Annotated in this window: 56 protein-coding genes and 1 pseudogene (1 of these 57 running past the window's edge); 34 read left to right on the forward strand and 23 right to left on the reverse strand. The window is 46.2% G+C overall.

All coding sequences use genetic code 11. The annotated features are described in order from the left end of the window. Positions 1–223: 223 nt before the first annotated feature. The 5 genes from BUB38_RS09780 (at position 224) to BUB38_RS09800 (ending at position 4179) form a co-directional block, all read left to right on the forward strand. Positions 224–592 (forward strand): putative quinol monooxygenase, encoded by a 369-nt coding sequence (locus tag BUB38_RS09780; protein WP_073160055.1) that lies wholly within the window; start codon positions 224–226, stop codon positions 590–592. 156 nt (positions 593–748) lie between these two features. After that, positions 749–1066: a type II toxin-antitoxin system RelE/ParE family toxin gene (locus tag BUB38_RS09785; RefSeq protein ID WP_073160057.1), complete on the forward strand. Its 318-nt coding sequence runs from the start codon at positions 749–751 to the stop codon at positions 1064–1066. 9 nt (positions 1067–1075) lie between these two features. Next, positions 1076–2050 (forward strand): HigA family addiction module antitoxin, encoded by a 975-nt coding sequence (locus tag BUB38_RS09790; protein WP_073160059.1) that lies wholly within the window; start codon positions 1076–1078, stop codon positions 2048–2050. A 112-nt stretch (positions 2051–2162) separates the two neighbouring features. Continuing rightward, entirely contained in the window at positions 2163–3596 is a 1434-nt protein-coding gene (locus BUB38_RS09795; protein WP_073160061.1) for an alpha-amylase family glycosyl hydrolase, read from the forward strand. 16 nt (positions 3597–3612) lie between these two features. Beyond that, the gene (locus BUB38_RS09800; protein WP_083542069.1) at positions 3613–4179 is read left to right on the forward strand and encodes a TetR/AcrR family transcriptional regulator; all 567 of its coding nucleotides are present in this window, start codon (positions 3613–3615) and stop codon (positions 4177–4179) included. 2 nt (positions 4180–4181) lie between these two features. On the opposite strand, the gene BUB38_RS09805 is transcribed toward BUB38_RS09800, so the two are convergent. From BUB38_RS09805 to BUB38_RS09835, 7 genes and pseudogenes are all read right to left on the reverse strand, one after another. After that, on the reverse strand, positions 4182–5513 hold the full coding sequence (locus tag BUB38_RS09805; RefSeq protein WP_254794931.1) for a sensor histidine kinase: 1332 nt from the start codon (positions 5511–5513) through the stop codon (positions 4182–4184). A gap of 19 nt (positions 5514–5532) precedes the next feature. Next, positions 5533–5972: pseudogene (locus BUB38_RS17015) on the reverse strand (response regulator transcription factor); the annotation flags it as partial. 25 nt (positions 5973–5997) lie between these two features. Further along, the gene (locus BUB38_RS09815) at positions 5998–6375 is read right to left on the reverse strand and encodes a hypothetical protein (RefSeq protein ID WP_073160067.1); all 378 of its coding nucleotides are present in this window, start codon (positions 6373–6375) and stop codon (positions 5998–6000) included. Between the two features lie 145 nt (positions 6376–6520). Then, positions 6521–7162, reverse strand: coding sequence for a DUF4405 domain-containing protein (locus tag BUB38_RS09820; RefSeq protein ID WP_073160068.1), 642 nt, complete (start codon positions 7160–7162; stop codon positions 6521–6523). A 47-nt stretch (positions 7163–7209) separates the two neighbouring features. Next, on the reverse strand, positions 7210–7695 hold the full coding sequence (locus tag BUB38_RS09825; RefSeq protein ID WP_199174018.1) for a flavodoxin: 486 nt from the start codon (positions 7693–7695) through the stop codon (positions 7210–7212). Positions 7696–7745: 50 nt separating this feature from the next. Then, positions 7746–8210: a MerR family transcriptional regulator gene (locus tag BUB38_RS09830; RefSeq protein ID WP_073160072.1), complete on the reverse strand. Its 465-nt coding sequence runs from the start codon at positions 8208–8210 to the stop codon at positions 7746–7748. A 49-nt stretch (positions 8211–8259) separates the two neighbouring features. Beyond that, the gene (locus BUB38_RS09835) at positions 8260–9171 is read right to left on the reverse strand and encodes a LysR family transcriptional regulator (protein ID WP_073160074.1); all 912 of its coding nucleotides are present in this window, start codon (positions 9169–9171) and stop codon (positions 8260–8262) included. Positions 9172–9253: 82 nt separating this feature from the next. Here BUB38_RS09835 and BUB38_RS16900 point away from each other — a divergent pair, with 82 nt between their 5' ends. The 5 genes from BUB38_RS16900 to BUB38_RS09860 all read left to right on the forward strand — a co-directional run bounded on the left by BUB38_RS16900 (position 9254) and on the right by BUB38_RS09860 (position 12279). After that, positions 9254–9817: a DapH/DapD/GlmU-related protein gene (locus BUB38_RS16900; protein ID WP_073160076.1), complete on the forward strand. Its 564-nt coding sequence runs from the start codon at positions 9254–9256 to the stop codon at positions 9815–9817. 2 nt (positions 9818–9819) lie between these two features. Continuing rightward, on the forward strand, positions 9820–10059 hold the full coding sequence (locus BUB38_RS09845) for a cyclophilin-like fold protein (protein ID WP_073160077.1): 240 nt from the start codon (positions 9820–9822) through the stop codon (positions 10057–10059). 22 nt (positions 10060–10081) lie between these two features. After that, entirely contained in the window at positions 10082–11122 is a 1041-nt protein-coding gene (locus BUB38_RS09850) for an alpha/beta hydrolase (RefSeq protein ID WP_073160209.1), read from the forward strand. 78 nt (positions 11123–11200) lie between these two features. Further along, the gene (locus BUB38_RS09855) at positions 11201–12049 is read left to right on the forward strand and encodes a carboxymuconolactone decarboxylase family protein (RefSeq protein WP_175547669.1); all 849 of its coding nucleotides are present in this window, start codon (positions 11201–11203) and stop codon (positions 12047–12049) included. A gap of 8 nt (positions 12050–12057) precedes the next feature. Beyond that, the gene (locus BUB38_RS09860; RefSeq protein ID WP_254794933.1) at positions 12058–12279 is read left to right on the forward strand and encodes a twin-arginine translocase subunit TatC; all 222 of its coding nucleotides are present in this window, start codon (positions 12058–12060) and stop codon (positions 12277–12279) included. Positions 12280–12327: 48 nt separating this feature from the next. Here the strand turns inward: BUB38_RS09860 and BUB38_RS09865 are convergent, their stop codons facing one another. Both BUB38_RS09865 and BUB38_RS09870 read right to left on the reverse strand, forming a co-directional pair. Next, positions 12328–13971 carry a bifunctional diguanylate cyclase/phosphodiesterase gene (locus tag BUB38_RS09865; protein WP_073160080.1) on the reverse strand — a complete coding sequence of 548 codons (1644 nt, stop codon included), beginning with the start codon at positions 13969–13971 and terminating at the stop codon, positions 12328–12330. A 12-nt stretch (positions 13972–13983) separates the two neighbouring features. Then, positions 13984–15741, reverse strand: coding sequence for a sensor domain-containing diguanylate cyclase (locus tag BUB38_RS09870; RefSeq protein ID WP_073160081.1), 1758 nt, complete (start codon positions 15739–15741; stop codon positions 13984–13986). A 253-nt stretch (positions 15742–15994) separates the two neighbouring features. Here BUB38_RS09870 and BUB38_RS09875 point away from each other — a divergent pair, with 253 nt between their 5' ends. From BUB38_RS09875 to BUB38_RS09910, 8 genes are all read left to right on the forward strand, one after another. Then, positions 15995–17113, forward strand: coding sequence for a 5-methyltetrahydropteroyltriglutamate--homocysteine S-methyltransferase (locus BUB38_RS09875; RefSeq protein WP_073160082.1), 1119 nt, complete (start codon positions 15995–15997; stop codon positions 17111–17113). A 230-nt stretch (positions 17114–17343) separates the two neighbouring features. Continuing rightward, entirely contained in the window at positions 17344–18519 is a 1176-nt protein-coding gene (locus BUB38_RS09880) for a trans-sulfuration enzyme family protein (RefSeq protein WP_073160083.1), read from the forward strand. A 178-nt stretch (positions 18520–18697) separates the two neighbouring features. Then, positions 18698–19903, forward strand: coding sequence for a MalY/PatB family protein (locus BUB38_RS09885; RefSeq protein WP_073160084.1), 1206 nt, complete (start codon positions 18698–18700; stop codon positions 19901–19903). Beyond that, positions 19903–21318: a lanthionine synthetase LanC family protein gene (locus BUB38_RS09890; protein ID WP_073160085.1), complete on the forward strand. Its 1416-nt coding sequence runs from the start codon at positions 19903–19905 to the stop codon at positions 21316–21318. Before BUB38_RS09885 ends, BUB38_RS09890 begins: the two co-directional genes overlap by 1 nt. Positions 21319–21643: 325 nt before the next feature. After that, positions 21644–22510: a transglycosylase SLT domain-containing protein gene (locus BUB38_RS09895; RefSeq protein ID WP_139258392.1), complete on the forward strand. Its 867-nt coding sequence runs from the start codon at positions 21644–21646 to the stop codon at positions 22508–22510. 2 nt (positions 22511–22512) lie between these two features. Next, a complete protein-coding gene (locus tag BUB38_RS09900; protein WP_073160087.1) occupies positions 22513–23214 on the forward strand; it encodes a hypothetical protein in 702 nt (233 codons plus the stop codon). Positions 23215–23565: 351 nt separating this feature from the next. Beyond that, positions 23566–24360, forward strand: coding sequence for an SDR family NAD(P)-dependent oxidoreductase (locus tag BUB38_RS09905; RefSeq protein WP_073160089.1), 795 nt, complete (start codon positions 23566–23568; stop codon positions 24358–24360). Between the two features lie 129 nt (positions 24361–24489). Continuing rightward, the gene (locus BUB38_RS09910) at positions 24490–25569 is read left to right on the forward strand and encodes a Fic family protein (RefSeq protein ID WP_073160091.1); all 1080 of its coding nucleotides are present in this window, start codon (positions 24490–24492) and stop codon (positions 25567–25569) included. A 30-nt stretch (positions 25570–25599) separates the two neighbouring features. Here the strand turns inward: BUB38_RS09910 and BUB38_RS09915 are convergent, their stop codons facing one another. From BUB38_RS09915 to BUB38_RS09940, 5 genes are all read right to left on the reverse strand, one after another. Further along, a complete protein-coding gene (locus BUB38_RS09915) occupies positions 25600–26238 on the reverse strand; it encodes a hypothetical protein (RefSeq protein WP_073160093.1) in 639 nt (212 codons plus the stop codon). Beyond that, complete coding sequence (locus tag BUB38_RS09920) at positions 26219–27154, reverse strand: hypothetical protein (protein ID WP_073160095.1); 936 nt, start codon at positions 27152–27154, stop codon at positions 26219–26221. Before BUB38_RS09920 ends, BUB38_RS09915 begins: the two co-directional genes overlap by 20 nt. 293 nt (positions 27155–27447) lie before the next feature. Beyond that, positions 27448–28788, reverse strand: coding sequence for an LlaJI family restriction endonuclease (locus BUB38_RS09925; protein ID WP_175547670.1), 1341 nt, complete (start codon positions 28786–28788; stop codon positions 27448–27450). 55 nt (positions 28789–28843) lie between these two features. Next, on the reverse strand, positions 28844–30475 hold the full coding sequence (locus BUB38_RS09930) for an AAA family ATPase (RefSeq protein WP_083542071.1): 1632 nt from the start codon (positions 30473–30475) through the stop codon (positions 28844–28846). A gap of 2 nt (positions 30476–30477) precedes the next feature. Beyond that, the gene (locus BUB38_RS09940) at positions 30478–31776 is read right to left on the reverse strand and encodes a DNA cytosine methyltransferase (protein WP_083542073.1); all 1299 of its coding nucleotides are present in this window, start codon (positions 31774–31776) and stop codon (positions 30478–30480) included. A gap of 737 nt (positions 31777–32513) precedes the next feature. On the opposite strand from BUB38_RS09940, the gene rhuM (BUB38_RS09945) reads away from it, so the two are divergent. The 4 genes from rhuM (BUB38_RS09945) to BUB38_RS09960 all read left to right on the forward strand — a co-directional run bounded on the left by rhuM (BUB38_RS09945) (position 32514) and on the right by BUB38_RS09960 (position 37249). Then, entirely contained in the window at positions 32514–33458 is a 945-nt protein-coding gene (gene rhuM / locus BUB38_RS09945) for a virulence RhuM family protein (RefSeq protein ID WP_254794935.1), read from the forward strand. A gap of 15 nt (positions 33459–33473) precedes the next feature. Next, positions 33474–34364, forward strand: coding sequence for a virulence RhuM family protein (gene rhuM, locus BUB38_RS09950; RefSeq protein WP_073160103.1), 891 nt, complete (start codon positions 33474–33476; stop codon positions 34362–34364). 391 nt (positions 34365–34755) lie between these two features. Beyond that, on the forward strand, positions 34756–35754 hold the full coding sequence (locus tag BUB38_RS09955) for a PLP-dependent cysteine synthase family protein (protein WP_073160105.1): 999 nt from the start codon (positions 34756–34758) through the stop codon (positions 35752–35754). Between the two features lie 88 nt (positions 35755–35842). Then, complete coding sequence (locus BUB38_RS09960) at positions 35843–37249, forward strand: lanthionine synthetase LanC family protein (protein ID WP_073160107.1); 1407 nt, start codon at positions 35843–35845, stop codon at positions 37247–37249. Positions 37250–37320: 71 nt separating this feature from the next. Here BUB38_RS09960 and BUB38_RS09965 read toward each other — a convergent pair whose 3' ends face one another. Continuing rightward, complete coding sequence (locus tag BUB38_RS09965) at positions 37321–38073, reverse strand: tyrosine-protein phosphatase (protein WP_073160109.1); 753 nt, start codon at positions 38071–38073, stop codon at positions 37321–37323. A 35-nt stretch (positions 38074–38108) separates the two neighbouring features. Further along, on the reverse strand, positions 38109–39557 hold the full coding sequence (locus BUB38_RS09970) for a MocR-like pyridoxine biosynthesis transcription factor PdxR (RefSeq protein WP_073160111.1): 1449 nt from the start codon (positions 39555–39557) through the stop codon (positions 38109–38111). Positions 39558–39674: 117 nt separating this feature from the next. Here BUB38_RS09970 and pdxS point away from each other — a divergent pair, with 117 nt between their 5' ends. The 6 genes from pdxS to BUB38_RS10000 all read left to right on the forward strand — a co-directional run bounded on the left by pdxS (position 39675) and on the right by BUB38_RS10000 (position 45301). Then, positions 39675–40565, forward strand: coding sequence for a pyridoxal 5'-phosphate synthase lyase subunit PdxS (gene pdxS, locus BUB38_RS09975; RefSeq protein WP_073160113.1), 891 nt, complete (start codon positions 39675–39677; stop codon positions 40563–40565). A 44-nt stretch (positions 40566–40609) separates the two neighbouring features. Then, positions 40610–41218 carry a pyridoxal 5'-phosphate synthase glutaminase subunit PdxT gene (gene pdxT, locus BUB38_RS09980; RefSeq protein WP_073160215.1) on the forward strand — a complete coding sequence of 203 codons (609 nt, stop codon included), beginning with the start codon at positions 40610–40612 and terminating at the stop codon, positions 41216–41218. Positions 41219–41255: 37 nt separating this feature from the next. Then, positions 41256–42626 carry a sodium:solute symporter family protein gene (locus tag BUB38_RS09985; RefSeq protein ID WP_073160115.1) on the forward strand — a complete coding sequence of 457 codons (1371 nt, stop codon included), beginning with the start codon at positions 41256–41258 and terminating at the stop codon, positions 42624–42626. 93 nt (positions 42627–42719) lie between these two features. Next, positions 42720–43664 (forward strand): LysR family transcriptional regulator, encoded by a 945-nt coding sequence (locus tag BUB38_RS09990; protein WP_073160117.1) that lies wholly within the window; start codon positions 42720–42722, stop codon positions 43662–43664. Positions 43665–43689: 25 nt separating this feature from the next. After that, the gene (locus BUB38_RS09995; RefSeq protein WP_073160119.1) at positions 43690–44445 is read left to right on the forward strand and encodes a tRNA threonylcarbamoyladenosine dehydratase; all 756 of its coding nucleotides are present in this window, start codon (positions 43690–43692) and stop codon (positions 44443–44445) included. Then, positions 44438–45301: a tRNA lysidine(34) synthetase gene (locus BUB38_RS10000; protein ID WP_073160121.1), complete on the forward strand. Its 864-nt coding sequence runs from the start codon at positions 44438–44440 to the stop codon at positions 45299–45301. The genes BUB38_RS09995 and BUB38_RS10000 overlap by 8 nt, the downstream gene beginning before the upstream one ends. A gap of 16 nt (positions 45302–45317) precedes the next feature. Here the strand turns inward: BUB38_RS10000 and bioD are convergent, their stop codons facing one another. Further along, positions 45318–46019 carry a dethiobiotin synthase gene (gene bioD / locus BUB38_RS10005; protein WP_073160123.1) on the reverse strand — a complete coding sequence of 234 codons (702 nt, stop codon included), beginning with the start codon at positions 46017–46019 and terminating at the stop codon, positions 45318–45320. A 36-nt stretch (positions 46020–46055) separates the two neighbouring features. Further along, positions 46056–47357, reverse strand: a complete 1302-nt coding sequence (locus BUB38_RS10010) for an aminotransferase class I/II-fold pyridoxal phosphate-dependent enzyme (RefSeq protein WP_073160125.1) — start codon at positions 47355–47357, stop codon at positions 46056–46058. Positions 47358–47473: 116 nt separating this feature from the next. On the opposite strand from BUB38_RS10010, the gene BUB38_RS10015 reads away from it, so the two are divergent. From BUB38_RS10015 to BUB38_RS10025, 3 genes are read left to right on the forward strand one after another with little or no spacing between them, the layout of a single operon-like run. Beyond that, the gene (locus BUB38_RS10015; RefSeq protein ID WP_073237032.1) at positions 47474–48055 is read left to right on the forward strand and encodes a TetR/AcrR family transcriptional regulator; all 582 of its coding nucleotides are present in this window, start codon (positions 47474–47476) and stop codon (positions 48053–48055) included. 47 nt (positions 48056–48102) lie between these two features. Further along, a complete protein-coding gene (gene fabF, locus BUB38_RS10020; RefSeq protein WP_073160129.1) occupies positions 48103–49356 on the forward strand; it encodes a beta-ketoacyl-ACP synthase II in 1254 nt (417 codons plus the stop codon). Between the two features lie 40 nt (positions 49357–49396). Continuing rightward, entirely contained in the window at positions 49397–50755 is a 1359-nt protein-coding gene (locus tag BUB38_RS10025; protein ID WP_073160217.1) for a Na+/H+ antiporter NhaC family protein, read from the forward strand. A gap of 188 nt (positions 50756–50943) precedes the next feature. Here the strand turns inward: BUB38_RS10025 and BUB38_RS10030 are convergent, their stop codons facing one another. The 3 genes from BUB38_RS10030 to BUB38_RS16065 all read right to left on the reverse strand — a co-directional run bounded on the left by BUB38_RS10030 (position 50944) and on the right by BUB38_RS16065 (position 53544). Further along, a complete protein-coding gene (locus BUB38_RS10030) occupies positions 50944–52542 on the reverse strand; it encodes a right-handed parallel beta-helix repeat-containing protein (protein ID WP_073160131.1) in 1599 nt (532 codons plus the stop codon). 103 nt (positions 52543–52645) lie between these two features. After that, positions 52646–52987, reverse strand: a complete 342-nt coding sequence (locus BUB38_RS10035) for a fibrobacter succinogenes major paralogous domain-containing protein (protein ID WP_073160133.1) — start codon at positions 52985–52987, stop codon at positions 52646–52648. Then, positions 52984–53544 carry an FISUMP domain-containing protein gene (locus BUB38_RS16065; protein ID WP_073160135.1) on the reverse strand — a complete coding sequence of 187 codons (561 nt, stop codon included), beginning with the start codon at positions 53542–53544 and terminating at the stop codon, positions 52984–52986. The genes BUB38_RS10035 and BUB38_RS16065 overlap by 4 nt, the downstream gene beginning before the upstream one ends. 94 nt (positions 53545–53638) lie before the next feature. Here BUB38_RS16065 and BUB38_RS16070 point away from each other — a divergent pair, with 94 nt between their 5' ends. The 3 genes from BUB38_RS16070 (at position 53639) to BUB38_RS10050 (ending at position 55384) form a co-directional block, all read left to right on the forward strand. After that, positions 53639–53839, forward strand: a complete 201-nt coding sequence (locus tag BUB38_RS16070; protein ID WP_139258394.1) for a hypothetical protein — start codon at positions 53639–53641, stop codon at positions 53837–53839. 78 nt (positions 53840–53917) lie between these two features. Further along, positions 53918–54754, forward strand: a complete 837-nt coding sequence (locus BUB38_RS10045) for a ZIP family metal transporter (protein WP_073160137.1) — start codon at positions 53918–53920, stop codon at positions 54752–54754. A gap of 15 nt (positions 54755–54769) precedes the next feature. Further along, entirely contained in the window at positions 54770–55384 is a 615-nt protein-coding gene (locus tag BUB38_RS10050) for a class I SAM-dependent methyltransferase (RefSeq protein WP_073160139.1), read from the forward strand. A 64-nt stretch (positions 55385–55448) separates the two neighbouring features. Here BUB38_RS10050 and BUB38_RS10055 read toward each other — a convergent pair whose 3' ends face one another. Continuing rightward, entirely contained in the window at positions 55449–56378 is a 930-nt protein-coding gene (locus tag BUB38_RS10055; protein WP_073160140.1) for an alpha-E domain-containing protein, read from the reverse strand. A gap of 169 nt (positions 56379–56547) precedes the next feature. Beyond that, on the reverse strand, positions 56548–57671 hold the 3' portion of the coding sequence (locus tag BUB38_RS10060; protein ID WP_073160142.1) for a circularly permuted type 2 ATP-grasp protein. It continues 367 nt past the right edge of the window; the window shows 1124 of its 1491 coding nt (coding positions 368–1491); the start codon falls outside the window, past its right edge; its stop codon occupies positions 56548–56550.

Genomic DNA, 57671 nt, shown 5'->3' on the forward strand with positions numbered 1-57671 from the left:
ATAAAGCTACTGATACGGACTGCCTATGGCTTCAGGAATATGAACAACATGCTGTCGCTGATAATGTTGAGCTGTGCCTATGTAGATGTAAAGATAGCCTACGAATGGGAATCGGAATCGAGAGAATCATCTAGCAAGGCAGCCTAAATGCTACCACACATGTTGATGATGCCTCAAAAAACTTCTAATTTTCTTCGTACTTCTTCTAGCTTCAGGAACGGCTATGGCAAAGACAAGTCAAGTGAAAAAGCTGCCCTTTGAAAGCGACCGCATCGTTCGCCTTTCATATATCGAGATTCACCCGGAATATCACGACCAGTACATGGCCATGGCTCTTGAAGTCGGCGCCACCAGCATGCGCACGGAACCAGGCGTTATCTGCATGTACCCCATGGGCCTCAAACGCGACAAGAACGCTCTATACATTCTTGAAATCTACGCCAGCCAGGATGCCTACAAAAAGCACATCGCTTCGGAACATTTCCAGAAGTACAAGCAAGGCACCCTCCACATGGTCAAGCACCTTGACTTGATTGACACGGATCCGCTGAACCCGCTAATGTCCATCAGCTCTGAGATTGCTGATAAGTAGAACAAAAAATGAGAGAGAAAGAAGGAGCGCGAAAGCGTTCCTTTTTTTGTTCAGCCTAACGCGTTTGGCTGACGCAACAAAGAAATAAAAAACACACCTCTTGCGTTCATAAAAAGTTTTTATTATATTAAACAAATAAGGAACGAAGGAGGTTAGTTGAAAATTGAATTTGCAGATAAAGATTTAGAACGGAGCTCTTGGGACGAAGCTTTCGCCTTGCGATTCATGGGCAAGAAACGGGCGAATCTTTACAAGTTGAGAATCCAGGCGCTGAGGCTCGCCGCCAACTTCAATGATTTGAGAAATCTTGCCGGAAACTTCCATGAACTAGTAGGCGACAGAAAAGGAGAATGGGCTTGCAATCTTGACCAACCTTATCGACTGATTATCAAGGGCTCGGAGCCAAACAAGGTCATTGTTTGGTCAGAAATTTCAGAGGCAGAAGTCAAAGAAATTGTAGACTATCATAAATAAGAGGTATTTATGGCAGAAGAAAAAGAAAGAGATTATTGGTGGGTCGTTGCCCCCGGTGAATTTCTGCAAGAAAAACTTGAAGAAATGAATATGGACGTCAACGAATTTGCATCCCGCATCGGTTACACCGCAAAAACGGTGAATGAAATTCTCAAAGCAAAATGCGCAATCACTGCAGAAATGGCATTCAATCTTGAATACGCCACAGGTATTCCCGCGTCTTTTTGGCTGACGGCGCAGCGTAAGTACGAACAGGACTTGATGCGAAAGCAGATCAAGGCCACCTTGGGCGACAAGTCCACCTGGCGAAACAGCCTTCCAATAGGCGAGTTAAAGCCCCGCCAATGGGTTGAAGATATCGACAACAAGGAAGATAACATTTCGCCGCTATTGCGTTTCTTTGGCGTTTCCAGCCCCAAGGCCTGGGAAAATTATTACTGCAAGGCAAGTCTCAAAGTTGCCTTCCGAATTTCGCTGGCCGAGGCTCAGGATCCGTACGCAGCTTCCGTCTGGCTTCGCCGCGGTGAAATTCTTGCTGACGCCATCAAGATGGAAAAGCAGAACGACAAGAAGCAACGTATCGTCATCAAGAAAGCTTTGCCACAGTTCATTGAGCTGGCATCCGCCTACGGTTCCAGGAGTTCCATGGGGAAGCCAGGCGAAATCGACGAGGGTATGGTCAAGCTGCAGGAACTGGGCGCAAGTCTGGGCATGAAGATTCTTTACGTTCAGAACTTCAAGTCGGCGCCCATTCACGGCATGGCCCGCTGGTACCGCGACATTCCCGTGATTCAGCTACATGACCGTTTCAAGGACCGCAAAGCATTCTGGTTCACATTCTTCCACGAGTTAGCTCACATAATCCTGCATGGCAAAAAGGACATTTTCATCAAGAACATGTATCATGGCAACAAAAATCCACAAAAGGATGAAGAAGCCAACCTTTTTGCCCAGAAATGTATGGATGAGGCATTCGAAAAATAGAAAGGAGCGCGAAAGCGTTCCTTTTTTTATACCCCCTTGACAACATACCAATCGGTATACTAGATTTGTTTATATACCGAACGGTATATAGCATTTTTTCAAGGAGGAATCCATGAGACCGAATCACATTTACCATGTATTTCCGCTAGGCGCATTACGCGAAACCGACAACGACCGCAATTCCAAGGCAAATATGAACTGCGCGAACCACAGGAAAATCCGCGAACTCGTCGGCCTTATTCCTCACTTGCAAAGCTTGCGGGCGGATTCCATTCTGCTGGGGCCTATTTTCAAGAGCGAGACCCACGGCTACGACGTGACGGACATGTACCAGCTGGACCCCCGCCTAGGAAATAACGAAGACTTGAAGCAGATGGTTCGCGATTTCCACGACGCAGGCTTCCATGTATTTTTTGACGCCGTGTGGAACCATTCCTCCAGACATCATTTCGCCTACAGGGACCTTCGGGAAAAGGGGCAGAATTCCCCTTATGCGGGCTGGTATCGCAATCCGCGATTCAATACGCCCAACCTTTGCGGAGACTTCTTTACGGTGGATTGCTGGGCCGGCTTTCAGGAACTGCCAGCGTTCAACCTGCGAAATCCCGAAGTGGAGCGAGAACTGATTCATTGTGCAGAATACTGGATGGATGAATTTGGCATTGACGGAATTCGTATCGATGCAGCCGAAGATATGGACCTGGAATTTCTGCGACATCTAGCGAGCGCTTGCCACCAGAAACGACCCGATTTCTGGATGATGGGAGAAGTGGTCTTTGGAGACCCCAGGCGTTGGCTTGAGGTGGGCCTGAATTCCGTGACCAACTACCAGACATATAAATCCTGCTGGAGTTCCCTGAATGACGGGAACATGTTTGAACTGGCCTACAACTTGAATCAATTTTTTGATGACAAGAGCGGAACCTGCAAGGGCGCGAGACTCCAGCTTTTTAACGAGAATCATGACACCAACCGCATTTATAGCCAACTGAAAAACAAGCAAGACAATTTCGTTCAGCACCTGCTGTTCTATACCATGCCGGGAGTGCCCACTATCTATTACGGCGAGGAATTTGGTTTGGACGCAATTAAAGGCGGTTGCGACGACTGGAATTTGCGTCCCTCTATGCACATCGAGCAGGGACACATTCGTTTCGATAATTACCCAAAGTCCGCGAGTAGACAATCCACAAACTCTACGGACAAAGAAAATCTACTTTCCGAAATCCGTCACCTGGCAGGCATCCGCTTGGATTGCGACGCTTTGCGCGATGGCGGCTATCAACAGGAATTCGTTCACTCCCAACAATTGGCCTTCTGGCGAACACACCAAAATGGCGATGCCCTTGTTCTTATAAATCTCCAGGACGCACCCGTTCAATTTGAAATTGACTTGCGCAATCATTATGCGCGCACGCCTCAAATGAATTCCTTAAAAAATCTGCGAGACCTTCTTTCCAACGATTTCATCAAAATCAGCAACGGCAAAATTACCGTCGTAATTCCGCCCAAGTGGGGCCGCATCCTTGTACCTAGCGGTACATAAAAAGTATATTTGAATCATGACCACAAAAGAAGTTTTATTGCAGCAGGCCCTGATCCTTTTCCGCAAGGAAGGCTACGACGCCACCGGCGTGCAAAAAATCGCCGACGCCGCAGGAGTGGGCAAGCCTACGCTGTACCATTACTTCGGAAACAAGCGGGGGCTTTTAAATGCCCTGCTTACTTCCCATCTGGAAAACTTCTGGAAGGATTTCGAAACCGCCGCCGATTACAATCACGATGTGGTCAAGACCTTGGAATCCGTCGCCCGCGTATACTTCGAATTCGCCAAGAATAATCCGGAATTCTACGCCTGGTTCATGAGCATGGGCAACGCCCCGACCGAAGGCGATATCCACGACGAAGTCCTCCCCCTCTGTGAAAAACAGTGGACTGCGCTCTCAGAACTTTTCCTTGCCGCAAGCAAAGATCACGGCAACATGAAGGGTCGCCATCAGCGTTACGCTTACACATTCCTCGGCATCATCAACGCCAGCATCCAGGCCTATTTCAGCGGCCTTATAAAACTAAATGACAGGGACGTTTACGACACCTGTCATCAGTTTATGCACGGAATTTTCTCGTAGTTTTAAAATTCGACCTTGATTTCCGTTCCCACGCCAACAATAGATTTCATCTCTATTTTTGCGTGATGAACTTCGGCCACATGCTTTACGATGGCAAGGCCGAGACCCGTTCCGCCAGTTTCGCGGGAGTGGCTTTTGTCCACACGGAAGAAACGTTCAAACACGCGTTCCTTGCAATCGTCGGGAATGCCAATACCATTATCCATAACAGAAACGGAATTCTTGGAAACGATCACATCCACCTTGCCGTTTTCATTGGTGTAACGGATGGCATTATCCACCAGATTGTAGATCATTTCAAAAATCAAGTTTCCATTGCCTTTAATTTCTGAATCTGCGTCGCCTTGCAACGAAAGCATGATATTCTTTTTATTGGCATTAAGCGCAAGGACACTAATGCAGTTATCGGCCACACTCCACAAATCCACAGATTCATTGAGATTGATTGTACGTTCACCAGGCTTGTCCAATTTGGAAAGGGTCATGATGTCGTTGGTAATGGAAAGCATGCGTTTTGCTTCGCTATGAATTTTACCCGCAAAACGAACAGTATCTTCCTGCTTGGCGATTCCGGTTTCCAGCATTTCCGCATAGCCAGAAATTGTCGTAAGCGGGGTCTTTAATTCATGGGCGGCGTTGGCCGTAAACTCATCTTTTAGACGGGCTGTTTTCTGCTCCTCATCGTGAAGCTTTTCAATGGTAATGGCTAGCTCGCGATTCTTATTCCGAATGGTCTTTACAAAAGGAGCAATTTCTTTATACAGGCAGTCATCATCAAGGATTTCAGCATCATCTAATTTTTCGGATAGTTTCTTGATAGGCCGCACGAAGGCTCTGCTGAGTCCAACCGCAATGAGTATAGAAACAACAATGATAACGCCAATCAGTCCAAGTAAATAAGGAGTGGTCCTGGAAATCGCCCGTTGGATATTGGCCTGACGCATTCCCAGACGCAACACATTTCCATCAGAAAGTTTCAAGGCATAATAATAGATGTTCGCATCCAAAGTCACCGAATGGCGCATTCCCTTTCCGGAGCCAGTTTCAAACGCGGAAATCACCTCGGGTCGACGCAGATGATTTTCCATCTTACTGGATTCCCGATCACTTTCAAATAGAACATTCCCTTCTTTGGAAATCAACGTGATGCGTAATGAATCCGTCGTGAACTTTTTCAATTCCTTCGTAGGAGTCTGGTTATACGCGGCTTCAATCAAATGGGCATTTTGGCGTAAAGAATTTTGAAGCTGTTCTTCCATGGTCTCTTCAAAGACCTGGACAGAAAAATAAACAGCAAAAATGGTAGCGAGTACGCCCACATAAATCAAACTCATTCGGATTCGTACTTGCATTTTAAAGCTCCGCCTTATAGCCCACGTTTCGAACAGTCTTGATGATGTCATTGTTTTCACCAAGTTTCTGGCGCAAGGTTTTTACATGCATATCCACCGTGCGGGTTTCCAGTGTGAAATCAATACCCCACACACATTCCATAATTTCCTGACGACTAAAAACAATGCCAGGGCGCTGCATTAGCAACTTTAAAAGTTCGTATTCCTTAAACGTCAAATCGCAAGCATGGCCCTCTACAGAAACAATATGGCGATTGTCAAGTAATCGTCAGCCCCCAAATCCAGCCCCTTCACCTTATCCAGCTCCGTACCCTTCGCAGTCAGCATCATTACAGGAACCTGACTGGTGAAAGACTGTGCACGCAATCTCTTTAGGATGCTCAGGCCATCTTCACCGGGAAGCATAATATCCAAAACAAATAGATTCGGTTTTTCACCTTCATTTGTCGCGGCATTACGTAGCTTTTCATCCGTCCACCGCTATTGCAAATAAATGACCTCCGACGCCGCTATACTTCTGCGTACCAAGAACATGCTTGTTATTCCATGGAGCGGTACAAGCCCAATGCAGGTAAGCTGCCTTCATAACATCGTCTTTCTTGATTCCGACAAGACCTTGAATCTGATTATCATCCTTTAAAACTAGAGCGTAGATTTTGACGTCTTTGGGGATTGTCTCCCAATCGATTCCCCACCCATTCTTTTCGGTAAATGTCTTAATGCAAGCCTTGCTTTCGACCTTGAATACAAATGTTTCTTTTATCTCGCCCGTTTCAGAATCCTTAAGACAAGGGACTACCTCATCTATCCATATATTGACACAACCTTTTTGAACATTCGTCATACGGCACCTCTTGTTTCTAATTATTCTTGCTAGAGGCGTCTTCTCAATTCTGAAAACTTAGAATAAAAAAAGACGCACTTCTCCATTCGATAGAGAAACGCGTCGGACAGTAATGTAGGTAGATGCTACAAAACGGGCAAGGGGCCTAAGGAGATTTTACAAAAGTACTTTTCACTACACGCATCAGCGCGCATACACCAGCGGAGATTCCGAGTAGTTGAAGTACGGCGGCCGTTGTGCTGCTAGCTGCAAGTTTCCAGCCGCCGGTAACGAACATATAAACGTAAAGTTGGGCTTCTTTAAAGCAGTAAATACCTGCTGCAATGGCTGCGATGTAGGCGAAAAAAAATAAAACTCGTTGCCATGTGTTGCAATGGTTCTCCAACTTTTTCAGAACGCCTTCTAAATGAATTCCCAGGTGAACGAGCATCACCATAAAGCCCCAGCTGCAACTTGCCAAATGAAGTTGTCGCGAGGTTTGCGTAGTTTTGATGGATGACCATTCAAATGCTAGGCCGCTCATAAAAATGGAGCTGATGGCCATGATGATCATTAGGGCGAAAAGAATCCAGTCGGTGACGTTCAGAAAAATGCGGCGTGCGTTCCATTGGCCTTTCAAAATAGTCTTATAAAACCAGCGGTTCAGAACATGATGGATCACAAATAAGACGAATAGGGAAATTCCCACTCGGCCGTGTTGCGGCAAATCATGGACAGCCCCGTAACTCATAAGGTACAGGAAACTGCCGTACATCACAACGTCTATGAGAATTTTTACTGCGCGCATTTTATTCCGTCGCGACGAACATTCCGCGACCCCTTCGGCGACGAACCTTACTTCAGCAGTCCTTCCACGAACTTCTTGATTTCTGCTTCGGAGCCGTGGTTGAATTCCTTGCCGCCTTTGTAAATGGCGCCCTTCGCGTGAGCACTCAAGTCCTTGCCACTCTGGCCGAAACCGCTGCCGCCACTGGTGCAAATGCCAATGACATTCTTCTTTTCGAAGCTCTGGCTTTCAACGAACGTGTACATGATTTTGGGTGCCAGGCCCCACCAAATGGGGTATGCCAAAATAACGGTGTCGTAACCAGCCAAGTCAATCTTGTTCTTGATGGCCGGGCGGCTCTTGGGATCGTTGCTTTCCTTTGTGGAACGGGACTTCTTGTCATTCCAATTTAAGTCTGCAGAAGTGTAAGCCTGTTCAGGTACCACTTCGAATAAGTCGCCACCTACGGCCTTGGCGGTTGTCTCTGCCACTTTCTTGGTGGTGCCGGTAGCGCTGAAGTAAACTACTGCGGTCTTTGCATTTGCTGTTGCCATTCCAAATACTCCTAGAATTAAAGCGATGATGAATTTTTTCATAAAAACCTCTATGCCGTTTCCTGCATGACCTTGTCGAAATCACCCGGCGAATCAAACAGCTTTTTCTTCAGTTGTTGTATTTTCTTTTGCTGTTCGGCGGCGTCAAGACTTCCCAACTTCACTGCCTCAGTGTATAGGATTTCCTTAAAACGGATCTTGTTCATGACCGTATTCAAACGCTCCATCTCCGCTTCCAATGCGATGCGGCGCTTCACGAAAAGATCCAGGCGCTGCTTGAGGGTGGAATCCCCCTTGCGATACCATTCGATGTACTGGCGGATTTCCTTGATCTGCAGGCCAGACTTCTTGAGACATTCAATCATGGAAAGCCATTGCAAATCTGAGTCTGAATATACTCGAATGCCGGAACTGTTTTTCGTTACGAAAGGCAGCAGACCTTCCTTTTCATAATAACGTAACGTATGGACCGAAAGCCCTGTTTTCTTTGTCACTTCACCAATAGAATAACCCATAAAGTCTCCTTATGTACCCTACAATATAGTACCTAGAGTTAGCTCTAGGTCAAGGGGATTTTGTGAAAAATCCACGACTTATAGGTTTCTGTTCCATTTCTCGCAGGATTTCCAGGAACTTTTCGCAGGCCTTGGTGGCGATGCGGTTCTTTTTCCAGGCGACGGCGACCTTGATGGGGAACAGTGGCTTGAAGGGAACAAAGCAAAGTTTCGTGCCTCTTGTGTTTATGATTCCGTCAATGGTGATGACGCTGGCGACTTCGGCTTCGGTCAATTTCGATGCGTTGTAAAGCATGTCGTTGGTGCCTACTACGTTCAGTTTATCAGTGCTGTAGCCCAGCCAGGTGGCGAGTGTGTTATTGTTCCGCATCTGTCGCGAAAGAATCAGAGGCATGTTCAGTAGATCTTTCGGGGTGGCGAACTTCTTTTTTGCAAGGCGGTTCCCTTTCCAGGTCATAACACCCCAAGGAGACGCAATGGGCACGGAAATACATTTATAATTCGGAAGAACTGTCAAGTCCACAAACATGCCGAAATCAGCGATGCCTTTGTCCAACTGGTAGCGTACAGTTTCTTCGTCGCCAGTAGTCATGTTAAATTTTACCTTCGGGTAGCGACGATTCATTTTCTTGATTGCCTGTGCAACGAAGGATACGCCTTCTATTTCGCCACAGACCACATTGATTTCTCCGGTAATTTCAGCTTCGTCCGCCTTCAATTCTGTGAGGGTTCTGTTGGATAATTCCAGAATATCTTCGGCGCGCTGTTTCAGGAACAGCCCCGCATCTGTAAGCTGGACTATTTTTGAACCGCGGATAAAAAGTGGCTTGCCGATTTCTTCCTCAAGATCTTTAATCTGCTTGGAAAGTGCGGGCTGCGAAACGCACATAAGATTTGCTGCCGCTGTAAAGTTCTGTTCATGGGCGACAGCGAGAAAATAGCGGAGATGACGTAGTTCCATACTTCAAATATAACTAAAAGTTATAGTTCGGTATGAAAACAAAGTATTGGTTATTTGTGAAATTCATGGCTAAATTTAGACCATGACCGTAGAAGAGTTCCGAAATTATATGGAGTCTGGCAAGCCTGTGGTTGCTGGCTCCGATGTTCACCAGGCAATGCACCTGTTTTCACAGCAGGCCATGCGCATTACTGCGAAAATCAATGGTGTTTACAACGAACCTGAAAAACTCCATCAACTGCTTTCTGAACTTTGGGAAATTGATTTGCCCAAGAATTTCGGCATGTTCCCGCCTTTCAATACGGATTGCGGCAAGAATACCTTTATCGGCGAGAATGTGTTCATTAATTCTGGCTGCAAGTTCCAGGACCAAGGCGGCATCTACATTGGTGACGGAGCCTTGATCGGTCACAATGTTACCCTTTGCACCATAAACCACAATTCCGATCCTGAACATCGTGGGGATATGGTTTTCAAACCGATTCATATTGAAGAAAATGTATGGATTGGTGCCGGTGCCATTATTTTGCCTGGCGTAAGGATTGGCGCTGGAGCCATAGTTGCTGCCGGGGCGGTGGTCACAAAAAATGTGGTCCCAAGAACAGTGGTGGCAGGGGTACCTGCAAGGAAAATCAAGGAAGTTTAACCATGAAAAGGTTCATCGGGATTCTGGCTCTATTTTTTCTAATGGGTTGCAGTTCGGCATCTGCTCCGACAACTGAAAAGATGGAGATGAATGAGATTGCTAACAGCAATATTAAAGTCTCGGTTGGCGAAGTTTCCTTTGTCGCCATAATCGAGAATTCAGAAACGGGTAAGGCGTTCCTTTCGAAATTGCCTCTGACTCTTGACATGAATGAACTTCATGGAAATGAAAAATACCATTAACTATTCTGCAAACGAGACTACTATGCAACAAGTTGAAAAACTGGAACTGACCCAGGAATGGGATAAGGTTTTCCCCAAGAGCGAAAAGGTGGATCACAAGAAGGTCACCTTCGTCAATAACTTCGGCATTGCCTTGGCTGCCGACATGTACATTCCTAAGGATGCCAAGTTGGCTGCAAACGGCAAGTTCCCTGCCATCGCTGTTTCTGGTCCTTTCGGTGCCATCAAGGAACAGTCCAGCGGTCTTTATGCACAGACTATGGCTGAACGAGGTTTCTTGACTATTGCCTTTGACCCCAGCTTTACAGGCGAAAGTGGCGGCATGCCTCGCCGTACAGCGTCTCCAGACATCAACACAGAAGACTTCCTTGCTGCTGTTGATTTCCTGGAAGCTCAGGAAAATGTGGACGCCAACCGCATCGGCATTATCGGTATTTGCGGATGGGGCGGAATCGGCTTGAATGCTGCCGCCGCAGACACCCGTATCAAGGCAACTACAGCAGTTACCATGTACGACATGACTCGTGTGGGCGGAAACGGTTACTTCGATTCCGAAGATAACGAAGAGGCTCGTTACAAGGCTCGCCAGGCTATCGCCGCCCAGCGCGCCAAGGATTATGCTGAAGGCAAGCATCTTCGCGCCGGTGGCGTTGTGGACCCGCTCCCTGCTGATGCACCCCAGTTCGTGAAGGATTATTTTGGCTACTACAAGACTCCTCGCGGATACCACAAGCGTTCTGGTAATTCCAATGACGGCTGGAATGCTATTGGCACTCAGGCTTATGCAAACGCACGCTTCCTCCGTTACACCAATGAAATCCGCAGCGCTGTTCTCGTAATGCATGGCGAAAAGGCCCATTCCCTCTATTTCGGCAAGGATGCCTACAAGTACATGGTGGACGGCAATCCCGCTGCAGGAATCAAGGCTAACCCGGTGCCCTCCAACAAGGAACTGCTTGTCATCAAGGATGCTAACCATACGGACCTTTACGATGGTGGCGAAAACAAGAACTTTATTCCCTGGGATAAGCTGGAAAAGTTCTATACCGAAAACCTGAAGTAAACAATGAATATCCTGAAAAAATTGTTCGTCACTTCTCTAGCAACACTTGCATTTGCAAGTGTTTCTTATGGTCAAATCATGAAAAACATTCTTACCATTCAGCAACAGGACATGGCTATTATCGCCTGCTTGGAAGCCAAGGGTGATTTGGCAAATCTTAGCAAGGCGATTGACAAGGGTCTTGATGATGGCCTCTCTGTAAATCAGGTCAAGGAAGCTCTTTCTCAGCTTTACGCCTATACCGGATTCCCCCGTTCTCTAAACGCTTTGGGAACTTTGCAGAAAGTTCTGGATCAGCGTAAGGAACAGGGCAAGAAAACTGTTGAAGGTAAGGATGCTTCTCCGCTTCCCAAGAATTTCAATGCATTGAAAGTGGGAACTGAAGTGCAGACAAAACTTTTTGGGAAATTCAATTACGCCTTTGCCCCCGCAACAGATTATTACCTGAAGGCTCATTTGTTCGGCGATATTTTTGCTCGCAACAATTTGACCATGCAGGAACGAGAATTGGTTACTGTGGCGGCTCTCAGCGGAATGGACGGTGTTCATCCGCAGTTGGCAAGTCACAAGGCTGGAGCTGTTAAAGCGGGCCTTACGGAACAGCAGGTGGAAAGCATTACCATGACATTGCAGGATGCCAAGCTGATTCCTGGAATGTATGGCGGTGATTCCCCGTGGCCCCGCGGTGTTCCTAACGACGGTTTTGCAAAGTACTTTATCGGCAAAAGCTATTTGGCTCCTATGGATGCGGAAAATGGTGGCCCCATCAACGTGACTTTTGAACCCCGTTGCCGCAACAACTGGCATGTGCATCATAACCAGGTCCAGGTTCTGATCGCTGTCTCTGGCCGTGGCTGGTACGTTGAAGAAGGTAAGGAACCTCTGGAAATTTGTTCTGCCTGGGGATTTGTTTTCCGCTGCTTGTAAAGTTCGGCATGAGTTTCCAAAGTGAAACTTTGCAGCCTATCTTTGGCGTTTCCAATATTGTGACGCTTGCTCATTGGCTCTCCCTTGCCTTTGGATGTATGTTCCAGTTTCCTTTGGTAACGTACGCCCTGATTCGTGCTGACATTGTCAGCCAACTGATTCTAGGTGTGCCTACTTATCTACTTTTTGAGGCGGGGCTTCTTGCTGCCCGCAGGTTCAAAAAACGCTAGAAAGCCCTGGCTTCCTAGCGTTTTTTTTGCTTCGTTTTTTACAAGTGCTTACTTGCAAAACTTTTTCAGGAATTCACCGATTTCAATGGGCTTAGAATAGTAGTATCCCTGGAGGCTTGTGACGTTGAGTTCACGAAGTTCGTTGCGCATACCTTCGGTTTCGATACCCTCGGCGCAGACTTCTGCAGAGAAGGATTTTGCAAGGTCGCTGATGAACTTTACCGTGTTTCTATCCTTAGCGTCATTTTCGATATTCATGACGTAGCCGCGGTCGATTTTCACGGTGTTCACCGGAAGGTCGCGCAGAATTCCCAGCGAGGAGAAACCTGTGCCGAAATCGTCCAAAGCGATGCGCACGCCCTTTTTGCGGAGAGCGCTGAATATCTTCTTTAACTGATTGATGTTCAGCAGGCGGCAGCGTTCTGTAATTTCAAGGCAGAGGTTTTCTGCAGGGAACTGAGTTTCTTCAAGAATGTCTATGACATCCTGGGCGAAATCACCCTTTTCCAGCTGGGCGTAAGAGAGGTTCACGTTGATGATAAAACCTGGATTGCCCATCAGAATTTTCTTGCAGTCTATAAGGGCCTGTCTCAGGATCCATTTGCCCAGTTCTGGGAAGAGGCTGTCCTGTTCCAAAACGGGAATGAAGGATAGCGGCGGAACCACGCCATAGACGTCGCTACGCCAGCGGATCAGGGCTTCGGCTCCCTTCAATATTTCGGTTTTTGTGTCAACTACGGGCTGGTAACAGAGGTAAAAACCGCTGCAGTTGTCGATGATGCAGTTGCGAATGAAGTTGATTCTTTTCAGAGTGTCCTTCTGATCGTTGTTCAGGGCTTCTTCGAAAAGATACAGGTCTCCATGGCGGGAGTTCTTGGATTCCGCAAAGGCGTATTTTAGGCAGGAATAGACTGTGTCTGCGGTAACGGAAAAGTCTGCAATAGTAACTGCCCCTGCGCAAAGTGAAAGGGCGATACGGTCCGATGCCACGTAGAAGTTCTGTGCCACCAATTCCTGCACGTCGCGGTAGACTGTATTCAGTTCCTCGATGGAGGAATTCTCGGAAATAACGGCAAACTTTGTTCCGTCCATACGGTAGGTAGTGCCCATACCGCGGAATGCCTGCTGTAAGATAGAACCGAACTTGCGGAGGATTCTGTTTCCGAAGGCGTAGTTGTAGATGTCGTTTGCTCTGGAGAAATCCTCAAGTCCGATTATGATGGTGCTGATTTTCTGCTTTTTCCATAGGCAGCCTTTGATATCTTCCAGGAAACCGTAAAGGCTGCGGAGATTTGTGATGGAATCCGTGTAGTTCAGGCAATCGTGATTCTTGATGATTCCGCAGAAGTACGCCGGGGTTCCGTCATCGTCGGGAATGGATACTCCGCTGCAGGTGCAAAGAACGTATTTGCCGTCTTTGGCCATTGCTCGGTACTGGATGTTGTGACTTTTTTCTCTACCCTCAAAGACGTCTGCAATGCTGGTTTCGAAATCTTCACGGTCGTCGGGGCTGATGTGGCCAAGCCAGATGTGACCTGCGCTTTCCATGTATTCTCCGGGAAGGCCGAAGTAGTCAACTGCGGCCTTGGACCATTTGGAGTAATCGTTCTTGATGTCGCATACATAAACGTATGCGCCGTCTGCGGCGATGGAGTAAGCTTCAAAAAGAGCGTCTAATTTTTGCGTATTCATTTTGTGTCTCCATTACCCGATAAAAACCTGATTCTTGCCATTGTTCTTTGCTTCGTATAGAGCGCTATCGACTCGTACACAGACCATGTCGGCGTTCTCGCCTCGCAGTGCTTCTACGACGCCGACACTGATTGTTTTTCGTCGTGCCTTGGGGAACAAGATTGCTGCAAAGGATGTCCTGATTTCGTTTGCGATTTCTGCCGCTTTATGGCAATCGATGCCGGGAAGAACTACCATGAATTCTTCGCCGCCCCAGCGACCGCAAGAAGCGTCGGGGTTGCTCTTTTCGACGGTTTCCTTGATGACCTTTGTAAGGCCGAGGATGACGTTGTCTCCTTCCTTATGGCCGTAGGTGTCGTTGACCATCTTGAAGTTGTCGATGTCCATCATAATGAGACTGACCTTTTTGCCAGTGTTGTTGTAATCTTCCAGAGCTTCCCTGATTCTGCGTTGGGTTTCGGCACGGTTGCAGAGATTGGTTAAGCTGTCTTCGATAGCCATCTTTGCCAGTTTCTGGTTGGCTTCGGCCAGTTCCGCTGTAGCGGCTTCGATGAATTTTGCCAGTCGGCTGATCATTGAAACCTTGCCCGAGAAATTTTCGGAATCCATTTCGAAATGGGCCTTGTCATCGATGGGTCCTTCGCGCATGGCGGCGATGACTAGGGTGACGTTATGCTGGATCAGATCCTTGTCGGTACGAAGGAATTCGCCGGAAGTGTAGAAACCCGAAGTGGGTGCGATGCTCTGGAACGGACCTGTTTCTTTACTGATTTCGTCGTTGCCCCAGAATGTTCTGCGAGCGGCGCAAGAGAAAACCTTTAGGATCTCAGGTTGGAATTCCGCAATTTTGCGGCCACCTTCTTCAATACTGTTAAGAATGGTCCATGGATCGCCATAGGCAATTCTCGCGTAGACGTTTTCTTCAATGTTGGAAGTCATGGTGAGGGACCCGTCGGCGTTACTTGCGATGGGGGCTCTCAGGATGTTGATTCCATGATGTTTGTAGAAGAAGGGAAATTCTAGGGTGTTGTAGAAGAAATGCTCGTTGTTGGGAATGTTCAGATACTTGTAGTAGGCGTCGTAGGCCGGCTTGCCGTCCAGTTCCTGCAAGATGCTTCCGTTTGCCTTGGTCACGAGGAATTCCCTACCCAGGGGTTTCCAGCCGGTAATATGTGTGGTGTGAATGTTTAAGTCATCGCCTCCGCAAAGCAGGAAGACGACGCCTTTTTCTGAATAGCCCCTGGCCTTGGAGAATACGCAGGCGTTGTCGTTGTTCAAGTCTATGTTGAATGCGCCACCGCCAAAAATCTGAATGTCTGGGTTGATTTCGGTGCAAGCCTCGCAGAACGGAGTCATGGACATGCCGCGAATAGTCGCCAGTAATTCGATGGCTTTAACCCAAGGACGTTTTTCCAATTCTTTTTTCAGGTTCTCGATAGCATCCAGTGCATTGTCTTCCGATAGAGGATATTGCAGTAGGTGTACCTGGGTAGAAGGGTATTCGCAAATGGTACAGACAACTACGAAGGGGGAGTCCGAAAGTCTGCCTTCGGTGATGGTTCCGTTTGTGGAACACCCGAGGTACTGAGCGTCCGGCATTTCGCTCTCGATGATTTCGCAGGCGAGATCGATTTGCTCCTGGTCAATGTTTTCTGCGTAGATACTAAAAACGACAGCGGAGGTCACCTTGGACTTTCGCCACTGATTGATTTTATCGAGCTCTCTTTTGAGCTTGCCGACACCTGAAAACTCAAATTGAAACTGTTTCACGTTACTTATGTAGAATAAAATGTCCGACTTGTATCAATTAATGTAAGAAAAATATATTCCAATTTGGAGAAATATGTCATAAAATTTTTGATTTGATGTATCTTATTATAGGAAAAATCTATAATAAGTGCTAAAAATTAAGTATTGGACAAAGTAATATTGCCTGTTTTATATTTGTCGCCGTTCATAAATAACTTCCGCCTTTGAAGGCGGCGCGGGTACGATTCCGCGAAAACATGAAAAGGAAAGACAAATGACTCAGAACAATACTCTTATTACCCATTTTGATGTGGTTGGTAGTTTTCTTCGCCCGGCAGCCGTAAAGCAGGCTCGTGCAGATTTTAACGAAGGTAAGATTACCCTTACGCAGTTTAACGAAATTGTCAACCCCGAAATTGTGAAGCTGGTCGAAAAGCAGAAGAAGGCTGGCCTCCATTACATTACCGATGGCGAATACAACCGTAGGTTCTGGCATTTGGATTTCTTCTGGGGATTTGAAGGCGTGGCTCACGAACGTGTGGGCGGCGGCGTTCAGTTTGCCGGTGAAGTGGCCGATTTGGATGCCACTTTTTTGGTTGGGAAAATCAAGGCGAAACCGCATCCCTTTGTGGAGAACTTTAGGTTTGTAAAGTCCCTGGAATCTGAAGGCCATGTGGCAAAGCAGACTTTCCCGGCTCCGGCCCAGCTGTTCCAGCAGCTGATTGTTCCGCAGAACATCGAGACTACCCGCAAGTTTTACCCCACCAACGAAGAGCTGATTCAGGACATCGCTTACGCTTACCGTGCCGTGATCCGTCAGTTCTATGATGCCGGCTGTCGCGTGATCCAGCTGGATGACTGTACCTGGGGCGCCATTGTTGGCGATGCTGCCGCCCAGCGTTACAAGGCTCTTGGCCTGGATCTTGAAGATGTGAAAAAGCAGTTGCTTTTGGTGAATAATTTGTCTGTGGAAGGTGCGCCGGAAGACTTGATTATCAATACCCACATCTGTCGCGGAAACTATCACTCCACCTATTTTACTAGCGGCCCCTACGATTCCGTTGCGGATTACGTTTTTGCCAACGAAAATGTGGACTCCCTCTACCTGGAATATGATGACGAACGCTCTGGTGGTTTTGAGCCTTTGGCAAAGGTGAGTGCCGACAAGAAGGTTGTCCTTGGTTTGATTACTTCCAAGACCCCCCAGCTGGAAGACAAGGCTGCTGTTATCGCCCGCATCAAGGAAGCCGCAAAGTACATTCCGCTGGATCGTCTGTCTCTTAGCCCCCAGTGCGGTTTTGCCTCTTGCGAAGTGGGCAACAAGTTGACGGTGGAAGAACAGTGGGCAAAGATTGCCTTGGTGAAGGAGATTACCGAAGAAGTTTGGGGTTAAAGCCGACAAGAATTTCTATTTGGTTAAAGGCGGCCGTTCCCTTTGGGGGACGGTTCCTTTTTTATGGTATGCGTTCTTGTATTGCGGTATAAAAAAATCTTATATAAACCGCTAAAAATTAAGTATTGGACAAATTGAAAACTGCCTTCTATATTTGGTCTCGTGAATAATCCTACTAAAACACTAGGAAATAAAAGGTTAATGGCCATTCGAAAAAGGAGTGCGCGAACATGAGCTTAGGTATTGAAACACGATGTATACACGGTGATTTGAAACGTTTTGACAAGGATTCTACGGGATCCATCAGTTTTCCCATTTACCAGACGGCAACTTTCGCTCACAGGGGCGTTGGCAAGTCTACCGGTTTTGATTATAGCCGCTTGCAAAATCCCACCAGGGAACAGCTTGAAAAGATTGTAGCTTCGCTGGAAGGTGGTATAGATGCTCTTGCTTATTCTTCGGGCATGGCGGCCATTACCGCCCTCTTTGAAATTTTTGAACCGGGCGACAACGTTATTATTGACTCCGATCTATATGGCGGAAGCATTCGTCTGTTTGATAATGTCAGCAAGAAAAACGGTCTAGAAATTACCCGTGTAAATTTTGCTCAGGACAATATTGAAAATTTTATTAAGCCCAATACCAAGGCCCTTTATTTTGAAACTCCCACCAATCCCATGATGAACATTGTTTCTGTTCGTCGCATCGCGGGAATTGCGAAGACTCACGGAATCTTGTGCATTGTGGATAACACTTTCCTTTCGCCGTATTTCTTGCAGCCGCTGAAGTTGGGAGCGGATATCGTTGTGGAAAGCGGAACCAAGTTTTTGTGCGGTCATAATGATACCTTGGCGGGCTTTCTTGCTACGAGCCGCCAGGATATTGCGGAAAAATTCCGCTTCCTCATCAAGACGGTGGGCTCGGGCCTTGCACCTTTCGATAGCTGGCTTTTGCTTCGCGGTATCAAGACTCTGCCTATCCGCATGGAGCGTCAGTCTCAGAATGCCTTTGAAATTGCAAAGTGGCTGCGCAGCAATAAGCATGTGAAGAAGGTTTATTATCCGGGTTTTGAAGATTATCCAGGTCACGATATTTTGAAGGATGAAGCTACTGGTTTTGGTAGCATGATAACTTTTGAAGTGGAATCCAGGGAATTGGCTTTGTATATTTTGGAAAATGTGAAACTGATTCAGTTTGCAGAAAGCTTGGGCGGTGTGGAATCCTTAATTACTTATCCCATTACCCAAACTCACGCAGATGTGCCCAAGGATATTTTGGAGAAGAACGGAATTACTCCCAGCGTTTTGCGCTTGTCTGTGGGCATTGAAAATGTGCAGGATTTGATTAAGGATTTTGAGAATGCCATTATAGAACTGCACTCAGGTAACGATGGAGCGTATGTTTAGACGAGAGAACGCTTCGCTACAGACGAGAGACGAGAGAATTTAAAGCTTTGTACAAAGCTGAAAAGACGAAAGGACGGCGTGTCATTCTGAGTGAAGCGAAGAATCTAGCCTAGATTGCCACGTCGCTAGCGCTCCTCGCAATGACAAATGTGTACGGAAAAAAAAGAGGATTTCAAAAATGACGAAAGAGAGAAATTTAAACTTTGACGAGATTGTGGATCGTCGCGGTACCAACTGCCTGAAGTATGATTTTGCAGTAGAACGCGGCGCATTAAAGCCGGGCGAAAATTCTAACGGTTTGTTGCCGCTGTGGATTGCAGATATGGATTTTAGAACGTCATCCTTTGTTCAGGATGCCTTGATCCGTTCTGTGGAACATGGCATTTTTGGTTACACCGAACCCAAGGCTGAATACTTCAAGGCACTTCAGAATTTTTACCGTCGCCGTCACAATTTTGAATTTGATCCCAGTTGGGTAATCAAAACTCCAGGCGTCATGATTGTGCTGGCCTTGGCAATCAAGGCCTTTACGAAAGTGGGCGATGCCGTGCTGATTCAGCAGCCGGTCTATATGCATTTCCCGGATGTGATTCTGCAGAACGATCGCATGCTTGTCAGCAACGATCTCGTTTACGGCGAAGATGGACGCTATCACATTGACTTCGAAGATTTTGAAAGAAAGATTGTGGAAAATAATGTGAAGTTGTTTTTGCTTTGCAGCCCCCACAATCCGGTTTGCCGCGTATGGACTCGTGAAGAACTTTTGCGCGTTGGTGAAATCTGCCTGAAGCATAATGTGTTCGTTGTCGCCGATGAAATCCATAACGATTTCGTTTTCGAAGGAACCCACACCGTGTTCGCTTCCCTGGGTGAAAAGTTCGCGGACAATTCCATTACGGTAACGTCTCCCACAAAGACATTCAATCTGGCTGGCCTCCAAATCGCCCACGCCTTTATCAAGAATCCCGAAGTCCGCAAGGCCATCCGCAAGGAAATCGATGGCATCGGTTACAGCCAAGTCACGATTCCTGGGCTGGTTGCCGCCCAGGCCGCATACGAACACGGCGAAGAATGGCTTGAAGCGTTGAAAAAATACCTGAAGGGAAACATTGATTTTGTGGACAAGTTTGTCAAGGAAAATCTGCCCGGCGTAAAGCTTGTTCCTATGGAAGCAACTTACTTGGCATGGCTGGATTTCAAGGGCACTGGGCTTTCCACCACGCAGGTAGATGATGTGATTCGCAATAAGGCACGCCTGTGGCTCAACAGCGGAACCCTCTTTGGAAAAACCGGAGAATGCTTCCAGCGTGTGAACCTCGCTTGCCCCCGCAGCATTCTGGAAGAAGCCTTGAACCGTATTAAGAAGGCTTTGGAGGCTCTTTAATGAAACTTAAAACCACAAATTTGCTGAAGAAAAATACTCTTGATGATTATCTGAACGCTGCTATCGGTGCCGCCCACTGGATTCAATCATTGGAAGTGAAAGAAAAGGTGGGCAAGACCTGGAAAATTTTCCCCGATGGCCAGAATGGCTATAAGGACAACCCTTTCGTTGGCAAGACCAGTTTTTATGCGGGTTCCGCTGGCATCGGCTTTTTCTTTTTGCGTCTGTACCAGGTGACTAGCGATGAGCAATGGCTTGACGAAGCCAAGGCCGCAGCGGAATATATTCTTGCCAATCCCCGTGGACTTGAATTTTATCATAAAGTTCAGAAGCGTATAGCCACAACAAAGAAAAATTCTGCTCCGGAATGCAATGCTGCAGGCCCTGTAAACGGTTGGTCTTTTAGTTACAAGGTTGGTCCCATTAGCGAAGGTCAGTTTGTTTACGCACTTTATCGCGAAACCAATGAAAATCGCTATTACGAATTTGCAATCCGCACCGCCAACACATTTGTAGAGGCTGCCATTGAAGACGAAAATGGATTGCACTGGAGCGACTTCCGCGACATCGTAGGTGACGCTGGCGGCATCGTCTATTTGTTGCAGGTCTACAAGGATACCCGCAAGAAAATTTATCTGGAAGCCGCCAAGAAGGCTGGTGCCTACATTGAAAAGTTTGGTCGCCCTGCAAAAAACGGTGGAACCTATTATGACCTTTATGATCTTGAAAGTGTTGGAGAAGGCGAGAAGGGTGCCGTGCATGTAAACTTCTCTCATGGTTCGGCAGGTACGGCTTACTTGTGGGCTGCTCTTTACGAAGCTACCAAGGATAAGCGTTACTTGAAGCTAGCCGACGATGTGATTAAATATCTGGAAGGAATTGCCGTTGGCGATAAAACTTCTGTGCTGTTCCCGTACCAGGATCATCCGGAAAAGGGTCCCCTTGACAAATTCTATTTGGGCATGTGTGGTGGCCCTATCGGAGCGAGTTTGCCTTTCAAGAAATTGTATGAACTGACTCATGATGAAAAATATTTGCAGTGGGTGAAGCGCCTGTATGCAGGCCTTGTTAAGGCGGGTGTTCCAGAAATCAAGTCCTGGGGCTATTGGGGAAGCAAGTGCATTTGCTGCGGTGGCCCCGGCGCATTGGAATACTTTGCAACGCTCTACAAAAACTATGGAGACGCTCAGTACCTGAAACTGGCTCATCGTTCTGCTGATGTTTTGCTAGGTGAATCTTTTGAGGAAGAAACGGGCCTGAGCTGGTACGGAGCCTGGGACCGCGTGAACCCCAGCCGAATCGTCAGCTATACCGGATTCTACATCGGTACTGCAGGCGTTGCGGGATCTCTACTGAAACTCATTGCCGCCGAAAAGCACATACAAATCGCAGAGTTCTTTGAATATTATCTTTAAGGGATCGTAGCGCTACTGCATATATTGTACGACTTGCTCTTTGCCTCAAAATTTGATATATTAAAGATTGTTGAACTTTGAGGAATTTCCAAGCGAAAGCTTATTGATATTTATGGCGATATGGGAATTCCGTATATTGACATGGATATTTCCGAAATCGAAGATGAATTAGCTGTATTTGAAGAAATTGAGGCTTCATCGAAATGATTGTTGTTTCTGATACAACTCCCCTCATTTCTTTTTTAAAGATAAATCGCCTTGATATTCTGGAGAAAAATATTCGGAAAATTATTTATATTCCTTGAAAATAAAATACGAGGCTTACATGGAAAAGGATTTTTTTAACACAATTCTACAAAACATCAATGTAGTTGACGAAAATGGACTTGGTTACGACATATCTCTGTTGCCAGAAGCAAAAAAAGAATACGAAAATTATAAAAATCGTTGTCTAGCGAGTGAATGGAGCGACTCTCACTTTGATGAGTGGAGTGATGCAGATACATTAAAATTCATTAGAAAGCCTTCGCTCGTTGAATTCATTGATGATCCAGCAAAAAGAAAACAGGCAATTTTGGAAAATAAAGCAAATGTATATTTTCCAGTTTGCGACAACAAATCTGCTAGTAACGAAATGCCTTGGAATGAAATTCACCAATTAAACGGAGTCGAAAAGTACAATTCGCTGATTGTGGCCGCAGCAAAGGAGTATTCTTTAGACCCGGATTTATTGAGAGCTATAGTTTATATGGAGACCACTCATGGCTATTACGACAATGCCATTTCAAATGTGTTTGGGGCATTTAACCTAACTCCGAATTATATTCCTGAAAGTATAAACAAGTCCATTTTACCAATGAATATAAACACTCAATTTTGGGGTGATAATTTTGGGTCGAGAGAGCAGTTAAGAATTCCTGAATACAATATATATGCTGGAGCAAAGCATCTAAAACAGTTACAAAATGCTGTCGGAGGACTTGACATAGAAAAAATCGCGACATTGTACAACAACCTTTCCGCCCGACGAATAAATGACTACGGGAAAAGGGTTGCAAGACTGTATCAAGAAAAACCCTGGATAAATCCGCCGTCACAATACAATTACAACGAAGGTGCTCCTTTACTCAATTTTCTTCGAGCATTACTTATATCGACATACACTCTGTGTCCATCTCTATTCGCTGAATAACAATGAACAAAGACGCTGAACTATTTGCATCTCGGGTTGGCATTGCAACTTTTGCAACAGCATACTGCGCTTTGTTAATGAGCAGATTAAACAGAGAATGTGAATCGGCTGACATATTTATGTCGATTGTTCTAACGACGGGTTCTTTGTTATGTTTTTTACTTTTTATTCGACTTCCTTGGCAATTTGTATGCAAACGCATCGTTAAATTTAGTCAAGCAAATGAAAAATTCATAAAAAAGCTATTTTGTTTATGCTGTTACGACGTGTTTCCCTTGACTATAATAGTCATAATTGCGTGCTGGTTTGATTTCTATGCGGAACTGTTGCTTCTACCGATTATAACAATTGCGTTGATTGCACTCGTCCTGAAGTTTTGCGATAAAATAAAATTTAGCAAAAAGACGCAAATCGCTTACTTTGTGTCGAATACAGTAGTTCTAACCGTAATAGGATTTTGGGTATCCCTTGGCAGCAATGAGAACATCACAATGGCATTGACCTTTGCTAGGTTCATGATGGTTGTCGGTCCAATTACTTTGCTTTTTAAATGCACAAAACTCTTTTATTTGCCAACGGCTGTAATTGTGGTAGGAAAACTATTGTACGGAAATTTTTCCACACTGGATACAATTTTCATTCCTTGCAATTTCTTGATTAGCGCGGTATTTGCTCTTGTCATGACAAGGCACAATCAGGCTTAACTGTTATAAAACAAACCTATATCTAACCCTAGAAAAATAGTATTATAACTATCCCTTGCCAGAAGGCAGGGGTTTTCTATTTTTATTCCTACAAGATTGATAGGGAATCGGAAAATGTTTTCGAGTTCACCTAAGCATTCGAAGGAGCCTATATGTGTAGTGACTGTCGAATGCCGAAAGGCATGCTGAAAAATAGATAACTGCTTCGCTCAAATATCAAAAGTCCTTGATGTTTTGGTCAAAGCAAGTAGTTATGAAAACTTAAGGACGAAAGACCTGGTACGGTGCCGGGCAAAATATTCAAAATCAGAAATCGGGCCGAATGAAGTCGGCAAAAAAGGAATTTTAAAAATGAGTGAAAAGAAAGTTGTCGTTATTACTGGTGCTGCACAGGGTATTGGTCTTGCAGGAGTCAAGAAGTTTTTGAAGGAAGGCTGGGCCGTTGCCGCCACCGATGTCAAGAAGAAGGAACTTGACGAAGAAGTGGCAAAGCTTGTTGCCGAAGGTCACGACGTTACCGCCTACGAGCTTGACGTGACCAACTACAAGCAGGGTCAGGAAGTTATCGCCGAAGTGGTAAAGAAGTATGGCCGCATCGACGCCCTGTTCAATGACGCCGGCATCACGGGCCACCGCAAGAATATCCTGAACTTTGATCCGGAATTGATCAAGCAGGCCGAAGATGTGAACCTTTGGGGAAGCCTCTACTTGATTCAGCATGTTTCCCGTGTGTTTGTGGAAAAGAAGATTAAAGGTGCCATCGTGAACGTGTCCTCCTTTGTGGCATCCTTTGCAGAATGGTCTCCGTTCGGTTATGGAATTTCCAAGTCCTCTGTTGACGGGCTTACTCGTACCGCTGCCTTCCATTTGGGCAAGTACGGTATTCGCGTGAACTCGGTGGCTCCAGGCTATACCAAGACCGAAATGGCCATCAAGTACGATTACTCCGATCCTAAGCTTCGCAAGGCCGCCGAAGACAAGAGCCTTTTGAATCGCTGGATCGAACCTTCCGAAATCGCTGCTGCCGCTTACTTCCTTGCAAGCGACGAAGCCAGCGCCATCACCGGCGTAAAGCTCCCGGTGGATGCGGGTTACACCACAACCAAGGAAGATAACAAGGTAAGCCTTTACGGTGAAACTGAGTAGTAATTAGCTGAAAAAATGTGTCTTCCGTTAGTGTGAAAGCGATCCTGAAAAGGGTCGCTTTTTTATGTGAATTTCTGAACACTTGTACACTTTTCTTAAAATACATTTTTATGTATTTTTGTATTTACTATGAAAGAACCTTTTAAAGCTGAGTTTATTGAATCTGCACTACAAAAGCTAGATAAGCGTGAATATTTTGACGAACTTATTGACGCCACGTCCCATATGGGCATTTACCTAACTGCTTTGAAAAGGTCTATCGCCGAAGAATCTTGTACTCGATCCATGCTCTGGAAGGAAAATTTCCATTCAACTAGCATGGAAGGGACTTGCACGAGTCTTGAAGAATCCCTAGAAAATAAGGCGACAAATGAAACGAGTACAAGTAACAAGGATTTAGACAATTACACTAATGCCTTGAATAGCGGCCTCTCTTATTTGATTCGTGATGGACGCTTCAGTGAAGAAATGCTTTTGGAAATGCACCGGATTTTACTTAGTGGCAACGTGCACAAAACCTCGGAAAACACTGGTAGGTATCGAGTAAAGCAAAATTATATCAAGGACGAAGCTACAAAGGATGTTTCGTTCACGCCACCTGCACCGTCAAATGTCAAAAAACTGATGGACAATCTCATCAGTTACATGAACAATTCTTCTCCAACACAGCGGAACCTCGTAAATGCTGCGTTAATCCACGCTCAATTCGAGACAATCCATCCTTTTGAAGATGGCAACGGACGTATTGGCAGAATGATTATAGTCTTGTACCTGTTTTTCACCCACGAAATTGATAGACTGTACCTGTTCTTGAGCGAAGCTATTGAAAAAGAAAAGTATAGATACTACAAGTTGCTAAACGATATTCGTAGTAATGGCGCCTGGAACGAATGGGTGAAGTTCTTTCTGGACATTGTCAATAAGCAAAGTATCAAGTATAGCGAGAACATAGTCAAGATTGAAAAGTTGTACACACGCAGTATTCAGGTGATAGATGAAAAGTGCTCCTCGAAAATTGCAAAGCAGGTTTTTGAGTGCTTTTTCAAGATGCCTATACATACTAGTAAGTCGATTGCAAAAGAAACTGGGCTTTCCAACACAGCCATCAATCGAGCGTTAGATAAACTCGTTGAATTCAACCTTGTGTTCAGCAATCATCAGAAACGTAATACTTTATATGTTTTTTACGAGTTGATAGACTTGATATAGCGAATTTATCAGTTAGCATATTTTTTTCAGTTAATATAAAAATCCTTTCTTCTGTTCCTTGGCCAACGATTCGAGGCAATCCAATTCCTTAAATGTATATTGGTTAATCACTCGCTTGATTTCCTTTAAGGACGCCTCTTCGAATTGGACGCTTTCAGCCGGAACAGACGCACCTCGTTCAGGAATCCTTATACGGCACTTGCTTTCTATCGTATTTAACGTATCGTTCTTTTCTTCAAAAATGTCTAGCGCTATAATTTCCCCAGTTTCATCCTGAATCAAAGCATAGGTATCTCGATGATTGGGGTATCTACGATCTTCGCTTACATAAACGAATTTTACAGTTTCCTCTTTTGACATGGATACATAATAAGGAACGATTTTGTCAACATCAACTTCAAAGTACTTACCTAAATAATCGCTGTGCGACAACGAATAAAAAAAGTTTTGTTTTCTTACCCAGACATAAAAACGATAGGTATGCCCATGAAAACTTTGCATGATAAAATCTTTATCAACAAAAACTGCAATCTCCGTGTCACCGACATTTACCTTGTCTGCGTATGCTGAGAAAAAATACTCTGGAATAAGATTCCTCCAGAGTATAAATTCTACAACAAAAACAAGTGTTGCAATCGCAAGAATTATTTTAAAAGCAATCCATTTCACGAAGACAGCCTTCCCTAACTTTGTTGATAAACGCCCTTTGTGCGGCATCAATAAAGATAGATTCTAGCAAAGGGTTCATTGGGAAAAAATTATAGCTACGCACGCGTTTTTCAAAATTTTTCCAACCGCCATAGCTATTCACGAACATGCCGAAGCGGCCGTAAAGATCGTTTTCAAAATAATTTTCAACAGCAGTATGCAACGGCAGCCCTTGTCCAACTAAGGTCGAGATGTTCCGCGCGTCAACATCTGCGTAGAAGTCACTACGTCCAAAACTATGATTAAAACCATCAAGCTTTTCACCAATGCTAAGGTCCGCCAGTTTGTATAAACTGTCATTGCTAAACCACCCCTTACTACGCAAGTCCTTCAAATCTCGCGCAAAAGTAAACATGTCACCAGCCCAGCCAGCTAGATCAGGACGTATATATTGGTGATTTTGAGGCCAGTCAAGATACTTGCTCAATGTCGCATGAAAATGGGAGACGTCAAAGGGCGCATTGACTTTTGGAAGTTCAAGTTTGCTAAACAAACCATCTTTAGAAAAATACCTAGGATAGCGCGGGTATTTCGTTCGTATTAAAGAATCCAAATGGTTGTTGGGAGAACCGGTGGTCAGGTCCCACTTCATCCCTTGATACCCGCCGTAATACCTCAACAAACGCATTTGTTCCAAAGCTCTGTCTCGCGCCATGTAGTTCTTCCAACCAGGTAGCACGATCTCGGCGTCGATATCCTTGATTGCGCGAAGGTATTGTTGAAAAGACGGCTTTTCCTGTTCCATCAAATTACGAGTCCACGAAATGGACGGAACCAACCCACCAACTCCAGGGGAAGGCCGGAAATCATGGGTGTAAATGGTGTCTCTCGGTGCACCAGAACCGATTACAGGTAATAGAGGTCCATAATCTGCCATTGCAGACTCCTTTGCCCTTGCGGGCGGTTAAATGAAATTGCCAAGAGCAAAGGATTTATGTAGCTTTACAAAACTCAAAGGGGCTACAAAGTCCTTTACGGGGCCGACCTGCAATTCCAGTTGCAGGCCGGTCCTTTTTTCTTGGAGAGAAGAACACCTTCTCCAACCTAAATATACGTCAAAAAGTTTGTTTCGTCAATAAGTTAAATACATTTTATCAAAATATTGTGTTTAATAATGCTAAAGAATTGCAATTAAAGACTATTTTTGAATATTTTAGCGGAAAAACACGATTAAACATTCGTCACGGAACTGTCTAAGATATCTTCGATCAGATTCTTTCTTACAAGCTCCTTCACAACTTCCGCCAACTTGAATAGAGCAATTTCGTTGCGGCGGTAGTTTCGCATTACGGACTTTACATCCAGCTGGATACCAACGATTTTGTGGTAAGGTTTTGAATTGTCCATCCAGTCGCTAGAGGCTGTACCCAGGAACTGCATTTTATACGGATCAAAGTGAATCTGATTCAAAATTTCAGGCTCGCGGCTTTCGTAGCGACTTGTTTCGCAACTTTCGTAACGGTAAGGCAACAAGAACACATTGAAAATTTTGTTACCAATGCTTGCGCAGTCTTGGTAAGTCGCGCCATCCCGAAGATTCTCGTTACACAGTTTCTGCTCCACAAACTGGCCGTACACAATCTGCTTGCTGATGGAACTTGATGAGGGGAGATTTCCCCCAGTGTAGAATTTTGCGTCAATAATAAATATGCGGTCGCCCTGCCACATGATTGTATCCGGACGCATAGCAAATTTCTGGTCATCGGCGTTTTGTTTTTTATCACGAACATTCCACCAGCAATGAGGATTGTACACATCCTTCGTTTCGCCATCGCGAAGATTTCCAAAAATGCGATCCAGCATTTTTTCCCAAATGGGAGCGAAACTAGTTACACCAAAGCAATATTCACTGAGGGTTCCATTCACAGAATTTCCATGCAGAAATTCTACAATCGTTTGCATGGCGTTGAACAGCCTAAGTTTTCGGTCATTAAAAGTCTTGGAAACTTTCTCCATGAGAACTGCTGAAAACAATTCGTAGTCAAATTCAAGAGTCGGCTCCACAGACAATTCAATGCTGTAAAGAGGTCCAATCAACCTTTGCGCTTGTGCAACGCAAAATTCATGGATTAAGGTCACCAGCTGATTTTCATTTTGGGAATTACAGCAAGAAATGGGGTTCAAATAAACAACTCCGTAACCATCATCGTTCTCGTAAACTTGAGGACGAATTTGCTTTATGGTACGGCTCCAGTTAATTTTTCCATGAACACCCTGCTTATAGCTTTTCTCCGTTTCCTTGTACAGTCCGAAATTAAAATAATAATCCAGCACATACAAAAATTCTTGAAAAGGAAATTCCAGCAAGGCCTCAAATTCAGATGTAGAGGCGTAGTTTGAGTTTTCCGCATCGGCAATTAAACTTTGATCCGAAAGAACACTCATCAAACTTGAGAAAACTTCTCGCAGAACTTCATCTGGAGTTTTTGCAAAATCAGAAAAACACCCGTAGGGAAAATAAATCTGCGGTTTACCACCAGCAAACTTTACACCTACGAATTGTTCATTCACTTTTTGCAAGTCGTTTTGACGACAGCAAAAATCTCTGAAATGAACCTCGCTCATTTTACAGCCCTAAAATTCCATCCTTGAATATTGCAGCAAAACCACCTTCTTCAAAGTTTTCAATCAGCGATTCTACAGATTTGCATTCGTTCTTGAACACAGTGCTGCGTTTGTACTTAAAGGCGTCATCCCAAAGATATTCCAGGACTTTTTCACCAAAAAGTTTTCTGGAAATTTCACGATACTTGTTGCCAGCATCATCCGTCTTTTCTTCACCGATGATAAAGTAGGCGCCAAGGCGTTTGTCTTCGGAGCTGATCATGGAGGTATTCTTTTCAAGAATCAACTCATTGACTTTTTCCCAGAACACACCCCAAGTAATGTCAGTATTTTCAATTTTCGTTTCCCGCTGGGCCTTGTGCAGCTCGCCATCCAATGTATTTTTAACAAGTTCCGAATCAAAGCGACGCTTAAAGGCATTGTCCAAAGTGAACACATTCTGGTCGGAAGTGTTCATGGTCGCATAAATGGAAAGATTGGGCGGAAGACGGATAGCCGTATTTGCCGTGAAGGTGACTGCTGGTTTTTCATCGTCAGAACCGTATTCTGTTCCTGCGATTTCAGCACTAATTTTCCCATTCACATCAACATGGTCCACAAAATACTTGCTCCAGCCAGCGGTGTATAAATTTCCGCCGACAGAATCACTTTCGCCTTTTTTATGACGATCCAAAAGTTGGAAAATTTCGCCGAAGATTGCAGCCGCATTTCCTCGATTAATTTCTTCAATGACCAGGAAATAAGGCTTTGTAGGATTGGCGTAGGCGCGAGCCAAGATGCGAGTAAAAGGCCCTGCCGCAAAATCATAATCCACGCCACCTGCAGGCTTTACAACAGGCATCACCTGGCCAACAAAATCTGCGTTGGTATATTCCGGATGAAACACCACACGAACAACCTGTTTTTCTTCATCCGTGATTTCGCCCTTCTGTTTTGCGATATCCAGCAGATCCATAATCTTCTTGGACTTGCCACAACCCGGAACACCATAGTAAATGATTTGGGCGGGGGTGAAGGATTTAATTGGGCTTGATGTTGATTTTGTTCTTGTTGTATCGAAACTATCGAAAAATGCTTTTTTATCTGTTCTATCCATAAAAGCAAACCTTTCTTCCAAGCTTTGTCCTGTTAGAGAGAGAATTCCATCTTTTGAAAAATTCAAAACCTTTGAATAATTATTGATGTAATTACGAATAATGTCATCATTATTTTTAGCGGTCTCTCCAAAGGATTCATAATACGCATCCTTGTACTCACAACTTGGATGCTTTTTCACATAATCACAAAGAGATTTCAAAAAATATGTCGGACATTCAATATTTTGAAAACCATCTTTTCTAACATAAGGATTTGGAACAAAATATCGTGCTATCCAAAATTTCAAATATTCTTCAGCCTCGGCTTCGTTTATATCATGGTCAAATCTTGGATAATAAAAACCATCTTCAGCTTCGCAATAAAGAGCTAATTGGCATGCCAATTGATATGGTGTTCGAAAGAAATCTCCACCATAGCACAACTTCATTTTTTCACGAAATTGATCAACCGGCATTTTCTCATGAGGAAGCGTATTTGCCAGTTCAACAACAGTCTTTGCAGTTCCATTTCGCCATCTACAGATTAAATCGGCCATAGCTAAACTCCGTATTTAGTTATGTCCATCTGTTTTAAAATTGCAATTAGAACATCTACAACAATGCTGTTTCCGGCCTGTTGGTAAGTTGCCGTATCGCTCACAACAATTTTAAAAGAATCTTTAAATCCCATTAGGCGAAGACATTCTCTTGGAGTAAGTTTTCTAATTCGTCCTTTATGGGTAACGTAATTATCAACGCCAGCGCGATGCATTTTATGCATGGACTGCAATAGTGGACGCGCCACATCAAGATCGGTTTTCGTTGATGTTTTCCAATTTTTTGTTCCACCAGCTAAAACATACTTTGCAACTTTTTCAGATAGGTAGTATTTCTCTTCAACATCCTTCACATCAAAGATGAATTCATCAAAAGCTTCATTTGTCGGCGTGAGTTTAGAATCTGGATGATATACAAAATCTCCATGCCAATTAAACTGCTGATTTTTCTTTTGGCAAAGTGCAACATCACCATTTATCTGAGTGTAGCTTTTAAGCCGATTTTTGTGACTTGTAACAAACTTGATTCCCTTTTCCTTTAAGAAATATTTGGAATCAATATAATCTTCCAAAAAATCATACATTACATATTCTAAAGGTATTGGGGCCGGGAAAGTAAAGTTTGTTTTTTTCTTAAAACCTAAACAATACACCCTTTCGCGGTTCTGAGGAATACCATAGTCTCTACTATTAAGAACGCGGAAATAAACATGATAACCAAGTTCTTCGAAAATATCATGCATGACATTCCAAGTTCGGCCTTCATCATGATTCAACAAACCCCGAACATTTTCAAACAAGAAAACCTTCGGTGCGGTTTCTTTTACAACTCTTGCAAATTCATAAAAGAGCGTTCCTCGAGCATCTTCAAAACCAAGTCTTTTTCCGACCATCGAAAAAGCTTGACAAGGAGCACCACCAATGATAAAATCAACTTTGCCAGCATAAGGCTTAGCATCAAAATTGCGTATATCAGTAAACCAGTCTTGCTCATTTATTTTGTAATTAGCCAAATAACTTTTTTTGCAATTTGGCTCAATATCCCCAGCAAAAACAATTTCATGATTTAGCTGAAGTCTCTGAAACGCATGTTCAATCGCACCAATGCCGCTAAACATTGTTCCTATACGAACCTTCTTTTCGGGATGAGAAAACTGTAAATCTTTCCAGCATTGCCCGTCAGAAATTGGAGTCTGCGGAATATCTTTTTGTTCAAGTTTTTCTACACGCTTCTTAATGATTTTTTTGACGCGTGCAATTTTCTTGTTAGACTCGTTGATTTCATTTTCTACGGTTGCCATGCAGGCTTTACTCCGAGTTGAAGGTGAACGAGTTCACCCTCAGTCGGGAGCAAGAAACTGCGATGTCAAAACAAGCAAAGAAAACGCTCGCAAACGCACGTGTGGATACACGAACGAATTCCCCGGGCACCGAATGGATACAGTACGCCCAGGGTACAGCATGACCTATGCAACCATAGGTCAACGAACGTTTGCTTTATTGTAGAACCGTGAAAGTGTCGAAGTTTCAAGCAACAACAAGAGCAAACCCAGCAAGAGCCGTTCTTGTCGCAAAACTTCCACACGATTTAAACGAAAAAAGGCGTGAGGTTGAATGCATCTACTCGCTTGAGGCCTTCGACTGCCTGGTTCAAATAAACGCAAACAACCCACGCCCCATAAGCTTACCGAATAAATCCGGCAGCAGATGCCTAAGCATCTAAAGGGTCGCATTGCGCACAGGCAGATATAAAAAAATGCATGTAGCAAAACGATGCCATCAGGCAAAGCCCAATAGCAAGCGTGAGCGTCGCCTTATCCAAGAACCATGAAAGTGTCGAAGTTTCAAGCGTGGACAAGAGCAAAACTCTTTATGTACACAGGGAATATAGATAATCCTGCATGTCAGTAGGTGTCACTCAAATTTTTTCAGCGCACCTATTGCCCATTTTTACAAAATTAGTTATATTTTGTTCACTAGAACATTTGTGCATTAAATTTGTGTTTTTATATCCAGCTTGTAACACAAAGGAGTAAATATGGAAGAGAAGAATATGCAGGCGGCTGGTGAAATCATTTTTTACCAACCCGAGGGCGAATCCAAACTTCAAGTATATCTTGAAGATGAGACAGTTTGGCTGACAATAGATCAGATGAGTGACCTGTTTTTAAAGTCACGATCAACGATTAATGAACATATTCTAAACGCATTCAAGGAAAAAGAATTAGACAAAAGCGAAGTTATGAGAAAAATCGGAAATTCCGATTTTTCTACCAAGCCCACGAACATTTACAATTTAGATGTAATTATTTCCGTTGGCTATAGGGTTAAATCCGTTCGTGGCACACAGTTCCGTCGCTGGGCCAATCAGGTTCTAAAAGATCATCTTCTGCGCGGAGCAAGTGTAAATAAGCGTTTTATGCTGACTGAAGAGCGAGTTGACAGGCAACTGATTAATCACGAAAAACGTTTGGACGAGCTCGACTCAAAAGGCATGGAAACGAGCACTCGCCTAGCCACTCTCGAAAAGCAGGTTGACTTTTTCGTCAAGGCGAACCTGCCTCCCAGTGAGGGCATCCTGAATGCAAAATCCTGGTGGAGCGGGTACGAATTCGCCTGCCAGCTGGTGCGTTCCGCAAAGGAAGAAATCATCGTCATCGATCCTTTTGCAGACGATGTCGCACTCTCTCTTGTCGCCAAGAAATCTGCGGGTGTAAATGCGTTCGTCTATTCCGGTCATGTAAACCGACATCTGCGAGAGGAAGAAGAACGATTGAATCGCCAATTCCCAACTGTTAAACTCGAAGGCATGCAGAATGTTCATGACAGGTTCATCATCGTGGACGAGACGGTTTATCACATCGGTTCATCCCTCAACGAACTCGGGAAAAAACTGACCGCATTCTCCGTGCTGAATTTCGTTTCAAAGCAGCAACTGCTGGAAATGGTGTCGCAGGCGTCTGGGAAAAAATCCAGCTTGTAACACAAAGGAATAAATATGGAAGAGAAAAACGAAATCATCGTGTATCAGCCCGAGGGCGGCGAATTTCACATTGAAGTGCGCCTTGAAAACGAAACCGTGTGGCTGACTCAGGCGCAGATGGCAGAACTGTTTAACGCAACTAAGCAAAATGTCAGTCTCCATATCTCTAACATTTTTGAAGAGGGAGAACTTCTTCAAAATTCAACTGTCAAGGAATCCTTGACAGTTCGAAAAGAAGGGAAACGTGAGGTAACCCGAAAAATCTTATTGTACAATTTAGATGTGATTATTTCGGTCGGTTATCGCGTCAAATCCATCCAAGGCACTCGATTTAGACAGTGGGCTATCCAAGTCCTCAAAGAACACCTTCTTAAGGGTGGCTCTGTAAACCAGCGGCTTATCTCGCACGAAAATAAGCTTGAAAGTCTTGATTCTCGCGTTCAGGCTCTAGAAAAGAATGTTGACTTTTTCGTCAAGGCAAACCTGCCTCCCAGTGAGGGCATTCTGAATGCAAAATCCTGGTGGAGTGGGTACGAATTCGCTTGCCAGCTGGTGCGTTCCGCAAAGGAAGAAATCATCGTCATCGATCCTTTCGCAGACGATGTCGCACTCTCACTTGTTGCCAAGAAGTCTGCGGGTGTAAATGCGTTTGTCTATTCCGGTCATGTAAACCGACATCTGCGAGAGGAAGAAGAACGACTGAATCGCCAATTCCCAACTGTTAAACTCAATGACATTCAGAATGTTCATGACAGGTTCATCATCGTGGATGAAACCGTTTATCACATCGGTTCATCCCTCAATGAACTCGGAAAAAAACTGACCGCATTCTCCGTGCTGAATTTCGTTTCAAAGCAGCAATTGTTAGAAATGGTGTCTCAGGCGTCTGGAAAATCAGTGCTATAAACAAATCCTATATCCAACCCTAGAAAAATAGTATATGTCTAACGCCTTGCCATGGAAAAGAGTATTTCTATATTTATTCCTACAAGATTGATAGGGAATTAGAAAATGTTTTCGAGTTCCCCTAAGCATTCGAAGGAGTTCATTATGTGTAGTGACTGTCGAATGCCGAAAGGCATGCAGAAGAATAGATAACTGCTTCGCTCAAATATCAAAAGTCCTTGATGGTTTGGTCAAAGCAAGTAGTTAATCAAGTGGAAAAACTTAAGGACGAAAGACCTGGCGCGGTGCCGGGCGAAAATCAAAATCAGAAAATCGGGCCGAATAAAGTCGGTAAAAAGGTTGAACAAACCGGTTTCTGAGTATTACCAAATCAAAAAAAAGGATTTCAAACATGTCTAAGATTCATAAGTCTATTGCAGAACTCGTTGGCCACACTCCTCTTGTTGAACTTTCCAATTACGAAGAAAAGTATGGTCTTAAGGCTCACATCATTGGTAAGCTGGAATACTTGAACCCCACAGGTTCCGTGAAGGATCGCCTGGCTCTGGCCTTGATCCAGGATGGTGAACGTCGCGGCCTGATTAAGAAGGGCGACACGCTCATTGATGTGACTAGCGGTAACACGGGCATTGGCCTTGCCGGTATCGGTCATGCTCTTGGCTACGAATTCGAACCTTATCTGGAACCGGGCACCACCATCGAACGCGTCCAGATTTTTGAAGGCTACGGTTTGAATGTAAAGTCTTTCTACGATATCGAAGAAGTCAAGGACTTCGAAAAGACGGGCCTGGTGCTTGATGATTTGATTGATGGTATCAAGCGCATCGCCAAGGAGAAGGGTTTCTACTATACCGGTCAGACTGTAAACGAAGCCAACCAAGAATTCCATTTCAAGACTACCGGTCCTGAAATTTGGGAAGACACGGATGGCAAGGTGGATTACTTTGTTGCAATGGGCGGTACTGCCGGCACCATCGTGGGTACGGGCCGCTATCTTCGCGAAAAGAATCCTGGCGTAAAAATTGTGGGTGTGCAGGCTGCAAAGAGCTCCCGCCCGGATAGCCCTGATTTTACCGGTCATATCGTAGATGGAACCTTGCCTTTGCATGGTGTGGCCGAACCTCTTGTGCCCACCCTCATCAAGACCAATCGCGATAACGGTTTTCAGTTTGATGAAGTCATCGACATCAAGGCGGAAGATGCTTATGCAACTGCTCAGGAAACTGCAAAGACCGATGGCCTCTTCCTGGGAACTTCTGCTGCCGCCGCCCTTACCGCCGCAATCCAGATCGCAAAGCGCCCTGAAGCAGCCGGCAAGAACATCGTGGTGATTTACCCCGATAACGGTTACAAGTACCTTTCTACGGAACTGTACAAGAAGCAGAAATAGTGGTTAGTGATTAGTGGCTAGTGGTTGGTTTGATTTTTGTGTACTAACCACTAAATACTGCTTACTTATTAATGGGAGAATTAATCAAATGAAATTGAATTTTGTACAGAATATTGCGTTGAAGACTGCGAAGTCTACTGAAGATTATTTGGAATCCGTTCTCCAAATTGTGAAGTATCTGAAGAATAACGAAGTGGTAACGCCGAAGGGAAAGTATTGGAAGGTAAGTCCGGAACCGGGCAACGAATATGTGGGCGACCTGATTGTGACTCCCAAGAGCCTTTACGCAGGTTCCGCAGGCATTGGCCAGTTCTTCTTGCAACTTTTTGAAGTGACCAAGGATGAACAGTATTTGCAGGAAGCCAAGGATGCTGCAGAATATCTGCTGAATACTTATGAAGGTCCCGAATTCTTTTCCAACGTCTTGAATGGGGCGGATGGCGGTGTGTGGCCTGTGAAGGGATGGGGCACTAGTGTGTATGCTTCTCCTGCCGGCCAGGCAATCTTCCTGGATCAGCTTTATGACCATACCGGCGACAAGCGCTATCGTGATTTCTTGATCAAGGCAGCCGATGATTCCATTGAGGCTGGCGAAGATGACGGTACGATTCTGCATTGGTCGACAGAAGCTGACCTGATGGCTGATGGTTCCTACGCTTTCTTCTTCCTGTATGTTTACCGTAAGACTGGTGACGAAAAATATCTGGAAGCCGCAAAGCGCGTAGTCGCCTTTACGGACACTCGCATCACTCACGCCAAGGAAGGCGGCATCTATTACAAGAATGTGGACCTGACTTTGGTGGGCTGGAAATCCAGGGAATCCGCTTTCCCCAATTTCAGCCATGGCGCTGCAGGAACGGCTTTCTTGAATGTTCTTCTTTACGAAGAAACCAAGGATCCTGCTTATCTTGAAAAGGCGAACGAAGTTGTGAAATTCCTGGCTGCTATTGCAGAAGGTGACGAAAATGGAGCGTTAATCCCGTACCTCTACAATCCTGAATTAGGACGTTTCCATGACTTCTATTACCTTTCCACTTGCCATGGCCCTGTGGGAACCTCGATCCTGTTCCGCAAACTTTACGACGTGACCGGCGATAAGGAAAATCTCCAGTGGGTTGACCTTCTGACCAAGGGGATTCTGAAGGCTGGTGCTCCGCTGAAACATACTCCGGGGTACTGGAACAGTTACTGCCTCTGCTGCGGTGCCCCGGGCGTTTTGGCTCACTTCGTAAAGACTGCAGAAGTTCTTGGAAAGGATTCCTACATCGAACAGGCGAAGGTTACTGCCGATAAGCTGCTGGGCGATTCCTATAACGATGACAAGGGCCGTCGCTGGTATGCTGCCTGGACCCGCAAGATTCCGGGCTTCGTGGAAACCTACACGGGCCTTTACGATGGCGCAGCTGGCGTGGGATCTGCACTCCTGTACCTTTACGCCCACGAAAAGAATATCAAGATCAAGACGGAAACGTTGGAATATCTGTTCCTGAAATAATCTCTGAAAATTAAAAATCCGTACAACAAAGGGAACTCCCGGGTAATGAAATCCGCCTGGGAGTTCTTTTTTTATTGCAGGTAGTATTCCTTCAGTTTCTGGATTTTGTCTTCGGTAAGGCCCAGCTTTAGTTCCATGTACTTTTGCATGGAGCCGAAGTTGGCCTTGATGAAGTCTAGGGCTTTATGCAGGTAATCGGGATTGACGCCAAGGATTGCCTTGATGACGCCTTGATGTTGTTCCGAAAGATTCTGGGACTTGGCGAATTGCAGGGCTGCGTCAATCATGGATTGGTAAGATTCGTTGGACTTGTTGAAATCTTCCATGACGGTCTTTTCGTCTACGCCCAACGCAAACAGAATAAACGCGGCGGCGAGACCTGCGCGGTTCTTGCCCTGGGAGCAGTGCCAAAGAATGGTTCCACCCGGAGTTTTTAGGATGGCATCGAAAATGCCGCTCTTGACGATTTCGATCATCTTTACGGCAACTTCCGGGCTGAAGGTGTTGGGGTTCATGACCTTCACCATGTCCAGGCCGACTTGTGCAGAGGAAGGCTTGTCTGTTTTTTGGGGAAGCTGACCGAGAACATTAAACCAAATGTTTTCTACGCCGGGAATTTCCACGTCCATGGCGCTGCTGCGTTCCGTTTCGGTACGCAAGTCGCAAACCAGTTTCAGATTCTGTCCTTGAAGTTGCTTTACGTCATTTTCGGACGCCTTGGACAAGTTTGCGGAACGGAAAAGAAGATTGCTCTTCACAGTCTTTCCGCTGATAGTTTTAATGCCACCAAGATCGCGTACGTTTGCAACACCTTCAAGTTTCATAAGAATTCCTCTAGATGAAATTCAATGTGTAAAAATTACGATTTTTCAATGGCAACTTCGTACAAAATATTCAATGCTTTTGCGATTTTGTTTTCGGGGAGGTCGGAGTAGTTGATGATGAACTGGTGCTCGCTGGGGGTGGCCTCTGTGTAGTAATCGGAGAGGGCGCCGATGCGAACGCCTTTTTCGTTTGCCTGCTTGCAGAATTCTTCGTCGGAAAGGGGGGTGTCGATTTTCAAGATGAAATGGAGGCCGGCGTCTTCTTCAGCGATGGTGGAGATGGCGGTCAGTTTGCTTTTGCGGATGGCTTGGAGCAATGTGTCGCGGCGGCCGCGGTAGGCGTTGCGCATGCGGTTGATGTGCTTTTCAAAGGAGCCGTCGCTGATGTACTTTGCAAGCACCAGCTGTTCCAAGGTAGAAACGGTGCAGGTGTAGAAGGAAAATTCCTCCTTGTACTTTTGGGCAAGGCTCTTGGGCAGCACCATGTAGCTGATTCGCGCAGAAGATGTAAGAGTCTTGGAGAATGTGTTGATGTAGATGACCTTATCGGATACGTCAATGTTTTGCAGCGTGGAGATAGGGCGACCGGTCATGCGGAATTCGCTATCGTAGTCGTCTTCTACGATGTAGCGGTTGCTGGATTTGGCGGCCCAGCTCAGCAGTTCGTAACGGCGGCTTACAGGCATCACAATACCTGTGGGATAATGATGACTGGGGGAGATGTGAATGACGTCGGTGCAGGTTTCTTCCAACTGGTCGATGATGACTCCGGAGTCGTCCAGCGGAATGAAATTGCAAGTGACATTCATCTTGCGGTAGATTTTTGAAATCTTGCTGTAGCCGGGATCTTCTACGCCGTACTTCTTGTTAAATCCCAGAATCTGGACGATGAGACCGTACAGATAGTCTGTTCCTGCGCCAACGATAATCTGCTCCGGATCCACGTACATATTGCGGAAACCATTGAGCATGTCGGCGATAGCCTTACGCAATGGGTATACGCCTCCGTAGGGAGCGCGTTCCAGAAGTTCCATCTGATTTTCGCAAAGGACCTGTCGTGTGATTTTTGCCCAGGTACTGAAGGGGAACATTTCGGGATTTCCCAAATTGTTGGAGAAGTCCACGAAGTGTTTCTTGGATTGTTTTGCGCTGCGGGATTTTTGAACCAGGGAATCAAATTTCTGAGTGTTGCGAGCTTCGCGGGATTCCTTGAAGTCGTGCTTGATTTCAGTCTGGGCGATTTTCAGTTTGGATACGAAATAGCCTTTGCGAGGTTCCGTGTAGATGTAACCTTCGGCCAGCAATTGGTTGTAGGCGGTTTCTACGGTAATGAGGCTGATGCCCATTTGCTTTGCCAGAGAACGTTTAGACGGTAATTTCTCTTCGGCTTCCAACTTGCCGTTCAGAACATCATTCTTGATACTCTTATAAAGGAAGTGGTAGAGGGTATCGCTGCCCACGTTTTCGATGTTGTAGCTAAGCATTTTTATCTGGTCCTAAACTGGTCTTATTCTGGTCTTGTTAAAATAATAGAAAATTGAATATTTAAAGAGGTCAGTTTTTAGGGTATTTTTGTGCTGTTTTTAAAAGTGAGGTAAAAAATGTCTGAACAGAATTACATTGCAGAACGTTACGAATTGAACAAGAATCTTGCTCAGATGCTGAAGGGTGGTGTGATTATGGACGTAACCACTCCGGAACAGGCAAAGATTGCAGAAGCTGCAGGTGCTTGCGCCGTGATGGCCCTGGAACGTATTCCGGCTGATATCCGTGCTGCCGGTGGCGTGAGCCGTATGAGTGACCCGAAGATGATCAAGGGTATCCAGGAAGCTGTTTCTATTCCGGTGATGGCTAAGTGCCGTATCGGTCATTTTGCCGAAGCTCAGATTCTTGAGGCTATTGAAATTGACTACATCGACGAAAGCGAAGTTCTTTCTCCGGCCGATGATATTTACCACATCAACAAGCGCGATTTCAAGGTTCCCTTCGTTTGCGGTGCCAAGGACTTGGGTGAAGCTCTCCGCCGTATCGAAGAAGGTGCTTCCATGATCCGTACCAAGGGTGAACCGGGTACGGGTGACGTTGTCCAGGCTGTTCGCCACATGCGCTTGATGCAGCAGGAAATCGCTCGCCTCACTTCTATGCGTGAAGACGAACTGTACAACCGCGCCAAGGAACTTCAGGTATCTTACGCTCTGGTAAAGTACGTTCACGATAACGGTAAACTGCCTGTTGTGAACTTCGCCGCTGGTGGCGTGGCAACTCCCGCAGACGCTGCGCTCATGATGCAGCTGGGTGCCGAAGGTGTATTCGTGGGCTCCGGCATTTTTAAGTCCGGCAATCCGGTGAAACGCGCTCAGGCCATCGTGAAGGCTGTCACCAACTACAAGGATGCTAAGCTCATTGCTGAACTTTCCGAAGACCTGGGCGAAGCCATGGTGGGCATCAACGAACAGGAAATCGCACTCCTCATGGCTGAAAGAGGTAAATAATGAGCGATACCAAAACTGTACAGAACCCGGCAGCGGCTCGTCCCCTGCGTATCGGTGTGCTGGCGGTACAAGGTGCGTTTATTGAACACGAACAGATTCTCACAAAGCTTGGCGTAGAGACCTTTGAAATCCGGCAGAAGTCAGACCTGGAAGCTCCCGCAGGATCAAACCGACCTTCGAATCGTCCTTTCGACGGTCTGATTCTCCCCGGTGGCGAAAGCACCGTGCAGGGCAAGCTGTTGCGGGATTTGGATATGTTCGAACCGCTGTTGAGATTGATTCAGGATGGGCTTCCTGTTTTTGGAACCTGCGCCGGTCTCATTCTCTTGGCGGAACGTTTGAGCAATGACGGCAATGTGTATTTCGGTACCTTGCCTGTGACTGTTCGGCGTAATGCCTACGGCCGTCAGCTGGGAAGTTTCTTCGCGGAGCGAGCCTTCCGTGGAATTACGGATGAAGCTACGGTTCCCATGACTTTCATTCGTGCGCCCTTGATCGAAAAAGTTGGGGATGGTGTGGAAATCCTTGCCGAAGTAAAAGGCGAAATCGTTGCTGCCCGCTACAAGAATCAGCTTGGAATTTCTTTCCATCCGGAGCTGAACGAGGACACTCGTATTCACCAGTACTTCGTGGATATGTGCCTTGGGGAATAACCTATATTTCGTCGTGGAATTGTAAGGGAATCTCGCTGTGAAGCTTCTTCTAATATATTTCTTCGTCCTTGGATTTATCTGCATTCGCGATTTATTCAAGGTGAAGAATTTTGATGATTATGTGGTGGCGGGTCGACGTCAGACCGCCCCTTTTGTGTTTACGAGCTTGATGGCCACGGTCCTTGGGGCTAGCGCCACAATCGGTATTGCTGCCCGTGCGGAATCCATCGGCTTTGCGGCGTTCTGGTGGCTTGGTGTAGGTGCCGTCGGCTTCTGGTTTCAGGCTGCTTTTTTAAGCAAGCCAATTCACAATCTTGATGTGCGTACCCTTCCGGAACTTGCGGAAAAAACAGTAGATAGGACTGGCCGAAAATTGGTAGGCCTGATTATTGCTGTTTCCTGGATTGGAATTATTGCGGCTCAGTTTGCTGCGGTAGCTGGATTTATTGGACTGGTGTTAGGTCATGATGCAGGTGCTTTGTCGGTGGTTGTAACGGCGGCCATCGTTATTGTGTACACCTTGCTGGGCGGGCAACTTTCTGTTGTGCGTACTGATGCCTTGCAGTTTGGGATTTTGACGCTGGGTTTTGCTGCTTCCGCGATTTATTTGCTTGGTGGATTTGCGGATGTTTCTGCTGCGATGGCTTTAAATGCGACCGCTTCTGGAATTTCAAATTTTGATTTTTCGTTATTGAATGAAAAGTTTGGTGCTGCTGATCTTGCCATGATGCTTTTTACTGTGGGCGGGGCCTACTTCTTGGGACCCGACGTAATTTCAAGAAACTTGGTGGCGAAAGATGCGGGGGCGGCCCGAAAGGCTGTGGTGGCGGGAAGTTTCGCCATTCTGATTTTTAGCGTGATTATTGTATTGCTGGGAATGTGGGCGGCACAGTATGCTCCTGATGTGGCGGGCTCAAAGACCAATGCCTTGTTCCGTTTGGCTTCTGGCGTTTTGCCTTTGCCCTTGGCTGCGCTTTTGTCGGTGGGGCTTCTTTCGGCGTTGTTGTCTTCTGCAGATACTTGCCTTATAAATTCTGCGGCTATTTTCGGAAGCGACATTTTGAATACCCGCCGCATCGCCGTGGTGAGAATTCTTGTGGTGGTCATTGGTTTGGTTGCCATGGTTTTGGCTTTAGGTGGAAAGGATATTATCGGCCTTTTGACCATGGCTTATTCTGTCTACACGCCGGGAATTGTGGCTCCCTTGGCGGTGGCTGTCATATCCCATAAGAAGTTTGAAATCCGTAAGCCTCTGTGGTACACTGGAGTTTGCCTTGGCGGTTTGTTTGGGCTGATCCCTGCCATATTTTCTTCGGCTGTGAATTTTGTGACGCCTGCATATTTGCCTCATATTGGAATTTTTGTGTCGCTTTTGTTCGCCTTGGCTGGTTTGAAACGTCGAAAATAAGTGTGTTTTTAAAATATTCCTATTGAAACTATAGGGAAATTGAATCTATTTAACTATATTTATTGTAGTTTGAATTTGTTATCTGGAGAAATCATGACCCTTCAACAACTTCGCTACGCCATTGGGATCGCAAAAGTTGGCTCCTTCAACAAGGCCGCTGAAGCCCTGTTTATTTCCCAGCCTTCTTTGACTGCGGCTATCCACGACCTGGAAGATGAAATTGGCATCATGATTTTTAATCGCTCCAGTCGCGGTGTGACCCTCACTCCCGAGGGTGAAGAATTCATTGCCCACGCCAACGAGCTTTACCACCATTACGAAACCATCCAGGAACGTTACAGCAAGGAAGAACAGAAGAAGAAAAAGTTTGCTGTTTCGACCCAGCATTATTCCTTTGCCGTGAAGTCTTTCGTGGAAATGGTGAAAAAGTTCAACATTGATGATTACGAATTTGCCCTTCGCGAAACCAAGACCAAGGATGTCATCGATGACGTTACCGGCCTGCGCAGCGAAATCGGTATTTTGTACCTTAGCGATTTTAATCGCAAGTACATCAACTATCTGTTGAAGGAACACGACCTGGAATTCCATAAGCTTATTGATTGCCATGCCTTTGCCTACATGTGGAAAAATCATCCGCTGGCAAATAAGAAGTCGGTGAACCTGGATGATCTTTCCCAATACCCCTGCCTTTCTTTTGAGCAGAGCGAAAGCGGTAACTATTATTTCGCTGAAGAAATTTTAAGTACAAATGAATATCATAAGACCATCAAGGCCAATGACCGTGCCACCATGCTGAACTTGATGGTGGGCCTGAATGGTTACACTCTCTGCTCCGGCATTATCAGCGAAGAAATCAACGGATCCGATTATGTGGCTGTTCCCTTTAAGGATGCCAAGGGCGAAGATGACCGTACCATGGAAATCGGCTACATTACTAAGAAGAACTTTATGCTCAGCACCATTTGCCGAATCTATATTCGCGAATTGGAAGAGTATCTGCAGGCATATACTTCTGGGAAGGCAGTTCAGGAATAACGGACGTATTTTTTAAATTTACGTCATGCCTCTGAATACCGATATTTTCAATCGCACTATTCGCCTTGTGGGCGATGAAACCATGAATGTCATTGCGCAAAAGCGTGTGATTATTTTTGGTGTTGGCGGCGTGGGAAGTTGGTGCGCCGAAAGCTTGGTGCGTTCAGGTATTCATTACTTGACCATGGTGGACTCCGATAACGTGAGCGTTACCAATGTGAATCGCCAACTTATGGCAACCACGAAGACGGTTGGCCAGGTAAAGGTTGAAGTTTTAAAACAGCGTCTGCTTGAAATTAATCCGGATGCTCAAATTGAGACTCGTGCGGAACTGTATAGCGAAGAAACGGCCGCCTCTTTTCATCTTGAAGATTATGATGTCATTATCGATGCCATCGACAGTCTCGAAAACAAGATGCACTTGATGCTTGCGGCTTCTAAAACAAAGGCCAAGGTCTACGCTTCCATGGGGGCTGCCCTCAAGATGGATCCTACAAAAATCCATGTGGCGGAATTCTGGGATGTAAAGGGGTGCCCGTTGGCCCGCGCCCTTCGCGACAAGTTCAAGAAAAAACAATTGCGCCCGTCTAAAAAAATCAAGTGCGTGTACAGCGAGGAACTGCTGAAAAATTTAGGTGGCATTCCCGAAAATGATGGCGCTCCTGCAGAGTTTCACAAGGTGGCCTATAACGGGACCATGGCCCACGCCGTGGCTATTTTCGGTTTTACCATTGCCGGCTTGGTGATGCAGGATATTTGCGGGGGGCAGCGGAATGGCTAAGCGTGAACTTACGTATGTGCAGAAAGTGGAACGGAGCATTTCGACCACTTATCGTGAACGTCTGTGGACGCCCTTCATTAATGCCATTAAAACCTACAGGCTGATTGAGGAAGGGGACCGCATTGCAGTCTGCATTTCTGGCGGCAAGGATTCCATGCTGCTGGCGAAACTGATGCAGATGCTGCAGCGTCATAGCGATTGCAATTTTGAAATTCAGTTTTTGGTGATGGATCCCGGATACAATGCCGAAAACCGCGCCCAGATTGTGAAGAATGCCGCTCTTCTGGAAATCCCCATCCAGATTTTTGATACCAATATTTTTGATGTGACCTACAAGACCGAAAAGTCGCCTTGCTATTTGTGCGCCAAGATGCGCCGTGGTCATTTGTATCGCATGGCTATGGATGCGGGCTGCAACAAGATTGCCTTGGGCCATCATTTTTCGGATGTTATCGAAACTACGGTTTTGGGCATGTTTTATGGCTCGCAATTGCAGGGTATGATGCCGAAACTTCGTAGTCAGAATTTTGAGGGCATGGAACTCATTCGCCCCATGTACTGTATTCACGAGCAGGATATTATTGCCTGGCGTAACTATAACGAACTTGAATTTATCCAGTGTGCCTGCCGCCTTACTTTAAACACGGTGGTGAACGACGATGGTTCCAGCAACAGCAAGCGCAAGGAAATCAAGGAGCTGCTGAAGAATCTGAAGAAGATCAACCCCAATATCGAAAAGAGTATCTTCAACAGCATCCATGCGGTTTGCATTGAAACATTCCCGGGCTATAAAGCCAACGGGGAGCAGCATTCCTTCCTGGAATGGTTTGATGAAAATAGAAATATATTAGACTAGTACAGCTGACTTTTAATTAAAAGGGGGCGGTGCCTAGGTCGGTATCGCCTTCTTTTATTTTTGCAAGAATGGGAAGTCCAGTCAGTTCCTGCATCATGAAGATGTTGTCGTCTTCCATTTGCATGTTGCCGCTGATACCGTAACGGTTTACGATGATGCCTCGGATTTGAAGACCGCGGGCTCTTGCGTATTCCACTGTCAGAACGCAGGAATTGATACTGCCTAGGGCTGCCGTGGTGACAATCAGCAGAGGAAGATTCAGTTCCTTCATGATGTCGGTCAGGAACAGCTTTTGAGGCTCGCTGGATTTGCCGCTAGTTGCGTCTGCGTTGGGGGTATCGTAACGGATGGGACAGATGATGCCACCGCTTCCCTCGGCGAAAATGAAATCATGTCGGTGGGAGGCTTTGTCAAAGTCGGCACGGACTTGCGGGAGTTCTACGGGATTACCTTCCATGCGGGTGGCGAGATGCGGGGAAACGGGTTCCTTGTAGACGTAGCTGACCAATTCTTCCTGAGTGTCGGGGAGGTTGGCGATTCGTTTTACGTAGTCGGCGTCGCCGGCGATCCATTTGCCGTCGCGTAGTTCAGCTCCGCTGAGGGCTGCCTTATAGTAGCCTGCATCAATTCCTGAGTCACGCCATTTTTTTACGAGAAGGGCGGTTACAAAAGTTTTGCCGACGTCGGTTCCTGTTGCTGTTACGAAATAACCATTCATAGTTAGTAAGAAGTAGACGGTAGAAAGTTGGTAGTTTTAGTGGGGGCGGGTTAGGACTGCAGCGATTGCCGTTGCTGCGTCTTGTAATTCTTCTTTCGTGTGAGTGGCCATGAGGCTGGCGCGCAAACGAGCCTGGCCCTTGGCTACGGTGGGGTAGCGGATGGCGGGGATCAAGATTCCCTTTTCCAGAAGTTCTGCGGAGGCGCGGAGGGCTGCGGCTTCGTCACCAATGATAATGGGGATGATGGCGGATTGCGGGGCGATTGCAGATTGGTTGCTGTCGGGAATCGCTCCGGCCTTCTGAAGAGCGTCCCAGAAAATTTTCACATTTTCTTGAAGTTGCAAAACGCGTTCCGGATGGTTTTCGATGAACTTCAGATTGTTTGCGGCGGCTTGTGCCATGGCTGGGGACATGGCAGTGGTGAAAATAAAACTGCGAGCCTTGTTGCGTAAAAAGTCTATGAGTTTCTGCTTGCCCACAACGAAACCGCCTTCGCATCCAATGGCTTTGCTCAAGGTGCCTACGGTAACATCGGCGTGCTCGCAGGGAATGCCCATGTCGTTAAAATGTTCTGCAAGGCCGCGGCCTGTTTTGCCGATAACACCTGTGGCATGGGCTTCGTCGATCATCAGGAGGCAATTGTTTTCTTTTGCGATTTTTTGCAATTTCGGAAGATTTGCTAAATCGCCATCCATGCTGAAAACAGCGTCGGTTACGATGAGGAGGCGGGTTGCTACTTTTTCGTAGGGCTGTGCTGCGCGGGCTTCGCTAATGACTCGTTGTAGGTCTGCCATGTCATTGTGCTTATAGACAATACATTTGGCTTTTGAAAGTCGGATGCCATCGATGATGCTGGCGTGATTCAGTTCGTCACTAAAGACGATACATTCGCTGATTATTTTTGACGGGATGCCGTTTTCGTCTTGACGTTCATAAACCTGTTTGCTGCATAGTGCCGAGATTACTCCGACATTTGCCATGTAGCCGGTGCCAAACGTAATGGCAGCTTCTTCGCCCTTAAAGTCGGCCAGGGCGCTTTCCAGTTCTTCGTGGGGAGTCTTGTTTCCTGTGGTAAGGCGTGCGCCGCCGCTACCTGTGCCCCATTTCAAAACGGCGTCGGCTGCGGCCTTCTTAAGAGAAGGCTCGTTGCATAAATCCAGATAGGAATTGGAGGCGAGAAGAAGAGTGCTCTTTACTGTATCGGACGCGTTTTGCGCGCCTGCAGCAATTTGAACGTGACTGGCTTCGGGACTTTCTAAAAGTCGCATGGTTCGGTAGGTGTGAGCCTCTTGCATACCCTGCAAAACATCATCTGTAAAATCGTTAAGAATTGACATGTTTTACCTTAAGCCAACGTTTTTGTTTAATGAATTTAGAAAACTCTCGGCGTGGTATTTTGAAGTTTTGTTGACAAAGAACGGACGAAGAGATTATAATTATACAGATGCAAAAAATGAAAGAAAATTCACGGGTTCTAAAGACGAAGAAAGTCCTGAAAGGAGCGGTTGTCGACTTGCTTAAGGAAGGTGATGCTTCCTTGATCAACGTCTGCTCTATTTGTGAGAGGGCAAAAGTTAACCGCACGACTTTTTATAATCACTATCAGGATAAAGATTCTCTGCTTGAAGAAATGGTGCTTGACACGGTTGACGCCTCCTGTGATTTTATGAAGGCCTTTTTAGAAAAGAACAATCCTGGCCTCGCCATGACGCGCATGCTTCAATACTATCGCGACAATGACGGATTTTTCTTAACCTTGATGAAGACGGATTATGGCGGAACTTTTGTAAAGCTGATGATTGAAACTATCTGGAAGCAGAACTGTCACTGGTATAAGGAAAAAGGGGCTGCCTTGAATGATTACGTTTATTATCGCATTGTGTTCAAGGTGTCGGGAATTATTTACATGATTATTCACTGGCTTGAAGAAGGTGCGAAAATATCTCTTCCCACGATGTCCAGTTATATAATTAGTTTCATTGCCGGAAAACCAACAAAGCAATACCCAAGTGTTGACTTAAAGAAAAAAAGTTAAAATCAACAAGGTGTTGAAAATGGTAAATCTGTAGTATCTTTCTTTAAATGGAAAAAAGAAGAGTTGTTATTACAGGTATGGGTGCTGTTTCACCTCTCGGTCACAATGTAGGCGAATTGTGGAATGCCATTAAGAATTGTAAATGTGGTATTGAAAGGATAACTCTTTTTGATCCGACTTCTAACCCGGTGCAGATTGCGGCCGAGGTGAAAAATTTTAATCCTGCTGACCATGGAATTTCTCCGAAGAAGGCTTCTCGCATGGGACGCTTTACTCAGTTCCTTCTGGCGGCTTCCCATGAGGCTGTGAGGGATGCGAATCTTAGCCGTGAAATTCTTGAAGATGAAAAGACGGGTGTCATTGCGGGAAGTGCGATTGGCGGCATGGATGTAATTGACCAGTCCTTCAATCTGTATGTGGAATCCGGAAAAAGAAAAATTTCTCCGTTTGATGTGGCGAGACTTATTCCCAATGAATGTGTCGCCAACGTTTCTATGGAGCTGGGGATTACAGGTTGCGCCTGGGTGGTTTCGTCTGCCTGTGCTTCGGGGACGGACGCGGTGGGAACCGCTCTCAAGGCCATCCGCTATGGCGATCTGGATGTCTGTCTTGCCGGTGGTGCAGAAAGCTGCGTTACGGATTATGCTATTAAGGGCTTTGCCAGTATGCGGGCCCTGACGACCCATTTTAACGATTGTCCGCAAAAGGCTTCCCGCCCCTTTGATAAGGCTCGCTCTGGATTTGTAATGGGGGAAGGTGGTGCAGTTTTGGTTCTAGAAGAACTTGAACATGCCAAGGCCCGCGGGGCAAAAATTTATGCGGAGTTGGCCGGCTATGGTGCAAGCGCCGATGCCTATCATATTACTTCACCAAGGCCCAATGGTGATATGTGCGCCAGGGCTGTACGCCATGCCTTGCGTGATGCGGGTGTTCTCGCCGAGGATGTCGATTACTACAATGCTCACGGAACTTCTACCGTGATGAATGACTCGACGGAATCTCAAATGCTGCTGAATGTTTTTGGTAATCATGCTAAAATGAAAATGAAAATTTCCAGCACCAAGGGGATGACGGGCCATTGCATTGGTGCCGCTGGCGCTTTGGAAGCGGTGGTTTCGACCATGGCCATTCATGATTCCTTCTATCCTGCGAATATCAATTGCGATAACCAGGATGAGGCCTGCGATATCAACCTGGTGGATGGTAAGGGTTTTGCTGGGAATATCGATTGTGCGGTTTCTGCTTCGCTTGGCTTTGGCGGACACAACGGCGCCTTGGTTCTGAAAAAATTCAAGGGCTAGCGATTTTCTAAATTGATAGTCCTTTTTGAGGGCTGTTGATTTGGTTGAATTAATTATTCTTGCTGTTTTCTGCGTAGCGTTGTTTGCGTCCCTTTTGACGGGCGCTCCTTTGCTGTACGCGCTGGCCTTTGGGCTGGTACTTTTTGCGGGCTACGGTGTGCGTTGTTGCGGCCTTCGCGAAACTTTGAAAATGTGCTGGAATGGCGTGAAGACGGCCCGCGGCATTCTGCTGTTGTTTGTTCTGCTGGGACTCTTGACTTCTATGTGGCGTGCTGCGGGAACGATCCCTACGGTGGTCAGTTTTGCGGTGGAATTGATTCGTCCTGAAATTTTTGTGCTGCTGACTTTCGTGTTGAATTCCGCCATGTCCCTCTTGACGGGGACGGCTCTCGGAACTGCGGCCACCATGGGCGTGATTTGTGCGACTATCGGACGTTCCATGGGGATGGATGGCGTTTCGGATTCGGCGTGGGTCGGCGGCGCTGTTTTGGCAGGCATCTATTTCGGTAATAGAATTTCTCCCATTTCATCCATGGCGCTTTTGACTGCGGGAATTACGAAGACGGATATTTACCAGAACATCCGTGATATGGTAAGGACCACTTGGTTGCCGTTCTTGATGAGCTGTGTGGTTTATTTTGCGGCTGGGATGAATGTTGATGTTACAGCCGGTGTTGCGGGTGCTTCGGGTGTTGTAGGGGCTTCCGGGGTCCCGAATGTTGCTGAACTTTTTGCCAAGGATTTTTCGCTGTCATTGTGGAGCCTTATGCCGGCTGCGGTGATTGTCGTGCTTTCTGTAGCCCGTGTACGTACTAGTCTTGTGCTGCTGTGGAGTTCTGCTTCGGCTTTTGTTTTAGCGCTTGTAATTGAAAATCAGACTTTTATTGATTTGCTTAAATCAATCATTTTGGGTTATAAAACAACTGTTCCCGAAATTGCCAAGATGGTAAATGGGGGAGGTCTTCTCTCCATAGTAAATGTTTTCTTGATTGTTGTAATCGCAGGTTGTTGTGGCGGCATATTTAAAGGTACGTCGTTGCTTCAACCTGTCAAATCAAGAATCGAAAAAATGTCCCAAAATACCAATCCCTTTGTGGCTACTTTGGCTTGTGCGTCTCTGGTGTCCTGCGTAGTCTGCAATCAGACCCTCACCATCATTTTGACAAACCAGATGACAGAAAATCTAGGTGCCAAAAATCAGGCGCTGAACCTTTATGATACGGCTGTTACAGTGATTGCGTTGGTGCCTTGGTCTGTAGCCACGGTCATCGTGTTGAATGCGGTACAGGCACCCAATAGCGCTGTTCTTTGCGCTTGCTTTTTATATCTGGTGCCGGTTTGTAGAGTGATGATTGGGCTGTGTGGGAAAAAAGGCGGTGTAAACGGAGATTTTTTCTAATTTCCACTGCCTTTTTGTTATTTTGTTTGTGTTTTTAGCCCTTGATGGGAACGGAAAATGTGTTTTAGGAGGCTTTGGACCTTTGAAAAACCTGTTTTTATCCGCTTGATTTAGTGTAACGTAATGAAAAGGCGGTGAAAAAGGCTTGTTTTTGCCTGTTTCCACCGCCTTTTTGACGCTACTCGATTTTATTTCGCGATTAGGTATTGTGAATTTCTCTTTAGAGTTTCTGCGATGGATCTTCCGTGCAGTTGCTCTGCTTGAAATTTACCCTGGTAGCGGCCTTGCAGGTCGAAGACCGTGACGTTCCCCCATATACGCGGAGACTTGGCGATGCTCTTTGCAATGGGCTTTATGCTGCTAGTGGAACTGAGACCGTATTCATAAGCACCCAAATCTGGAGCTTTACCTGTAAATTCCAATCCCACATCTTCGCCCTTGTCAATAGCGCGGCTGCCTTTTTTCAACCTCAAGAAGCCCACGTAGGGAATGCTTCCGTCAGCATTTCTAGGTCCTAAAATTCCAGGAATCTTGGAAAGGTCTTCGCCTGTTACAGTCATGCTGGGGTCGTCAAGACTTTCGAAATCAGATTCGTCTAAATCCAGTTTTAAGTTCCAGGTATTATTTTCGCCTGCGGCACAATCTTCGTCATGTCCCTTGTCGCTGTCATCGATTTTTACCCAGCATACACCAACTTGGGAATTCAAATTTGGGAAAGCAATGTTGTTTTTCAGTACATGAGCGTTATCGCCCGTCAATACGGCAACATCGGCGAGACGGTGACCTTCTGCATCGAATGTGGTAGATGCCATGTTGAAAGCACGTTGTTCATTTTTGAATGACGTGTTGTTGACCCACTGAGTTCCTGCGCCTGTGTAGTTTGCGTAAAAACCGAAGGTTTCGTTTTTCCAGGCAACGCTGTTTCGAATGATATGGTGTCCGCCGCCAAATGTGCTTTCGCCCATCTTGAATCCGGAACCGTTTCCGTTTTTCGGCATCTTTGTACCATAGTCACTGTAACCGCTTCCCATGGCGTAGCTGTTTTCTACAACAACAGGAAATTCCTGATTGATAAAGTCGTAGGCGTCGTCGCTGTTCCACCAGGAACGGCAACCGAAAAATTTTGTGGTGTCGCCGTCATACTGATAATGTACGCCAAAGCCGTCGGCATTTTCACCATCGCCCTGACGACCTGTTGGGTCGTAATTGTCATGGGCATCACAATTCAAGAATAGATGGCCACCGCCGTTGAGCCCTCTTCCGCCTTCGTTCACGAAGAATCCCGGACCCGCATTGTGATGGCTTTCCATCTGTTCCAAAATCACATGTTTGCATCGGGTAACGTAAACGCCCGAATTGGAATTATGCTTCATGGGAACGTTGCGAACTTCGATTCCCTTCAGGTGCAAGTAGCTGGCGTAAATCAAAATGCCTGCAGTGTATTCCAGATCCGTAGATGACGTGGTTTTGTCAAGAGCCTGGCCAATGGGAAGGTTGGTGCCGTCGAAAATAGGACGTTCTCCAGGGTAAGCGAAATAGTGAATGCGCTTGTCGTCGCTTTCACCGCTGGTGGTTAACAAAACTCCTGCAGACATTCTGGCGCGTTCGCAATAGGATGTGTCTCGCATTTCGTAGACGCCGCCGCGAATCCATACGGTATCGCCGGGAGTTACCACGGAGTTAGCCTGTTTCAGTGTGGCGAAAGGCTTTTCCTTCGTTCCCTTGCTTTTGTCATTACCGTCAACGGCTACATAATAGGTTGCACCAAATGCCTGGACTGCGGTCAAGGCTGACGCTAGTACGAATGCGAATCTTTTGTCCGTAAATACCTCCATTCTTTATTTGTATTATAAAAAAATAGGAGGGTGTTGTCGGAGGATTAAAGTCAAACTAGTTGGATTCGTCCTTGAGACAGCGGACGGATTCTCCAGACGTCTTTAAATGACCCCTATTCATGATTGGGACGTAGTAAGCAAACTCATCAACGTGGTAACCATAAAAGTCTTGGTAGTTGAAATGTGTTGTGCCAAAATCCATCGTAGTAATGAAGATTGCGTTGTGTGGGTCGTTTCTAAACAGACCGTTGTTTTTTGAACTATTGGAGTTTGATAATGTTTTGAAGCGAATTCCTGCAGACAGTACGTTAAATCCGGTCAGGTTTAAACTTGGTTGTGCTGCAGGCAGTTTTGTGTCCGGGTGAATTTTGTTTTCCCAAAGAGAGTCTGATTTCATCTGGACGTCATAGGGAACTTGTGGATTCCGCCGCCGCACCAACTGGAGTCAACTCTAAAATTCAGATTCTGGGCCATCCAGGTTTGTTCTCCGATGGTGACCATCTTATAAACTTGCCTATCGCGGGGATCGGTGAAATAGTCGTAAAGTTTGCCGTTTTCGCAAAGCTGAACTTCCTTGTCGTAGACGATGCCTGCGCACACGTCCTTGATTTCTCCCTCGTCGCAGATCTGAGTGTTGGCGTCATAGGATCTGCCGTTGCAAATAGCAGGATAAAGAACCTGAGAAGAATCACCGCAGGTAAGGGTGACTGAACCGTCTCCGTTGTCTTTGGAAGTGCAGTCAATGATGGTGTCGTTGACAGTGACTGTGTCGTTGACTGTGACCGTGTCGCTTGAAGAAATGGTGTCGCGGATGCTTACTGTATCGCGGACATAGACCGTGTCGATTCTGGTGAATTCTTTTTGTTCAGAATCGGCGGCAGAATTGACGCTGGTGGAATCGTTGCAGGACGCAAAAAGTAGAGCAGCGGTAACTGCAGCTATATAGAATTCCAAACACCTTATGTAGGCAAAGATAGAAAAAAGAAAAGCTGTTAAAGGGGTGTCCTGATGCTGGCTGTGACTTCTGGAATTTGCTTTAGTTGGTACTATGGAATTGTATTTTGCTAATTTAGATATTATGAAAAAATTGGGGATATTTCGTCTGTGTTGGATGTTTTGTTCGGCTGAAAAGACCAAGGAAATTCAACAAAGACGCATGGACAATGACCGCGCCTCGAAAAGTGGTTATTTGGGTGTGGCCCTTGTTTCTCCTTTTGTTGTCAAAGAAAAGGAACTGATGGGGTGCTGAAATCTGGATGAACTACGCAAATTTTGTGGGCTTCAAATTTGAGGTCCGTTTTGGAACTTATATCTTGTAGGACTCTCTATGGACATTTCTCATTACCTGCCTGTGATTTATGGAATCGGGGTTCCCTTCTTGGGGACGGTTCTTGGTGCGGCCTGCGTGTTCTTTATGAAGGGAAATTTGCGCCCCAAGGTGCAGCGTGGCATGATGGCATTTGCTGCGGGCGTGATGGTGGCGGCTTCTGTGTGGAGCTTGTTGCTACCTTCCATTGAGTCGTCGGGTGATTACGGCAAACTTGCTTTTGTTCCGCCGGTGGCTGGATTTTGGGCGGGCATTCTTCTGCTTTTCTTGATTGACAAGATTACTCCCCATTTGCATTTGGGTAGCGATTCGCCGGAAGGCCCGCGGGTGAAAATGAAACGCACGACAATGCTTGCGTTGGCGGTGACGATCCATAACATTCCCGAAGGAATGGCTATTGGTGTGGTGTTTGCGGGTTGGCTTGCTGGTATCAGCGGGGCAGTTGGTGCTGGCGATGTGGCAAGTGCGGGTGCTGCGGGAGGAATTTCCTTGGCGTCGGCGGTGGCGGTTTCTGTGGGTATGGCCTTGCAGAACTTTCCGGAAGGCGCGATCATTTCGCTGCCTTTGCGTGCGGAGGGCGAGACTCGCCTGAAGTCATTTGGACTTGGCTTTATTTCTGCGGTGGCGGAAGCAGGTGCTGCGGTGATTACCATTCTTCTGGCTGGTTTTGTTTTGCCGGCGATGCCCTATTTGCTGAGCTTGGCTGCTGGCGCCATGATCTATGTGGTGGTGGAAGAACTTTTACCCGAGGCTAACGAAGGCGTTCACTTTGACGGTGTGACCTTGCTTTTTGCCTTAGGATTCTCCCTGATGATGGTTCTGGACACGGCGCTTTAAATTAAGTTTGGACCTATGTCCAAGTTTTCTGAATATATCGGTAGTCAGTTTGGGAATCCCCGCGGTGTCGTGGGGGCGATTTGTTGCGTCATCATGAATGTCATTAACAGGGCCATGTACAAGAATACGGTGGCTCTTGTGGATGTGAAATCCGACGACAAAATTCTGGACATCGGTTTCGGTAACGGTTGCTTGCTGCAGCGACTCTATGGAAAGTTCAAGTGCGACTTGTACGGCATTGATATTTCCGAAGACATGGTGAATGCCGCCATGGAGCGAAACAAGGTGGCTGCCGATGATGGAAAACTTCACTTGCAAATCGGTGATTGCTGCGACTTGCCTTTTGACGAAGGAATATTTGCGGCGGTTACATCTATCAATACCATCTATTTTTGGAATGATACGGCAAAGGGCCTTTCTGAAATTCGCCACGTGCTGAAACCGGGGGGCATTTTTTACAATGTGGTTTACACCAAGGAATGGCTGGACAAACTTTCCTACACAAAAAAAGGGTTCAAGAAATTTGAACCTGAAGATTTGATTTCGCTGGGGAACAATGCTAACTTTGAAAAGGTGACCGTAAAGGAAATCGTCAAAGGCAAAAGTTTCGTGGTGATGTTCAAAAAATAAAAAACGGCAGGGACTTGCGTTACCAAATCCCTGCCGCGGGCCTTCGCCCATTTTGCTGTGTGGATCAGCAGAAAAAATCCTTCCAGATCTGAGTGCCTAATTCGCTAAGTCTGATTTGAGTCCGTTCGATTTCTTCGTGAAGACCCTTCCGGATAATTTCCTCGATGGTGGTGAAGGCCACATCGGAGCGGAGCTTTCCTAAAAGGCGAATGGATTCTGCGTTGCTCTTTACGGGGAAGGCGATGTTCTTCAGACAGATTTCAGCCTGTTCCAGACAATAGCGCAGGGAACGTGGGAAGTCTTCTGTCAAAAGCAGGAATTCCGTTACGTTGTATGGCGTTACGTTGGAATTACGACGGTGGAACATTTCGTATGCACCGACGCTTTTTAGAACGGCATTCCACTGCACCGTATCCATGGCCATGCCCACCATGCTCACATCCGGAAGGAGGATGTAGTATTTTACATCCAGAATTCGGGAAGTCTGGTCGGCTCGTTCCAACATGGTTCCCAGGCGGGCGAAATTCCAGGCGACATCGTGGCTCATGGTGCCCTGAATGATACCTACCGTCAGCTGGCTGAATTCCTTCACGCTGCTGTAAAAGGCATGGGGGGAAGCCAATGCCTGCTGGGACATTTCAGGATCGTTCAGTTTCAGGTAGAACTGATTGATGGCAATCCATAGTTCCGAAGAAATTCTTTCGCGGACGCAGCGGGCATTTTCGCGGGCGGCAGCCACGCAGGAAATAATGCTGCTGGGATTTTCCTTGTCGAAGGTAAGGAACGTCAGGGCGTTTTCAATGGAAACGTGGGCGTACTTCTTGAAAAAATCGTCAGCGTTTCCTGCGGTCTGGATTACAGGTTCCCAGGGGCGTTCTTCGCCGGGCAAGTCCAGCTGAAGCTGGAGATTGACATCGATACTTCGGGCCACATTTTCGGCACGTTCAATATAGCGGGCAAGCCAATAAATGGAATTTGCAACTCTACTAAGCATAAATTTTCCTAAAAGGTTTGAGGTTTGAGGTCGCTCAGCTTTGTTTCGCTTTTGGGTCGCACCATTCTGGTGCTTTGGGGTTAGAGAATCGCGGCTACGCCGCCTTTGTCTAGCTCTAGGGGCGTAAGCCCCGACCTCATAGCTGAAAGCCTTACGCAGTAAGGCGCGCTCACTGCTGTTGTTGTTGTTCCATCCATTGTCTGGCTTGTCCCAACTCTGGGGCCTTTTCGTTTTCGGCGATGACCCAGGTGTCCTTGCAGCCGCCACCTTGTGAGCTGTTCACCACGATGGAACCTTTGCGGAGTGCCACGCGGGTAAGGCCACCGGGGAGAATGTAGGTGTCCTTGCCTTGCACGATGTAGGGGCGCAAATCCACATGGCGACCTTCAAAACCGCCGTCCACAATGCAGGGGACGCGACTGAGTGAAATCATGGGCTGTGCGATATAGTTACGGGGATTGGCCTTGATCTTTTCCTTGAAAGCTTCGCACTCTTCCTTAGTGGACTTAGGGCCTACAAGCATGCCGTAACCACCGGATTCGCTGGCGGCCTTCACCACCATGTTTTCGATATGGTCGATGACGTGCTGCATATGCTTGGGGTTTTCGCAGACGAAAGTAGGTACGTTGGGGATAATGGCTTCTTCTTCCAGGTAGTACTTGATAATCTGCGGTACATAAGTATATATAGCCTTGTCATCGGCAACACCGCAACCCGGCGCATTGGCCAGTGCCACGTTACCCGCCTTGTAGGCTTCCATCAAACCGGGAACACCCAGGCAGGAATCGGGGCGGAAAACTTGCGGGTCCAGGAATTCATCATCAACACGACGATAAATTACATGAACTTGTTTTAGGCCGCGAGTGGTTCGTGCATACACCTTTTTGTCTTGCACTACCAAGTCATCGCCGGTCACCAAGTCCACACCCATTTGCTGTGCCAGGAAGGAATGTTCGTAGTAGGCGGAATTGTAGATGCCGGGGGTCAGCACCACAACCTTCGGGGTTTCAACGCCTTCGGCCAGGTATTCCAGGGCATGGCGGAGACGCGTGCAGTATTCGTCTACCGGTCGGATGGAACAGTGAGTGAAAACCTGGGGGAAGGTGCGCTTCAGAATCTGGCGGTTCTGCAACACGTAGGACACGCCGCTGGGGCAGCGCATGTTATCTTCCAGAACATAGAAGGTGCCGTCGGTATCGCGAACCAGGTCGGTACCGGTAATGTGGGCCCAGATTCCCTTGGGCGGCACGAAGCCTTCCATCTGGGGGCGGTAAGCGGTGCATGTGTTGATGA

Source organism: Fibrobacter sp. UWH5 (genome assembly GCF_900142505.1).
Classification (GTDB): domain Bacteria; phylum Fibrobacterota; class Fibrobacteria; order Fibrobacterales; family Fibrobacteraceae; genus Fibrobacter.

Excerpts from the sequence above, each read along its gene's own strand:
- BUB38_RS09780 (WP_073160055.1), top strand. The coding sequence starts at position 224 with ATGGCAAAGACAAGTCAAGTGAAAAAGCTGCCCTTTGAAAGCGACCGC.
- BUB38_RS09790 (WP_073160059.1), top strand. The coding sequence starts at position 1,076 with ATGGCAGAAGAAAAAGAAAGAGATTATTGGTGGGTCGTTGCCCCCGGT.
- BUB38_RS09795 (WP_073160061.1), top strand. The coding sequence starts at position 2,163 with ATGAGACCGAATCACATTTACCATGTATTTCCGCTAGGCGCATTACGC.
- BUB38_RS09800 (WP_083542069.1), top strand. The coding sequence starts at position 3,613 with ATGACCACAAAAGAAGTTTTATTGCAGCAGGCCCTGATCCTTTTCCGC.
- BUB38_RS09805 (WP_254794931.1), bottom strand. The coding sequence starts at position 5,513 with ATGAGTTTGATTTATGTGGGCGTACTCGCTACCATTTTTGCTGTTTAT.
- BUB38_RS09815 (WP_073160067.1), bottom strand. The coding sequence starts at position 6,375 with ATGACGAATGTTCAAAAAGGTTGTGTCAATATATGGATAGATGAGGTA.
- BUB38_RS09820 (WP_073160068.1), bottom strand. The coding sequence starts at position 7,162 with ATGCGCGCAGTAAAAATTCTCATAGACGTTGTGATGTACGGCAGTTTC.
- BUB38_RS09825 (WP_199174018.1), bottom strand. The coding sequence starts at position 7,695 with ATGGCAACAGCAAATGCAAAGACCGCAGTAGTTTACTTCAGCGCTACC.
- BUB38_RS09830 (WP_073160072.1), bottom strand. The coding sequence starts at position 8,210 with ATGGGTTATTCTATTGGTGAAGTGACAAAGAAAACAGGGCTTTCGGTC.
- BUB38_RS09835 (WP_073160074.1), bottom strand. The coding sequence starts at position 9,171 with ATGGAACTACGTCATCTCCGCTATTTTCTCGCTGTCGCCCATGAACAG.
- BUB38_RS16900 (WP_073160076.1), top strand. The coding sequence starts at position 9,254 with ATGACCGTAGAAGAGTTCCGAAATTATATGGAGTCTGGCAAGCCTGTG.
- BUB38_RS09845 (WP_073160077.1), top strand. The coding sequence starts at position 9,820 with ATGAAAAGGTTCATCGGGATTCTGGCTCTATTTTTTCTAATGGGTTGC.
- BUB38_RS09850 (WP_073160209.1), top strand. The coding sequence starts at position 10,082 with ATGCAACAAGTTGAAAAACTGGAACTGACCCAGGAATGGGATAAGGTT.
- BUB38_RS09855 (WP_175547669.1), top strand. The coding sequence starts at position 11,201 with ATGAAAAACATTCTTACCATTCAGCAACAGGACATGGCTATTATCGCC.
- BUB38_RS09860 (WP_254794933.1), top strand. The coding sequence starts at position 12,058 with ATGAGTTTCCAAAGTGAAACTTTGCAGCCTATCTTTGGCGTTTCCAAT.
- BUB38_RS09865 (WP_073160080.1), bottom strand. The coding sequence starts at position 13,971 with ATGAATACGCAAAAATTAGACGCTCTTTTTGAAGCTTACTCCATCGCC.
- BUB38_RS09875 (WP_073160082.1), top strand. The coding sequence starts at position 15,995 with ATGACTCAGAACAATACTCTTATTACCCATTTTGATGTGGTTGGTAGT.
- BUB38_RS09880 (WP_073160083.1), top strand. The coding sequence starts at position 17,344 with ATGAGCTTAGGTATTGAAACACGATGTATACACGGTGATTTGAAACGT.
- BUB38_RS09885 (WP_073160084.1), top strand. The coding sequence starts at position 18,698 with ATGACGAAAGAGAGAAATTTAAACTTTGACGAGATTGTGGATCGTCGC.
- BUB38_RS09890 (WP_073160085.1), top strand. The coding sequence starts at position 19,903 with ATGAAACTTAAAACCACAAATTTGCTGAAGAAAAATACTCTTGATGAT.
- BUB38_RS09895 (WP_139258392.1), top strand. The coding sequence starts at position 21,644 with ATGGAAAAGGATTTTTTTAACACAATTCTACAAAACATCAATGTAGTT.
- BUB38_RS09900 (WP_073160087.1), top strand. The coding sequence starts at position 22,513 with ATGAACAAAGACGCTGAACTATTTGCATCTCGGGTTGGCATTGCAACT.
- BUB38_RS09905 (WP_073160089.1), top strand. The coding sequence starts at position 23,566 with ATGAGTGAAAAGAAAGTTGTCGTTATTACTGGTGCTGCACAGGGTATT.
- BUB38_RS09910 (WP_073160091.1), top strand. The coding sequence starts at position 24,490 with ATGAAAGAACCTTTTAAAGCTGAGTTTATTGAATCTGCACTACAAAAG.
- BUB38_RS09920 (WP_073160095.1), bottom strand. The coding sequence starts at position 27,154 with ATGGCAGATTATGGACCTCTATTACCTGTAATCGGTTCTGGTGCACCG.
- BUB38_RS09930 (WP_083542071.1), bottom strand. The coding sequence starts at position 30,475 with ATGGCCGATTTAATCTGTAGATGGCGAAATGGAACTGCAAAGACTGTT.
- BUB38_RS09940 (WP_083542073.1), bottom strand. The coding sequence starts at position 31,776 with ATGGCAACCGTAGAAAATGAAATCAACGAGTCTAACAAGAAAATTGCA.
- rhuM (WP_254794935.1), top strand. The coding sequence starts at position 32,514 with ATGGAAGAGAAGAATATGCAGGCGGCTGGTGAAATCATTTTTTACCAA.
- rhuM (WP_073160103.1), top strand. The coding sequence starts at position 33,474 with ATGGAAGAGAAAAACGAAATCATCGTGTATCAGCCCGAGGGCGGCGAA.
- BUB38_RS09955 (WP_073160105.1), top strand. The coding sequence starts at position 34,756 with ATGTCTAAGATTCATAAGTCTATTGCAGAACTCGTTGGCCACACTCCT.
- BUB38_RS09960 (WP_073160107.1), top strand. The coding sequence starts at position 35,843 with ATGAAATTGAATTTTGTACAGAATATTGCGTTGAAGACTGCGAAGTCT.
- BUB38_RS09965 (WP_073160109.1), bottom strand. The coding sequence starts at position 38,073 with ATGAAACTTGAAGGTGTTGCAAACGTACGCGATCTTGGTGGCATTAAA.
- BUB38_RS09970 (WP_073160111.1), bottom strand. The coding sequence starts at position 39,557 with ATGCTTAGCTACAACATCGAAAACGTGGGCAGCGATACCCTCTACCAC.
- pdxS (WP_073160113.1), top strand. The coding sequence starts at position 39,675 with ATGTCTGAACAGAATTACATTGCAGAACGTTACGAATTGAACAAGAAT.
- BUB38_RS09990 (WP_073160117.1), top strand. The coding sequence starts at position 42,720 with ATGACCCTTCAACAACTTCGCTACGCCATTGGGATCGCAAAAGTTGGC.
- BUB38_RS09995 (WP_073160119.1), top strand. The coding sequence starts at position 43,690 with ATGCCTCTGAATACCGATATTTTCAATCGCACTATTCGCCTTGTGGGC.
- BUB38_RS10000 (WP_073160121.1), top strand. The coding sequence starts at position 44,438 with ATGGCTAAGCGTGAACTTACGTATGTGCAGAAAGTGGAACGGAGCATT.
- bioD (WP_073160123.1), bottom strand. The coding sequence starts at position 46,019 with ATGAATGGTTATTTCGTAACAGCAACAGGAACCGACGTCGGCAAAACT.
- BUB38_RS10010 (WP_073160125.1), bottom strand. The coding sequence starts at position 47,357 with ATGTCAATTCTTAACGATTTTACAGATGATGTTTTGCAGGGTATGCAA.
- BUB38_RS10015 (WP_073237032.1), top strand. The coding sequence starts at position 47,474 with ATGAAAGAAAATTCACGGGTTCTAAAGACGAAGAAAGTCCTGAAAGGA.
- fabF (WP_073160129.1), top strand. The coding sequence starts at position 48,103 with ATGGAAAAAAGAAGAGTTGTTATTACAGGTATGGGTGCTGTTTCACCT.
- BUB38_RS10035 (WP_073160133.1), bottom strand. The coding sequence starts at position 52,987 with ATGAAATCAGACTCTCTTTGGGAAAACAAAATTCACCCGGACACAAAA.
- BUB38_RS16070 (WP_139258394.1), top strand. The coding sequence starts at position 53,639 with ATGGAATTGTATTTTGCTAATTTAGATATTATGAAAAAATTGGGGATA.
- BUB38_RS10045 (WP_073160137.1), top strand. The coding sequence starts at position 53,918 with ATGGACATTTCTCATTACCTGCCTGTGATTTATGGAATCGGGGTTCCC.
- BUB38_RS10050 (WP_073160139.1), top strand. The coding sequence starts at position 54,770 with ATGTCCAAGTTTTCTGAATATATCGGTAGTCAGTTTGGGAATCCCCGC.
- BUB38_RS10055 (WP_073160140.1), bottom strand. The coding sequence starts at position 56,378 with ATGCTTAGTAGAGTTGCAAATTCCATTTATTGGCTTGCCCGCTATATT.